The following is a 57,671-nucleotide window of genomic DNA, read 5'->3' on the forward strand; positions in this document are numbered from 1 at the left end:
TGACCCCGCCGGATTGTTGCAGGCTCTTACCCTGAGCGGGCGGTTTCCAGAACCGGCCGATCTGTTGAGCTCTCCTGAGCAATGGATCGGTGACGGGCCCGGGGTACGAGCGGCGATCGTATACAGCACGCGGATGGGGGCACATGCGGTTGGTGCGGGACTGATGTCCCATCAGCGTTCGCAGCTCGTCGAATGGCTTGAGCAGGCGTTGCCCCTGGGGTTGCGTCCTACACCAGAGTTGTCGCGCAGTGGCCGGTCTTCCGGGCTGCCGCTCAATCCTCGTCCCAAGCCCGCAGTGGGGGAGAAGCCGGCTGAGGAGATTCGGTCGGCCGAGGAACGAAGGACGGCTTGGGCGGCCTCGGTTTCGGACGACGCCACGGATACCGAGATCCCGATCGTTGAAATTCGCTTGTTGTGGCAGACCGAACGGATGCGCGATGAAGCGGTCCTGGCCTTCGAGCGGCTGCTGGCTCTGAAGGGTGGCGGCGTCGTCGAAAGTGTGGGCGAGGTGGATGTCCGGGAGTGGAGTATGCCGGACCTCACAGTGCGGTTGCGTAGCCTGCGGTTGTCCGGGGGGCTCGCCGATGATCTGGGCATTGACCCGTTGATGCGTCCGCGCCGTCGCGCACTTGCTCAAGCCATCGATGAACGGCGTGGGCGGGCGTCTTCATTTTTGCTGGCGGACGGCGCTTCTCCGAGGAGCCCATCCCTGGCCTTGGTCGAACTCGATCGACGTGCGGACTTCAGTTCGGGAGCGCACGATCCGAAGTACGCTCTGCGTCTCGGTTGTGCGGATGCGGGCGTGCTGACCCAATTCGTGTCGGTACCCAAGAAAGTCAAAGGCTACGACTCCGAGAAGACGGCAGAGCACCGCGCATTCCAGGGATGGGCCGATGGGCTACGCCAGTTGGGGCTCCGAGTCCACCCCGAGCATTCGCTCGGTGGCCAGCTGCCCGAGGGCTTGCGGTATGCCGCGGTCTGGATGGTCAAGCGGCGTGCGGACGGTCCGACCCGAGTTGCTCTGCATATGCCGGTGGCCGTGTTGGTGACACCGGACAAGGATGCGGCCGGGCGAGCCACGGTTCAGGGCTGGGACAAGGACGCGAAATGCTGGATTCCGTACCCCGAGTTGTTGCTGAGATTGGTGCAGCTCGCTGAACTTCCCTGCGATGAACCGGAAATCGATGCCGGTGAATCGCCGGATGGGCCGGAGACAACGGCCGGGTCCGCCACGCCACGGGTGACATATTGGGATCGGCAGCGGAGCCGGGACGAACAACGCAAGGAGACGGCACGTTTTCTCCAGCACATGATCCGCTCGCTTCGAGGGGAACCCACGGTATTGCTGACACATGCTCAGAACAGCCGGTCGCACTGGCCTTGGTTGCAGGATGGCCAAGTCGTCCGAGACCTGATCAAGACCGGGCACGCCCCGGCCGGACGACTTGATGCGGATCTGCGACTGGTTCGAGTACGTGCCACAGCGGGATGGGAAACACCGCAGTGGTGGGGGGTCGGTGCTCCGACGGGTATCAACGGTCTACCGGCCGGGATGTGGGCCGAGCCCGTGGACGAGAATGGATCGACCACGAGTGCCCGGGTTTTCTACAGTACGACCGAGAAGCCGTTCCAGTTCAAGGCTGCCGCCGTGAAGGCAGACAAGCTGGCTCCGCGTCTGATGGAACGTGGAGTTCGTAAGGGCGAGGCGACGATCGACACCGGTACACCGGCATGGAATTCGGGGCTGGTGGAAATTGCCGTCCTCGGTTGCCACGAGGACGCTGGGGACGATGCGGAGGCCCTGGCCCTCGCTGTACATCAACTCCGATACGCGCCGGACTTTCCCGATGCACTGGCGCTGCCCCTGCCCTTGCACTTGACGGCACTGGTGCAGGAGTACGTTCTGCCAACCGAGACGGATGCCGAGTCATTGGCCGAAGAAGAAGCCGGAGGTACGGATCCGATGGGTTCCTGTCTCGAACCGGACCAGCTCCAACTGCCTGGTCTGGAATGAATGCTGGGCGCAGGAGGTTCGACCGGCCCCGTCGGGGCCGGTCTCGGGCGCGGGTTCATTCCTCGAAGGTCCAGGCGAACATGACGTGGTCGGACTCGGTGTCGGCCGCGGCGGAGCGGTAGGTCGCGACGGCGGCCTCGTTGTCGCGCTCGGTCAGGACCCACATGCCGTAGCACCCGCGTTTGCGGGCCAGCTCGGCCAGCGCCTCGGTGAGCGCGCGGCCGATGCCGTGGCGTTGGTGGTCGTCGGCGACCGCCAGTTCGTACAGGAACATCTCGGTGCCCTTGTCCGGGTGCGTCGTCTCGACTCCGGTGACCATCCCGACCGGGGTGGCGCCCACGTAGGCGAGCAGGATGTGATGCCCGGCCTCGCCCAGGAAGCGGGCCGCCCAGTCCGGGCGTACCGGGTCGTCGAAGAGGTCCCCGGCCGCGATCACGTCCGCCACCGTCGTCACACGCCGAATCGTCGCCACATTCGTATCCACGACGACATTCAACGAGATTTGGCCCCATTCCAGAAGCCGTTGCAGGCAATGGACACCCCATGGTCGGGGTGGGCGTGCGGGCGTTTCCAGCGTAAATGCGGTCATTGGTACGGGTCGGGTATGGGTGTTGGCCAGGGTCGGCCGTGCGATTCCCGGGCAGCTGCGATCCCGGTGCGGTCGCGCCGCCGCGCGCCGCGCCGGTTGCGCCGGCAGGCCGCAGGGCTACTTGTCGGACGACCTCATGCCGAACGACAGTGCGCGGCGCACGTCGCGGCCGGCCTGGCGGGATTGGGCCCAGACGGTGCGCGAGATCGCGCGGATCGGTTCGAGCGTCGCGCGCCAGGCGTGTGCGAGTGCGCGGGAGGTCGGTGCCAGGACCGCCGTCCTCGCCCACACCAGCGGTCGCCGGATCAGCACGCGTAGCGCCCGAGCGGTCGCGCCGCCCAGGAGCACCGTACGGCGCCCGACGCGGATCGCCGGTCGGACCGTCGCGAAGTGCAGTCCCCGGCCGAGCGACCGGCCCGCCGAGATGGTCCTGCGGCCGACCCAGCGCAGCGGCAGCACGATGAGGAAGCGCAGGGCTCGACCGATCAGTCGGACCAGGATCACGGTCTTGCAGCCGGCCCAGCGCAGCGGCAGCACGATCAGGAAACGCAGGGCTCGACCGATCAGTCGGACCAGGATCACGGTCTTGCGGCCGGCCCAGCGCAGCGGCAGCACGATCAGGAAACGCAGCGCCCAGCCGAGGGCCCGACCGAGGGCACGAACGAGGCGGACGACCCGATACCAGGCCCAGATCACCGGTCGGGCGACGACCGTCTCGAACACGATTCCGATGCCGCGCCCGATCATCGCGAGGCCGCGCCCGGCGAGCCGCACTGCGCGCAGGGCGCCGCGGCCGGCCCAGCGGATCGGTACGACGAGGCCGAGGTAGAGCGCGCGTTCGGCGATTCGGGCGCCCAGGCGCAGGCCGCGTCGGATCAGGTCGGCTCCGCGGACCAGTCCGCGCCAGACCCACGCGGCCGGCCTCGACACGGCGTGCCGGAGCACGAAGCCCACGCCTCGCCCGAGCGCGACCAGGACACGTCGGCCGACTCGCGCACCGGCCACCACCCGGCGCCCCAACCACTTGAGCGGCACGATCAGTACGTGGTGGAGCCCCCGTGCAAAGCCGCGACCGATCACCCGGGCGGCCCGCCAACCCCACCGGGCGGGCACCACCAGAAGCAGGTACAGGGCGCGTGCGAGCCCGGCGCCCAGCATGCCGGCGACGCGGACCGCGAAGCGGGCGAGTGCGATCAGCCCGGCGCCGAGCGGACGCAGCAGCGCGGTCCGGACCCAGCGCAGCGGCAGCACGACGGTATACCGGCCGAACAGCCGCAGCCCGCGCCACAACACGTCGACGGCCAACCACCGCAACCCCCGGCCCACCGCGAACACGCCGGCCCGCACGGCCTTCGCGAGCGGGACGAGGACCAGCCTCCACAACCACGTGTCGAGCCGGCGCCCGACGGCCAGGATCGTCCGCACGATCGGGACCAGGAACCAGTCCCACACCACGACCTTCAGTGCGCGCCCCAGCCCCACCAGGAGTCGACCGGCGGGGAACACGATCCGGTCCCGGGTGCCCCGGGCCGTCACCTTGAGCAGTTCCCATGCCAATCGGGTCGGCAGCAGAACCATCACCGCGATGATTCGGATCGGCCAGCGGATCAGGTCGTAGAGCAGACCGGTCGGTTCCGGTGCGCGCTCGGGAGTTTGACGACTCGTCATCGGGGTGTCGGGTTTGCGGGGGTCCGCCTTCCGGAGGTCCGGCCTGGGCGGATCCGTCTTCCGGAGGTCCGTCTCGGGCGGGTCCGCTTTCCGGAGGTCCCTCGCCTCCCGGTCCGTCGGGCGATCGAGCGGCATCCGAGACGCCGTCGTCTGCCCGTCGAGGGACGGGGGTTCGTCGCCCCGCCGCGCGGCCGAAGGGTCTTTGCGCAGATCAACCGGACTACCACCGTCCGATTGATTGCCGTCGTGCACGGTCTCCCGCATGGCGTCCCCCCGAGGTGACCCGGCTCCCCGCCGGATCCTGCCTCCTTGGGACACCGCGGCCGGCGCATCCTCACGCTCCGCACGCGAGGAATTTTTCGGGCGGGACGGGTGCGGCGGTCGACGCGGAGGCGGACGCGAAGGCCGCGCGGGGGTCGAAGCGGGATCGACCCGGCCGGCCGATCCCGCGCCGCACCGACGCGTGCCTCCGCGCCCGCACCGGACCGAACGACCCCCGCGCCGCGCCCTCCCGACGCCCGACCCCCGCGCCCTGCCCTTCCGCACCACGGCGCGTGTGTACAGGCCCGGTCCGCGCGCCGCCCTGGCGATCGCGGGCCGGACTCGGACGCGGACCCTGGCCCGAGTCCGATCAGGCCTCCTGGCGGGCCGGTTCCGGCAAGGGCGTGCCCTCCGCCGGCAACGAGGCCGTGTCCGGCTCGGCGGCCGTGGGCGCGGCCGGTGCGCGGCGCACCAGCAGGCCGACCGCGCCGACCACCACCGCGATGGCGATCAGGTACCCGAAGGTGCCCTGGAACGCGGACACCACGGCGCGGCTCTCGGAGCGCTTCTGCAGGACCAGTGCGGCGATGGCGATACCGAGCGTGCCGCCGATCTGGTTGCCGAGGTAGACGGCCGCGGTCGCGCTGGGCACCGACTCCGGGGCCACCGAACCGAAGACGGAGGACATCGCGGGCGCGCCGACGAAGCCCAGGCCCGCGCCGGTCACCAGCGAATAGCCCACCAGGATCGCCGTGTTCGTACCGGCGTCGGCGGTGCTGAAACCCAGGATGCCGAGCGCGGCCAGCACGCCGCCGAACGGGATCAGCGCACGGGCGCCGATCCTGTCGAACAGTTGGCCGGCGATCGGCATACCGATCCACACGCCGACGCCCTGCGGCACCAGCAGCAGGCCGGCCGCCATCACGCCGCGGTCGCGTGCCACCTGGTAGTACAGCGGAATCAGGAACAGCAACGAGAACAGCAGGATGCCGGTCAGGAACACCGCGCCGATGCCGACCGCGAAACCGCGGATCCGGAACAACCGCACGTCGATCAGCGGGTGCTCGGTGCGCAGTGCGTGCAGCACGTAACCGATGATCAGGGCGGCGCCCGCGACCAGCGCCGCGATCACCTGCGGTGCGCCGAAGCCGCTGTCGCCGGCGGCCTGGGAGAGGCCGTAGACGACCGCCGCGAAGCCGGGGCACAGCAGCGAGATGCCGCGTGCGTCCAGCGGCGGCGGCTCGCCCTCGCGCGGCGGATCGGCCGGGATCTGCCGGTAGGCGAGCGCCAGGGCGATCACGCCGATCGGCAGGTTGATGATGAACATCCAGCGCCAGTTCGCGTGTTCGAGCAAAACGCCGCCGAGGACCGGGCCCAGGATCGGACCCAGGGTGACCACGGCGCCGACGATGCCGATCATCTTGCCCGCCCGCTTGGGCCCGGCGGCCAGGGCCAGCATGGTCAGCAGGGTCGGCTCCAGCGCGCCGACGCCGACGCCCTGGAGCACCCGGAACGCGATCAGGCTCTCCGCGTTCCAGGCGATCGCGGACAATGCCGAGCCGGCCAGGAAGACGGTCAGGCCGGTGAGCCACACCGTCTTGCCGCCGAATCGGCCGGCGGCCCAGCCGGCCAGTGGCACGGTCGCGGCCAGGGCCAACAGATAGCCGGTGGCCACCCATTCGATGGTCTCGAGTGGTGCGTCGAAGTGTTCGCCGAGGGTGTCGATGCCGACGTTGACGATCGTGGTGTCCAGGATCCCCATCACGCCGCCGAGCAGCATCACCAGCATCAGACGCAGGAGTGGCCCGTCGATCCTGGTCTCGGGGTCGGGAGGTGCGGTGGCCATGAATGCCTCCAAGTTACCGATGAGATCAGTTAACTAAACTCGCGAGTAAAAATTAACAGCACGTCTGGTAACGTCGCAACATGGTCGAGGGAACGAAGAGGTCGACGACGCGAGCGGCCGGCGACACGGCGGCACGGAGCACGCCGGCGGGCCGAGCGGCAGCGGAACCGGCGACGACCGGATCGCCGACAACCGGATCAGCGCCCGCGGGACCGTCGGCGGCAGATCCGACGACGACCCGCGCGCCCGTGCCCCCTCCCGCCCACGGCACCACGCGCGGTCGGATCGACAAGCGTCGGGCGATCCTGGCCGCCGCCGAGGCGGTGTTCACCCGCGAGGGCTACACGCTGGCCGGCATCGATGCGATCGCCGCCGAGGCCGGTGTGTCCAAGCCGACCATCTACAACCACCTCGGCGGCAAGGAGAACCTCTTCCGCACCGTCATGGTCGAGGCCGCGATCGAGTCCAGCGGCCGGATCCTGGCCGCGCTGGAGGCGTTCCCCACCGATGCCGAGGAGTTGCATCCGCGGCTGACCGCGATCGCTCACCGCGTCGTGCAGTGTCAGGCGGGCGAGAAGGGTTGGGCGCTCCAGCGGCTGGTGTACGCCGAGGCGGCGCGCTTCCCGGACCTGTACGACACCATCCGCGAGGGTGGCACCGTACAGATCATCGACGCCCTGGCCGGCCGACTGGCCCGGCTCGCGCACGGCGGACACCTGGACATCGACGACCCGGTCACCGCCGCGAACCAGTTCCTGGCGCTGATCTCCGGCGACCTGCCCACGCTCACCGCGCTGGGTACCCGGCCGGTGGACGACGTGGCCCTCGATCGCGCGGTGACCGCCGGGGTGACCACGTTCCTGCGCGCGTTCGCCCCGCGCGAGGGCGTAGGCGCGGTCACGACGCGGCCCCGCCACTGAGCACCCGCCCACCGCGCGCCTCCGGCTCCCCGGGGCCTGCCGGACTCGCCGGACCCGCCGCGTCCGCCACCTCGCCGGCCGCCGCCGCGCCCGTCTCGACCGCCACTGCGTGCGGCGCCTCCGCACCGTGCGCCGCCGCTGCCCCGGGCGCCTCCGTCACGCCGGCCGCCGCAATCGGGCGCGGTACGGCGGCCAGCAACTCCCGCGTGTAGGGCGCCTCGGGCCGGGTGAACACCCGCTCGGCGTCGCCGCTTTCCACCACCCGGCCGTCCTTCATCACCAGGATGCGATCGCTCACGTGCCGGATCACCCCCAGATCGTGCGAGATGAACAGCAGCGCCAGGCCCAACTCGGCCCGCAGGTCCGCGAGCAGGTCCAGGATCTGCGCCTGGATGGACACGTCCAGCGCGGACACCGGCTCGTCGCACACGATCAACTCGGGCGACGGTGCCAACGCCCGGGCGATGGCCACCCGTTGCCGCTGACCGCCGGACATGTCGCGGGGCCGCCGATCCAGCAGATCCGTGGACAGGCCGACCTGATCGAGGAGTTCGAGCACCCGGGCGCGATGCGCGGCCCGGGTGGAGCGCAGCCGGCCGCCCGGCAGCCCCGCCGCGGCGACCGCCTCGCCCAGGATGCGGGCGACCGGATACCGGGGGTCGAACGAGCCGAGCGGGTCCTGCTGTACGGCCTGGATCCGGCCGCGCGAGGCGCGCCGCGCGGATTCGGGCAGCTCGCTCCAGGGCGCGTCGCGAAAGCGCACCACACCCGCGTCGGGACGTTCCCAACCCAGCACGATCCGCGCGACCGTGGTCTTGCCGGACCCGGACTCGCCCACCACGCCCAGGGTTTCACCCGACCGCAGCGCGAACGACACGTCCCGGACCGCGTCGTGCCCGGTCCCGTCCGGCCCGCGGAAGCGCTTGCCGATCCCGGTCGCCTCCAGCAGCACCGCGCCCACCGGCGGCGCGGCGGGCACCGCGACCCGGGTCGAGCCGACCGGTGCGGACAGTCGGGTCCCCTTCGCATCGGCCGACGGCACCGCCGCGAGCAGTGCCCGGGTATAGGTGTGCTCCGGCTCGGTCAGGACCCGCTCGGCGGGCCCCTGTTCGACGATTCTGCCCGCATGCATCACCGCGATCCGGTCCGCCAGCCGGGCCACCGCGGCCAGGTCGTGGCTGATCAGCAACACGGCGGTGCCCCGCTCCTTGAGCCGGCCCAACAGGGTGAGCACCTGGGCCTGCACGGTGACGTCGAGCGCGGTGGTCGGCTCGTCCGCGAGCAGCAGTTCGGGGCCGCCGGCCAGCGCGGACGCGATCAGGGCGCGCTGGCGCAGGCCGCCGGAGAGCTGGTGCGGATACTGCCTCGCGCGGCGCGCCGGATCCGGGATGCCCACGTCGTCCAGGAGTTCGAGCACACGATCGCCGACCCGAGCGCGTGGTACCACCGCGTGGGTGCGCAGCGCCTCGGCGACCTCCGCGCCGACCGTGCGCAACGGGTCGAGCGAGACCAGCGCGTCCTGGAGGACCAGGCCGATCCGGCGGCCCCGGAGCGCCCGCCAGCGCGATTCGGACAGCGTGCTCAGGTCGGTGCCCGCGAAGGCGAGTCGGCGGGCGCTCACCCGGGCCCCGCCGCCGGTGAGTCCGACCAGGGTGCGCGCGGTGACGCTCTTCCCGGAACCGGACTCGCCGACCACGGCCAGACATTCGCCACGTGCGAGGGTGAACGACACGTCGCGCACCACCGGTTCTCGGCCGGGAAAGGCGACGTCGAGTCCGTCCACGACGAGCAGCGGCTCGGTCGGGGCAGTGGTGGTCATCGGGGAATCCCTCCGGCGAAACGGGTACGGGCATGCCGACCGGCCACGTTCACCGCGATCACCGCGCAGGTGACCGCGGCGCCGGGGAACACCCCGATCCACCACGCGGTCTCCAGGAAGCCGCGACCCTCGGAGAGCATCGCGCCCCATTCGGGCGAGGGCGGTTGCGCGCCCAGGCCCAGGAAGCTGAGCCCGGACGCATAGATCAGTGACGTGCCGAAGCCGACCGTGCCCAGCACCAGGAGCGGCCCGATCGCATTGGGCAGCACATGCCGCACGATCAGCACGGGTCGGCGCAGACCCAGGCCGGCCGCCGCCTCGACGTATCCCGAACGCCGCACCACGAGCGCCTCGGCGCGAACCAGGCGTGCGTAGCCGGGCATCGCCGCGACGGCCACCGCGACCATCACGTCCACGGTGCCGCGCCCGAGCAGGGTGACCACGAACAGCGCGAGCAACAACTCGGGCAGCGACAACATGATGTCGGCCAGGCGCATGCAGACCTGATCGGCGGCCCGGCCGCCGAGCGCCGAGAGCAGCCCCCAGACGGTGCCGCCGACCAGGGCGAACGCGGTCGCGCCCAGGCCCAGCAGCAGGGAGGGGCGGGCGCCGTGCAGGACTCGGGCGAACACGTCGCGGCCGAGTTGATCGGTGCCGAACCAGTGCTCGGCGTCGGGACCCCGCAGGGCGGCGAGCGGATCGGTCTCGATCGGTGAGGTGCCGGTGAACAGGCCGGGCGCGAGCCCGATCAGCGCGAACAACACCAGGACGGAGAGCGCCACCACGACGCTCGGACGCGGGGTGCCGTGTCGGCGGATCCGGACTCGCCGTTTCCCGGGTGCCAGGGTCCCGCTCATTCGCTCATCCCTTCCGCAGTCGTGGGTCGACGACGGCGTAGAGCACGTCGGTGAGTTGCGAGATGAGCACGAAGACCAGGGCGGCCAGCAGCACGACGCCCATCACCACCGGCATGTCCTTGGTGTTCACCGACTGCAGGGTCAGGGCGCCGATGCCGGGCCGGGCGAAGACCTTCTCGACCAGCACCGTGCCGCCCAGCAGGGTCCCGGTCAGCCAGCCCGACAGGGTCAGCAGCGGGATCGCCGCGTGCCGGAAGGCGTGCCGGACCCGCACCGCGCCCCGGCTCAGCCCGCGCGCCCGCGCGGTGACCACGAACGGCTCGGCCAGCGCCTTCTCCAGGCCCTCGCGCAACACCTGGGCCAGCACGCCGGCGATCGGCAGGGCGAGGGTGACCGCGGGCAGCACCAGCGTCTCGATGCCCTCGGCCCCGGCCACCGGGAACCATTGCAGGCGGAACGAGAACACGGTCAGGAGCACGATGCCCAGCCAGAACGACGGCGTGGAGACCGCGACCAACTCCCAGGCACCGAGCGCCGAGCGCAGCACCGACCGGCGCCCAGCGGTGGCAAGCGCCGAGACCACCGCGATCACCACCGCCAACACCAGGGCGGCCATCGCCAGTTCGAAGGTCGAGCCGAACTGCTCGCCGATCAGCGCGGACACCGGCTGCTGGAGCTGATAGGACTCGCCCAGGCGGCCGTGCAGCAACTCGCCCAGATAGTGCAGATATTGACTGAACAGCGGGTCGTCGAAGCCGTAGTCGGCCCGGATCTGCGCGCGCACGGCGGGGGACGCGGTGGTCTGCGGGCCCAGCAGCGTGGCCACCGGGTCGCCCGGCAGCAGCTTGAGTCCGGCGAACGCGAGTGTCGCGGCGCCCAGCAGCACCGAGGCGATCGCCACCAGCCGCCCGCCCACCGCGCGCAGGACGCGCGGCAGCCGGGCCGGCTCGACCGATGTCACGGCGACGGTCATCGCCGCGCGGTCCACACGTCGTGGAACAGCGGCCACGCATTCGGGTCCAGCCGCAGCCCGTTGATCTGCTTGCCGGTCGCGAACAGTGCGGTGGCCGAGTAGAGCGGCACCACCGCGGCGTGCTCGACCACCCACGCCTGGGTTTGGGCGTAGAGCCGATCGCGGGTGGCCCGATCCAGGGTCGCCGCCGCCGCGTTGGTCCACTCGTCGATCTGCGGGTTGCTCAGCCAGGCCGCGTTCTGTCCGCCGGTGCTGGGCAGGTTCGCCGAGTTGAAGTACAGCCGCAGCACATCCGGCTCGAACCGGGCCCAGCTCATGTCCAGCACGTCGTACTTGCCGGCGTACGCGTTCGTGGTGAACGCGCCCAGATCCAGCGCCGGCCGTTGGACCTCGACGCCGATCTTCTTCAGGTCCGCCTGGACCGCCTGGGCCAGGATGTCGCGCTGTTCGCGCACCGCCGCCGGTGCACTCGGCCACTGCACGCTCAGCCGTTTGCCCTCCCGGGTCCGGTAGCCGTCGCCGTCGCGCGCGCTCCACCCGGCCTCGTCCAGCAACCGCCCGGCGAGCGCCGGGTCGTAGGGCCAACTGTTCTCCAGCGACCTGTCGTAGGCGGGTGTGGCCGATCCCAGCGGGCCCCAGGCACGGCGATACTGGTCGAAGTAGATCGACTGGATGTTCGGCCCGATGTTGATCCCGCGCTGCACCGCCCTGCGCACCCGCTCGTCGTCGAACGGCGCCCGGGTGGTGTTCAGGAACAGGCTGTACACGGCGCCGGCGAAGTCGTGGCGCAGGATGCGTACGTCCGCGCGCCCCTCCAGGCTCTTGACGTTCACCGGCGGGATCGACCCGGCGATGTCCACCTGACCGCCGGCGAACGCACCCACCCGGACCGAGTCCTCGGTCAGGAAGCGGAAGGTGAGCTTGTCCAGGTAGGCGGCGCCCTGGTGCTTGGATCCGGCGGGCGCCCAGTTGTACGCCGGGTTGTTCTCCAGGGTCAGGCTCTGGCCCTTGGTGTGCGCCGCGAACTTGAACGGCCCGGTGCCCACCAGTTGCGCGCCGCCGGCGCACAGCTTGTCGCCGCTCGCGGCCAGGGCCTGCGGCGAGTAGAAGCCGAGATAGGCGGTGCTCGCGGCCTGGAGGAACGGCGCGAACGGCTTGGCGAAGGTGACCTTGACGGTCGCCGGGTCGAGCACCTCGGCGCCGGTGTAGGGGCCGAGCAGACTGGCCGCGTACTGCGACTTGGTGGTCTTGGCCGCGATCCGGTCGAAGTTGACCTTGACCGCGTTCGCGTCGAAGGCGGTGCCGTCGGTGAACTTCACGTCGGTGCGCAGCTTGAACGTGTAGCTCGTCAGGTCCGGCGCGGTCTCCCACGAAGTGGCGAGCCAGGGATGGAAATTGCCCTGGTCGTCCTGGGAGACCAGCGAGTCGAAGACGTTGCGCTGAATGGACGCGGTGATGTCCTGCGGACTGACGTGGATGTCGAAGCAGGTCGGCTCGGTGTTGATTGCCACGGTGGCGGAGCCGCCCTTGACCGGCGGACCCGCGTCCGCCTCCGAGGCGGCCTTGCCGGTCTCGGTGGTGGCGGAACAGGCGGACAGGACCAACGCGGCGGCCAGAGCCGCACCGACGATTCCGGGTAGACGTGGTCGGATTACGCGCATGGTCGAGTCCTGTCGAGAGTGGGAGGTGATGCGAAGAGGCGCAGGGCGAAGCGATGACCGCCGCCGGCACATCCAGGAAGGTAGTGGCGCCGCGCCGACCCCCAGCACCCCTAACGAACCCCTACCGACCCTTGTCGGTACGCGCGGGATCGGGATGTTGGCCGGAGTTGTCCGCCCGGGCGGCATTCGTACGCCCGGCCCGCGACAGAATGGGGCGAACGGTGCGTGCGGGTGTCGGCTTTCTTTCGCGACACCTTCGTGTTGACGCGACGCGGGCGGATTTCTAGACTGCCGTGCAGCTATGAAGCGAAAGTCCGGATCACCGACTCAGAGCTTTTCTACTTCTTCTTCGGAGATGGCCGTGCAGGGGACCCGTGGTGCGAGCGCCTCGCGACTCGCCCTGGTGTCCCGCCTCGACGTGGACCTCGCGCGCATGTCCAGCGGACTGTGTCGCTGAATCCGTCGTCGTAGGGATCGTTCGTCGGGTCGAGTGCTCATGTATTGCCCGGTGACGGGTGTGCCCGTCAGCGGGTGCGCATGGCCGTCGCGCCCGTACATCCGACCAGGACCGGATCGATCCCTCTCCGTTTCCGAGGTCTCCTCGGGCTCGCCGGCATGCCCGGCGGCTCCGGCGCCCCGGGCCCCGAAATCGTGCGTCCCGGTCGTATCGAGGCGTGGATATCCTGCCTCGCCGCGGACCGGGGGTGGTACGCGCGTGGGGAAATATTAATCAGAGTTAATAGCGAATTCAACACGCGGAAACGCATGGATTTCCGCCGGGGGAGTGGCACGTGTTTTTCGTGGGGCGAACCGAGGAACTCAGCCGATTGGATACCGCCCGGGCCCGCTGCGCGACGGGCGTCGGCGGCGTGACCACCGTCTGCGGACCCGTGGCGGTCGGCAAGACCGCCCTCCTGCACGCCTTCGGCGATCGGCCCGCGAACGACGACGCCCTCTTCCTGCGTGCCGTGGGCACCCCGATGGAACAGGACTTCCCGCTCGGCGTGGTCCGCCAACTGGTCCAGTCCGCGCCCCTGGCGGACGCGGACGCGCAGCGGATCGGCAGGCTCCTGGACGACGGCGCGTACACCGCCGCCTTCGGCGGAACCGACGCGTTGGATGCGACCACGGTGCGTGCGGTGCACGAACTGTGCGCGGTGATCCTGGCGTTGGCCGTCGCGAACCCGGTCGTGGTGGTGGTGGACGACATCCAGCACGCCGACCCGGTGTCCCTGCAATTCCTGGCCCACCTGATCCGTCGGATCCGCAGCGCGGCGGTTCTGGTGTTGCTCGGCGAGCGCGAGCACGCCGCCGCGCCCTCGGCCGCCTTCGCCGCGTTCTCCGCGGACGTCGAACGCCAGCCGCACCACCAGCGGATCCGCCTGGGACTGCTCGGCAAGGGCCCGATCACCGAACTGCTCGGTCACCACCTCGGCCCGGTCGCCGCCGCCCGGCTGTCCGCCGACGTGCTCGAACTCAGCGGCGGCAACCCGCTGTTGGTCCGCGCCTTACTGGAGGACATGGGCCCCGGGGCGCGCTCCGACCCGGCGCGGCGCCCGTTGCGGCCCACCGTCGCGGACGCGTACTGCCGGGCCGTGGTCGGCTGCCTCTACCGGCTCGACCCGGCCACCGTGCAGGTCGCACGCGGACTGGCCGTGCTCGGCGAATCCGAGACCACCGAGGGCCTGGCCGAACTGCTCGAACTCGAACCCGCCACGGCCACCCGCGCCGCGCGCACCCTCAACGACGCCGGCCTGGTGGCCTGCGGCAGATTCCGCGACGACCGGGCCCGGTCGGCGGTGCTGGACACGATGACCCGCCCGGATCGCGAGCGCGCGCACGGCCGGGCGGCGACCCTGCTGCACATCGACGGCGCCCCCTCCGAGTCGGTCGCCAAACACCTCGCGGGCGCCGGGGACTTCCGCGCCCCGTGGGCGGTGCGCACGCTGCGCGAAGCGGCCGAGACGGTGGTCGCCGAGGGCGATCTGCGGCTCGCCGTGGACTACCTCAAGCTGGCCGAACGCATCGCGCCGGACGAATGCACCCGGGTGTCGATCAAGGCATTCCTGATCGGCCTGGAATGGCTGGTCAACCCGGCCGCCGCGGCCCGACACGTGCCGTGGCTGGCCACCGCCGTACGGGACGGCCGGCTCGGCGGGCGCGACGCGCTGGTGTGCGTGCGCTACCTGGCCTGGTACGGCCGACTCGACGAGGCCAAGGCCGTGATCGACGCCGGTTGGCGGTCCTGCGCGCCCGGCGAGGCGGACGCATGGGTCACCGCCGCCGAGGCCCGCGCCGCCCGGACCTGGCTCAAGTACTGGTATCCGGCCGGGGACGCGGGCCCACCCGGGCCCGAACCGGAGGTGTCCCCGCTGCCCGCGACCATCGGCCGGATCGAGGGGCTGGATCTGCTGACCGCCGTACTGGCCGGCCGGCTCGGCGGCGACCAGGTGTACGACCGCGCCGAACGCATCCTGCGCGGCTCGCGCCTGGAGGACGCCACGGTGGAGTCGCTCACCTCCACGCTGACCGCGCTCGTCTACGCCGATCGGGCCGCGCAGGCGCAGGAGTGGTGCGTCGCGCTGATCGACCGGGCCGCCGCCCGGCGCAGCCCGATCGCCCATGCCCTGCTCGCCGCGGTGCTCGGCGAGATCGCGGTCCGTCAGGGCGACCTGCTCGGCGCCGAGGACAGCGCCAAGACCGCGCTGACCCGGATCGTGCCGGAGGGCTGGGGGGTTGCGGTGGGCGTCCCGCTGGCCGCGCGGATCTCCTCGGCGGTGGCCCGGGGCGACCACGAGCAGGCCGCGCGCTACCTGGAACTGCCGGTCCCGGGGGCCATGTTCCGCACCCCGGCCGGACTGCACTACCTGCACGCGTGCGGCCGGTACAACCTGGCCACCGGCCGCCCCGACGCGGCCCTGCACGACTTCATGTCCTGCGGCGAGCTGATGACGGCGTGGCGGATGGACCTGCCCGGGATCGTGCCGTGGCGGGTCGAGGCGGCCCGCGCCCACGTGCGCTTGGGCGACCCGGACGCGGCCCGGGAACTGCTCGCGGACCAGTTCGAGCGATTGCCCGACGAGCCGTCCCGCACCCGGGGACTCGCGCTGGGCGTCCAGGCCTCGGTCGTCGAACTGCGGCGCCGACCCGCGCTGTTGTGGGAGGCGATCCGCGAACTCCAGGCCTGTGGCGATCGCTTCGAGCTGTCCTTGGTCTTCGCCGACCTGGGCGACGCGTACCGCGAGCTGGGCGAGTTCGGCCGGGCAAGGCGCGCGGCGCAGCGGGCCCGGCAGTTGTCCGAGATGTGCCAGGCCGCACCGCCGCGGACCCTGGTGCGGACCGAGCGGCTGGCCGCGGTACCCGACCGGGACGGCGCGATACCCGAGGCGCCGGAGCCGGCGCCGCTGCACGAACCGGCCCGGATCGGCGAGTCCGGCCGGGTCGCCGAGCCCGGTCGGGTGCGCGCGCCGGAGCCGCCCGCGATGGTCGCGGAGCCCTCCGGCGTCGAGGAACAGTCGGGCGCGGGGTTGAGCGACGCCGAGCGCCGGGTCGCGGCACTGGCCGCACAGGGTCAGACCAACCGGGAGATCTCGCGTCGGTTGTTCATCACGGTCAGCACCGTCGAACAACACCTGACCAGGGTCTATCGCAAACTCGGCGTGGCCCGCCGACTGGACCTGCCGCCCTGGCTGGAGGAGGAGATCGCGGGCTGAACGGCCCCCGACCGGGAGTGGGACCGGCTCTGCCGCGCCGACGCGCGGCGGATTCGGAACACCCCGGTCGGGGGCCCTTTCGTGGGTCCTCGCCTGTGGGGTCGGTAGGGGATCGACAGGGGTTATCGGGGTGGGGTGCGCCGGACGAATCTGGAGACCGTTCGGCGCAGTCGTCGCCGTTCGGGATCGGACCGTTCGGATGAGGGGCGAGCACTCCGCGATGATGAGCCGCGAGAACACCACCGGCAAGAGCGACCGGCACGGCACCGCGATCGCCGTCATCGGGACGGCGTGCCGGCTGCCGGGCGCCGCCGACCCCGCCGCGTTCTGGGAGCTGCTGCGCGAGGGCGCCGCCGCGGTGGGCGAGCCCACCGCGGCGCGTCGACGCGGCGCCGAACTGCGGCCCGGGGGCTACCTGGACCGGGTCGACGCCTTCGACGCGGCGTTCTTCGGGATCTCGCCGCGCGAGGCGGACGCGATGGACCCGCACCAGCGGCTGTTCCTCGAACTCGGGTGGGAGGCCGCCGAGGATGCCGGCCTCCCACCCGGATCCCTGGCCGGCACCCGGGCCGGGGTCTTCGTCGGCGCGATCGCCAACGACTGGTCCACGGTCGTCCACCGGCACGGCACCGATGCGATCACCCGACACACCTTCACCGGCGTCGCCCGCGGCCTGATCGCCAACCGGCTGTCCTGGGCCCTGGATCTGGGCGGCCCGAGCCTGACCGTCGACACCGCGCAGTCCTCCTCGCTGGTCGCGGTCCACCTGGCCTGCGAGAGCCTGCGCAGCGGCGAGTCGACCGTCGCGTTCGCCGGCGGCGTGCACCTCAACCTGGCGCCGGAGAGCACCGTGGCCGCGGAACGCTTCGGCGGCCTCTCGGCCGACCACCGCTCGTTCACCTTCGACGAACGGGCCAACGGCTTCGTGCGCGGCGAGGGCGGCGCGGTGGTGCTGCTCAAGCCGCTGGAGGCGGCACTGGCCGACGGCGACCCGATCCACGCGGTCATCCACGGCAGCGCGATCACCAGCGACGGCGACACCGACGGATTCACCGTGCCGGACGCCGGCGCGCAGACGGACGTGCTGCGCCGGGCGGCCCACGCGGCGGGCATCACCCCCGAACGGATCCAGTACGTCGAACTGCACGGCACCGGCACCCGGGTCGGCGACCCGATCGAGGCCGCCGCCCTGGGCGAGGCGTACGGCGCGGGGCGAACGGGCGCCGATCGGGTCGCGGTCGGCTCGGCCAAGACCAACGTCGGCCACCTGGAGGGCGCGTCCGGCATCGTCGGCCTGCTCAAGACCGTGCTGGGCATCCGGCATCGCACCCTGCCCGCGAGCCTGAACCACACCACCCCCAACCCGGCGATCGACCTGGACGCGGCCGGCCTGCGGGTGCAGACCGAACCCGGCCCCTGGCCCCACCCGGACCGCCCCCTGCTCGCCGGGGTCAGCTCGTTCGGGATGGGCGGGACGAACTGCCACGTCGTACTGGGCGAACCGCCCGCCACCCGCTCCGCAGACCTGCCCGGGGCACGCGCGTTCACCGAGGCCGCCGCCGTGCTCCCGTGGCCGCTGTCCGCCCGCGACCCGCAGGCGCTGCGCGGCCAGGCCGAGCGGCTGCACGCGACACCGACCGCGCACACCGCGCCGCAGGACGTCGCGCTGACCCTGGCCGCCGGCCGGACCGCGTTCGAGCACCGGGCCGTCGTACTCGGCGCAGACCCCGCCGAACTCGTCGAAGCCACCGCCGCGTTGGCCGCCGGACTGCCGACCGCCCGGGCGGTGACCGGCCGCGCCCGCCCGCACACCTCGACCGTGTTCGTCTTCCCCGGCCAGGGCTCGCAATGGATCGGCATGGCCGGCGAACTGCTGAACGCCTCGCCGGTGTTCGCCGCGCACCTGGACGCCTGCGCCGACGCGCTCGCGGCACACGTGGACTGGTCGCCGCACGACGTCCTGCGCGACGCACCCGGCGCGGCCTCCCTGGAGCGGGTGGACGTGGTACAGCCCGTGCTGTTCGCCGTGATGGTCTCGCTGGCCCGACTGTGGGAGGCGTTCGGGGTCCGCCCGGACGCGGTGATCGGGCATTCGCAGGGCGAGATCGCCGCCGCGCACATCGCCGGCGCGCTGACCCTGGCCGACGCGGCCCGCCTGGTGGCCCGACGCAGCCGACTGCTGGCCGGCCTCGCGCCCGGCGGCGGCATGGCCTCGATCCCGCGCCCCGCCGACGAGGTGCGCACCAAGCTCGGCGACCGGGCCGACCGGGTGGGCATCGCGGCGGTCAACGGCCCCGCGTCCACGGTGGTCTCCGGCGACCGGGACGCGCTGGACGCACTGCTCGCCGAGTACACCGCCGCCGGTGTGGATGTGCGGGTCATCCCGGTCGACTACGCCTCGCACTCGCCGCACGTGGAACCGCTGCGCGCCGACCTGACCCGCGAACTCGCCGGGATCGAACCGGCGCCGAGCCCGATCGTGTTCTACTCCACCGTCACCGGCGGCCCGCTGGAGACCACCGAACTGGACGCCGACTACTGGTACCGCAACCTGCGCGGCACGGTGCGCTTCGACGACGCGGTCCGCGCCGCGCTCGCCGACGGCCGGCGCACCTTCGTCGAGGCGAGCCCGCACCCCGTGCTGACCATGGGACTTCGGCAGATCCTGGACGCGGACGAGACCGCCGGCGCGCACGCGCTGACCGTGGGCACACTGCGCCGCGGCGACGGCGGCCCGCGCCGATTCTCGACCTCGCTGGCCCAGGTGTACGTACACGGCACCCCGGTGGACTGGACCGCCGCGCTGCCGGCGAGCGCCCGACGCACCGCGCTGCCCACGTACGCCTTCCTGCGCACCCCGCACTGGATCGCCGAACCCGCCGAACCCACCACCGCTTTGCCGGCCGCCGCTCCCGACATCGCCGCGCGGTCGGCCGCACCCGAGGACCCGGCCACCGAGCCGGCGTCGGCCGCCGCGACCGGGCCCGATCCGCTGACCCTGGTCCGCGCCACCGCCGCCGTCGTGCTGGGCTACGCCGGCCCGGGTGCGGTCGACCCGGACCGCACGTTCAAGGACCTCGGCTTCGACTCGGTCGGCGCGCTGGAGTTCCGCGACCGGCTGGCCGCCGCGAGCGGGACCCGGCTGTCCGCCTCGCTGACGTTCGACCACCCGACCCCCCGGGCGGTGGCCCGCCGACTCGCGGACCACACGGCCGGCACCGTGCCCGCCGGCGCGGGACCGTCCGGGGCCGCACCGGCGCCGGTCGCGCACGAGGACGACCCGATCGTCGTCGTCGCGGCCGGCGGCCGGTGGCCCGGCGGCGCGGACACCCCCGAGGCGCTGTGGGACCTGCTCGCCGAGGGGACGGACACGATCGGACCCTTCCCGAACAACCGCGGCTGGGACCTGGACGCGCTCTACGATCCCGAACTGGCCAGGCCCGGCACGTCCTCCGTGCGCGCGGGCGGCTTCCTCTACGACGCCGACGCGTTCGACCCCGGCTTCTTCGGGATCAGCCCGCGCGAGGCGGCCGCGATGGACCCGCAGCAGCGCCTGCTCCTGGAGACCGCCTGGGAGGTGGTCGAGCGGGCCGGCATCGCGCCGAGCACGCTGCGCGGCACCCGGGCGGGTGTGTTCGTCGGCGCCATGCCGCAGGACTACGGACCGCGCCTGCACGAGGCACCCGAGGGCTACGGCGGCCACCTGCTCACCGGCAGCCTGAGCAGCGTCGCCTCCGGCCGGTTGGCCTACACGCTGGGCCTGGAGGGTCCGGCCCTGACCATCGATACCGCGTGCTCCTCGTCCCTGGTCGCCCTGCACCTCGCGGTGCGGGCGCTGCGGGCGGGCGAATGCACCCTGGCGCTGGCCGGCGGCGTCACGGTGATGTCCACGCCGGGCATGTTCACCGAGTTCAGCCGCCAGCACGGGCTCGCCCCGGACGGGCGGTGCAAGCCGTTCTCGGCGGCCGCCGACGGCACCGCGTGGGCCGAGGGCGTCGCGCTGGTCCTGGTGGAGCGGCTGTCCGACGCCCGTCGCCTGGGCCACCCGGTACTCGCGGTGGTGCGCGGCAGCGCGGTCAACCAGGACGGCGCGTCCAACGGGCTGACCGCCCCCAACGGCCCGGCCCAGCAGCGGGTGATCCGCCAGGCGCTGGCCGACGCCCGGCTGACCCCGGCCGAGGTCGACGCGGTCGAGGCGCACGGCACCGGGACCACACTCGGCGACCCGATCGAGGCGGAAGCGCTGCTCGCCACCTACGGTGCGGACCGTCCCGACGATCGCCCGCTCCTGCTCGGCTCGGTCAAATCCAACCTCGGACACACCCAGGCCGCCGCCGGGGTGACCGGCGTGATCGCCCTGATCGAGGCGATGCGGCACGGCGAGCTCCCACGCACCCTGCACCTGGACGCACCGTCCCCGCACGTGGACTGGTCCCGCGGCGGCGTCGAGCCGCTCGCCGCACGGACCGCCTGGCCACGGCACGATCGGCCGCGCCGCGCGGCGGTGTCCTCGTTCGGGATCAGCGGCACCAACGCACACGTCATCCTGGAGCAGGCCCCGCCGACCCCGCCCTCGACCGGTACCGACCAGGGCGGCCCGTGGTTGTTGTCCGCCGCGAGCGAGGAAGCGCTGGGCGCCCAGGCGGCCCGGCTGCGCACCCACCTCGCCGACCACCCGGACGCCTCCCTCGGCGACGTGGGCTTGACGCTCGCCGACGGTCGGGACACCTTCGCCCACCGTGCGGTGGTCACCGGAACCGGCCGAGTGGACCTGCTGCGCGGTCTCGACGCACTGGTCGACGGAGTCGACGCGGCGAACCTGATCCGCGGCGAGGCCCGACCGGCCGGGTCGCTCGCCGTGCTGTTCGCCGGCCAGGGCAGCCAGCGTGTCGGCATGGGCCGCGAACTGTACGCGGCGGAGCCGGTGTTCGCCCGCGCCCTGGACGAGGTACTGGTGCACCTGGACGCCGCCCTCGGCCGCCCCCTGCGCGACCTGCTGTTCGCCGCGCCGGACAGCCCCGAGGCCGCGCTGCTGCACGAAACCGAATACACCCAGCCCGCGCTGTTCGCGGTGGAGACCGCGCTGTACCGCCTCGCCGAGTCGTACGGGATCCGCGCCGACCATCTGATCGGCCACTCGATCGGCGAACTGACCGCCGCGCACGTCGCCGGCGTGCTCACCCCGGCCGACGCCGCGACCCTGGTGGTGGCCCGCGGCCGGTTGATGGGCGGTCTGCCGGCCACCGGCGCGATGATCGCACTCCAGGGCACCGAGGAGGAGATCGCCGAACTGGTCGCCGGACACGAGGCGCACGCGGGCATCGCGGCGATCAACAGCCCCGATTCCGTGGTCGTATCCGGTACCGCCGAGATCGTCGAAGAGCTGGCGGCGCGATGGGGCGCGACCGGTCGCAAGAGCAAACGACTCCGGGTCAGTCACGCGTTCCACTCGCCGCACATGGACGCCGTCCTGGCCGAGTTCCGCACCGTCGCGGCGGGCCTGCGCTTCGCCGCACCGCGCATCCCGATCGTGTCCAACCTGACCGGAGCGGTGGCCGACGCCGCCGAACTGGCCGACCCGGACTACTGGGTTCGGCACATCCGCGAGGCGGTCCGGTTCCGCGACGGCATCCGTACCCTCGCCGAACTCGGCACCACCACCTACCTCGAACTCGGCCCCGACGCCGTGCTCACCGCACTGACCCTGGCAAGCCTGGACGACCCCGCGCCGGTGGTGCTCTCCGCACTGCGCGCCGACCGCCCCGAAGCACGCACCTTCACCGACGCCCTGGCCCGCCTGCACGTCACCGGCACGCCGCTCGACTGGACCCCGGCCTGGGCCGGCCGCGCGGTGCGCCGGGTCGACCTGCCCACGTACGCGTTCCAGCGCCGCCGGCACTGGCTGGACGCACCGCAGCCCGCCGCCGACCCGACCTCGGCCGGATTCGACCCGAGCGAACACCCGCTGCTCGGCGCGGGCTTCGAACACGCGGACGGCTCCGGCCGGGTGTGGACCGGCGTGTTGTCCGCCCGGACCCCGTGGCTGGCCGAGCACGCCGTGCACGACACGATCCTGCTGCCCGGCACCGCCTTCGTCGATCTGGCGCTGTACGCCGCCGCGCAGGTCGGTGCCGGCGGCATCGACGAACTCGTGCTGGCCGCACCGCTGGTGCTGCCCGCGGACGGCACCGTGCGGATCGAACTCGCGGTGGGCGCCGCGGACGCGGACGGCACCCGACCGGTGACCGTGCACTCGCGTACCGCCGATGCCGGCGACTGGACCCGGCACGCCGCCGGCCGGCTGACCCCGGCCGAAACCGCCGAAACCGGCCGGGCACAGGGCGTGTGGCCGCCGTCGGACGCCGTGCCGGTCGACGTCGAGGACCTGTACGGGCGGCTCGCCGACCTGGGCTACCACTACGGCCCGACCTTCCGCGGCCTGCTCGCCGCCTGGCGGCACGGTGACGACCTGCTCGTGGAGGTCGCGCTGCCGGAGTCGACCGAGGAGGCCGGCCACCGGGTCCACCCCGCACTGCTGGACGCCGCGCTGCACGGCGTGATCGGACTGCTGCCCGGCGCCGAACCGGGCGCGGCCACCCGGTTGCCGTTCGCGTGGGCCGGGGTCGCCGCACACGCGGCGGGCGCCCGCGAACTGCGGGTGCGGATCGCCCCGATCGGCCCCGACGCGGTCGCGCTGACCGCGGCCGACGCCGAGGGTACGCCCGTGCTGTCGATCGACCGGCTGACCCTGCGGGCGATCCCGGCCGAGCGGCTCGGCGCGCGGCCGGCGGCTGCGGGGGACTCCTGGTTTCAGGTGCACTGGGTGCCGGTGCCGGGGGTGGTGCCGAGCCCGAGCCCGGCGTCGGGCGCCGATGCCGATGCCGAGGCCGAGGCCGAGGCCGAGCAGGGTCGCTGGGTCGTGCTCGGGAGCGGGGGGTCGGGCCCACTCGGAGACGCCGTGCGATCCGCGGCGTTCGGTCGGCCGGTGGAGGTGCACGCCGACCTTGCCGCGCTGCGCACCGCGCTCGTCGGCGGGGCGACTCCGCCCGCCTACGTGCTGGTGCCCTTCGATCGGCCGATCCCGGCCCTGGGCACCGTCGTCGCCACCCACGCGGTGACCGAGCGGGCCGTCATGCTGCTGCGCGAATGGTCGGCCGAACCACGCCTGGCCGACATCGAACTCGTCCTGGTCACCCACGAGGCGGTCGCCACCCACGCCGGCGAGGACGTCCGCGATCTGACCGCCGCCGGCCTGTGGGGCCTGGTCCGCGCGGCGGCGGGCGAACACCTCGGCCGACTGCGCCTGCTCGACCTGGACCGACACCCCGACTCGGCCGCCGCTGTGCCGGCGGCGCTGGCCGGCGGCGAACCGCACCTCGCCCTGCGCGGCGGCGCGATCCTGGCACCGCGACTGGCACCGATACGTCCCGAGGACGCGCTCGAACCGCCCGCCCCGCCCGCTCCCTGGCGCCTGGACGTGACCGAGCCCGGCAGCATCGACAACATCGCGCTGCTGCCCGCCCCCGAGGCCGCCGCACCCCTGGCGCCCGGCCAGGTGCGGATCGCGGTGCGCGCGGCCGGGTTGAACTTCCGCGACGTGCTGATCGCGCTCGGCGGATACCCCGGCGCCGCCCGGATCGGCGCGGAGGGCGCCGGCCGGGTCCTGGAGGTCGGCCCGGACGTGACCGAACTCGCGGTCGGCGACCGGGTGATGGGTCTGCTGCCCGGCATCCTGGGCTCGCACGCCGTGGTCGACCACCGCATGCTCACCCCGATCCCGGCGGGCTGGACCTACGCCCAGGCCGCGACCGTGCCGGTGGCGTTCCTGACCGCCTACCACGGCCTGATCGAGCTGGCCGGCCTACGACCGGGCGAATCGGTACTGGTCCACGCCGCCACCGGCGGAGTCGGCACGGCCGCGGTGCAACTGGGCCGACACCTGGGCGCCGACGTCTACGGCACGGCAAGCCCGGCCAAGTGGCCCACACTGCGCGCCCAAGGGCTGGCCGACGACCGGATCGCCTCCTCGCGCACCCTCGACTTCGAGGCCGGCTTCCGTGCCGCGACCGCGGGACGCGGCATCGATGTCGTACTCAACTCGCTGGCCCGCGAATTCACCGACGCCTCACTGCGGTTGCTCGCGCCCGCCGGCCGGTTCGTCGAGATGGGCAAGACCGACCCGCGCGAGCCGGCCGCGGTCGCCGCCGCGCACCCGGGCGTCGACTACCGCGCCTTCGACCTGCTGACCCTGGAACCGGCCCGGATCGGCCGGATGCTTCGGGTATTGGCGCCGCTGTTCGCGGCCGGCACGCTCACCCCACTGCCGGTGACCGCGTGGGACATCCGACACGGCGTGCGGGCGCTGCGCCGGCTGAGCTCGGCCCGACACACCGGCAAGCTGGTACTGACCGTCCCGCCCGTACCCGGGGGCCTCGACCCGACCGGCACCGTGCTGATCACCGGCGGCACCGGCGCGCTCGGCGCACTCGCCGCCCGCCGGCTGGTCACCCGGCACGGCGCCCGCCGGCTGCTGCTGGTCGGCCGGACCGGACCCGCAGCCCCCGGAGCCGACGAACTGCGCGCCGAACTGGCCGCATCGGGCGCCGACGTGCGGATCGCCGCGTGCGACGTGGCCGACCCGACCGCCCTCGCCGAGCTGCTTGCCGCCATCCCGGCCGCCCACCCGCTCACCGCCGTCGTGCACACCGCCGGCGTGGTCGCGGACGGCGCGCTCACCACCACCGACCCCGAGCGGCTGCACGCCGTGCTGCGGCCCAAGGTGGACGCCGCGTGGAACCTGCACACCCTCACCGCCGACCTGGACCTGTCCGCGTTCGTGCTGTACTCGTCGGCCGTCGGCGTACTCGGCAACCCCGGCCAGTCGGCCTACGCCGCCGCCAACACGTTCCTGGACGCGCTCGCCCACCACCGACACAGCCACGGCCTGCCCGCGACCTCGATCGCATGGGGCCACTGGGCCGAGGCCGGCGGCCTGGCGGCGCACCTGACCGACGTGGACCGCCGCCGGATGGCGGGCAGCGGACTGGCCCCGATGAGCACCGAAACCGGCCTCGACCTGTTCGACCGCGCACTGGACACACCACTGCCCGCCCCGCTCGCGGCCCGGCTCGACACCGGCGCGCTGCGTCCGGACGCGGCCACCGAACTCCTGGCCGACGTGGCTCGCGCGGCCACCCCCGGGCGGGTACCCGCACAACGCGGCGCCCCGACACGCGCGGGCGCGGTCCGCAGGCCCGCGGCCGGGATCCGGGAGCGGCTCGCGGGCCGCCCGGTGGACGAACAGCGGCGCGAGTTGCTGCTGTTCGTCCGGGTCACCGCGGCAACCATCCTCGGGCACGACGGCCCGGCCGCGATCAAGCCCGAACGCGGCTTCCTGGAGACCGAGTTCGATTCGCTGGGCGCGATCGAGCTGCGCAACCGGATCAACGCCGGCACCGGTCTGGAGCTGCCCTCCACGCTGATCTTCGACCACCCCACGCCGATTGCGCTGGCCGAGCACCTGCGCGAGCGCCTGTTCGCCGTGACACCGCCCCCGGCTGCCGGCTCGCTGCTCGCCGAACTCGATCGGTGGCAGGTCTCGTTGACCGACCTGCTGGCCGACGGCGCGGTCCCGGACGAGGACTTCCGCACCGGCGCGGTCAGTCGGCTGTACGACCTGCTGGGTCGGCTCGGGGCCGCCGCTCCAGGGGATCCGACCACGGCGCTGATCGAACAGCTCGGCGCGGGCGGCGACGACGAGCTCTTCGACTTCATCGACAACGAACTCGGCATCTCCTGAACCCGGCCGACCCACCGCCCCGCGGGGCGCCCAGTACTCGCACCACGACCACGGCGAAGCCGCCGCACGGAAAAGGCAGATACCCCATGGCGAACGAAGAGAAGCTGCGTGACTACCTCACCCGGGTGACCGCCGACCTGCACCAGGCCCGGCGCAGGCTGCGGGAGAACGAGGAAGCCCGGAACGAGCCGATCGCCGTGGTCGGGATCGGCTGCCGACTGCCCGGCGGCGTGCACTCGGCGGCGGACCTGTGGCAGCTGGTGGCCGAGGGCCGCGACGCGATCGGCGGCTTTCCCACCGACCGCGGCTGGGACCTGGACGGCCTGTACGACGCGGACCCGGACGCGGTCGGCAAGACGTACACGCGTCAGGGCGGATTCCTCTACGACGCGCCGGAGTTCGACGCCTCCTTCTTCGGCCTCTCGCCCCGCGAGGCACTCGGGGCGGACCCCCAGCAGCGGCTGCTCCTGGAGACCGCGTGGGAGGCACTGGAGGACGCCGGGATCGACCCGGCGGCCGTTCGCGGTTCGGCGACCGGGGTGTTCGCCGGCGTGATCGCGCAGGAGTACACCCCGCGCCTGTACAAGACCACGCCCGACCGGGTGGACGGCTACGTGTTGACCGGCAGCACCACGAGCGTGGCGTCCGGCCGGATCTCCTACACCTTCGGCTTCGAGGGCCCGGCCGTCACGGTGGACACCGCATGCTCGTCCTCGCTCGTCGCGCTGCACCTGGCCGCCCAGTCGCTGCGCTCGGGCGAGTGCAGTCTCGCGCTCGCGGGCGGCGCGACGGTGATGGCCTCGCCCGGGATGTTCGTCGAGTTCGCCCGCCAGCGGGGTCTGTCGGCGGACGGCCGCTGCAAGGCGTTCGCGGGCGCCGCGGACGGCACCGGCTGGGCCGAGGGCGTGGGACTGCTCGTCCTGGAACGGCTCTCCGACGCGCGCCGGGCCGGACGCCGGGTGCTCGCGGTGATCCGCGGGAGCGCGGTCAACCAGGACGGCACCAGCAGTCAACTGACCGCCCCCAACGGCCCGGCGCAGCAGCGGGTGATCCGCAGCGCGTTGGCGAACGCGGGCCTGACTCCGGCCGACGTGGACGTGGTCGAGGCACACGGCACCGGCACCCGGCTCGGCGACCCGATCGAGGCGCAGGCCCTGCTGGCCACCTACGGCCGCGACCGTGCTCCGGAACGGCCGCTGTGGCTGGGCTCGTTGAAGTCCAACATCGGGCATGCGCAGGCCGCCGCCGGGGTGGCGGGCGTGATCAAGATGGTCCAGGCGCTTCGGCACGGCGTACTGCCCGAAACGCTGCACGTGGACGAGCCCACGTCGCACGTGGACTGGTCCTCGGGCGGCGTACGACTCCTGACCCGGGCTCAGCCGTGGCCGGAGACCGGGGCACCGCGTCGGGCCGCCGTCTCCGCCTTCGGGGTCAGCGGCACCAACGCGCACGTGATCCTGGAACTGCCGGACGAGGACGGCGAGTCGGCGCCGGTTCGGGCGCAGGCGTCCGCGCCGTCGACTCCCTGGGTGCTCTCCGGCAAGTCGGCGCAGGCACTGCGGGCCCAGGCCGCGCGGCTGGCCGACCACCTCGACGCGCAGCCCGGCGCGGGAGCACAGGAGATCGGCTTCTCGCTCGCGACCTCGCGCTCGGTCTTCGCGGAACGCGCGGTCGTGGTCGGCGCGGCTCCGGCCGCACTGACCACCGGGCTCGATGCGCTGGCGCGCGGCGAAGCGGCACCGGGCCTGGTCACGGGCTCGGCCGACGCGGCCGGCCGGACCGTGTTCGTCTTTCCCGGACAGGGCTCGCAGTGGACCGGGATGGCCGCCGACCTGTACGCCCAGTCCCCGACCTTCGCGGCCCGCTTCGACGAGTGCGCCAAAGCGATCGAACCGCACGTCGATTGGTCGCCGGTCGAGGTGTTGACGGGTGTGTCGGGCGCGCCGTCGTTGGATCGGGTGGATGTGGTCCAGCCGGTGTTGTGGGCGGTGTTGGTGTCGTTGGCCGAGGTGTGGCGGTCCTTCGGAGTGGCCCCGGATGCGCTGGTGGGTCATTCGCAGGGGGAGATCGCGGCGGCGGTGGTGGCGGGTGGGTTGTCCCTGGAGGACGGCGCCACGGTCGTCGTGCTGCGCAGCCGGGCCATCGTCGCGCTGTCGGGTCGGGGCGGGATGGCGTCGGTGGCGTCGGCCGAGTCGGAGGTGCGGGCACGGATCGCCGGGTGGGGCGGACGGATCTCGGTCGCGGCGGTGAACGGACCGGGTCAGGTGGTCGTGTCGGGAGAGCCGGAGGCGCTCGCGGAGCTGGTCGCGGCGGTGACGGCGGAGGGTGGTCGGGCTCGCCTGATCCCAGTGGATTACGCGTCGCATTCGGCCCAGGTGGAGGAGATCCGGGAGCGGATCGTGGCCGATCTGGCCGGGATCACGCCGGTGTCCGGATCGATTCCCGTGTGGTCGACGGTGACCGACGACTGGATCGATACGGCCAGGCTGGACGGCGCGTACTGGGCGACCAACCTGCGCGAGACCGTGCGGTTCGCGGCGGCGGTGCGCGGCCTCGCGGAGGCGGACCACGGTGTGTTCGTCGAGGTGAGCCCGCACCCCGTACTCACCGCCGCGATCCAGGAAACCCTGGAGGAGGTCGGCGCGGCCGACACCGTGGTCGTCGGCACGCTGCGCCGGGACCAGGGCGACCTGGTCCGGCTGCACACCTCGCTGGCCGAGGCGTTCGTGCGCGGCGTGCCGGTCGTCTGGGACGCGGCGTTCGAGGCGGAGGCGGTCGAGCGGGTCGCCCTGCCGACCTACGCCTTCCAGCGCGAACGCTTCTGGTTGGACACGGGCGAGTACGCGCCGCCCACCGCGGCGGCCGTCGACTCGGCGTTCTGGGATCTCGTCGAGGAGGGCGACCGCGCGGGCCTGTCCGCCGCGCTGGGCGACGTCGACGGCGATCTGGCCGAGCCGCTCGGTGCGGTACTGCCCGCCCTGTCGTCATGGTGGGAGCGCCGTCGCTCCGATGCGGTCGGCGACGCGTGGCGGCACCGGATCGTCTGGCGCCCGGTGGCCGCCGCGCACGAGGGCCGACTTGCCGGGACCTGGTTGCTGCTGGTCCCGGAGGGGTTGCGGGACACGCCGTGGGCCGAGTGGTTCGGCGCCGCGCCGGCCGCCTCCGGAGCCCGGGCACTGCCCGTGGTCGTCGGGCGGGATCAGGTGGATCGCAGCGCGCTGGGTGCGCTGCTGACGGCGGCCGTGGCGGCGGCCGACGAGCCGGTCGCCGGGATCGTGTCGCTGCTCGCGCTCGCCGAGGGTCCGGTCGCCGGTTTCCCGGCGGTGCCGTGGGGCGCGGCCGCGACGGTGGCGCTGGTCCAGGGACTGGGCGACGCGGGTGTGTCGATCCCGGTGTGGGCGGTCACGAGCGGTGCGGTCTCGGTCGGCGACGAGGACCCGGTGCGGGCGCCCGAACAGGCCCAGGTATGGGGCTTCGGCGGCATCGCAGCGGCCGAACTGCCCGACCTGTGGGGCGGCCTGATCGACGTGCCGGCGGAGATTCCGGCCGACGCCGATCCCGCACGATTGGCCTCGGTGTGGTCCGGTGCGGCCGGTGAGAGCGAGGTCGCGGTCCGCGGTTCGGCGGTGTGGGCACGCCGGTTGGTCCGGGCGCCGCACGGCGCCGGTACCACCGGGTCGTGGCAACCGTCCGGGACGGTGCTGATCACCGGTGGCACCGGCGCGCTGGGCGGGCATGTGGCCCGCTGGGTCGCCGGGCGCGGGGCCGCGCACGTGCTGCTGGTGAGCAGGTCGGGAGCCGAGGCCGCCGGTGCGCCGGAACTCGCCGCGGAACTGGCCGGACTCGGCGTCCAGGTCTCCTTCGCGGCCTGCGATGTCGGCGACCGGGCCGCGCTGGCGGACGTACTCGCGGGCATCCCGGCCGAGTTCCCGCTGACCGCCGTCTTCCACGCGGCGGCCGTGCTCGACGACGGGCTGATCGCCGATCTGAGCATCGATCAACTCGACCGCGTGTTGCGGGTCAAGGTGGACGGAGCCCGCCACCTGGACGAGCTCACGCGCGACCTGGACCTGTCCGCGTTCGTGCTCTTCTCCTCGCTCGCGGGCATCTGCGGCGTGCCCGGTCAGGGCAACTACGCACCCGGCAACGCCCATCTCGACGCGTTGGCCGCCCGGCGCCGGGCCGCCGGGTTGCCCGCGACCGCGATCTCGTGGGGCCACTGGGCCGGCGGCGGGATCGCCGCGCCCGAGGTCGAGCAACGACTGGCCCGCCAGGGGCTGCGGATGCTCGACCCGGAACCGGCCGTCCGGGTACTGGGACAGGTGCTCGACGCCGACGAATCCCACCTGACGGTGTGCGACATCGACTGGGACGTGCTGTTCCGGGATCGACGCGCGCCGCTGGTGCGCGAGTTGCGGCAAACAAGCCGCCCGGATGCCGCCGCGCCCGCCACGACCCGCGCCGAACCTGGCGCCGGCGGGGACGACTTCGCGGCTCGGCTGACCGGACTCGGTGCCGCCGATCGACTGCGCTTCCTGGTCGAGGTGGTGCGCACCCAGGCGGCGGTCGTCCAGGGGCATCGCAGCGCGACCGCGGTGGATCCCGGAAAGCCGTTCCGGGAACAGGGGTTCGACTCGTTGACGGCGGTCGAGCTGCGCAATCGGCTGACCGCCGAGACCGGCCTGCGGCTGCCCGCGACGCTGGTCTTCGACTACCCGACCCCGAACGCGCTCGCCGAGTTCCTGCGCGGCGAACTTCTCGGGGAGGTCGAGACGACCCACGACGTCACCACCGCGCAGAGCGAGGCACACGCCGACGATCCGGTCGTGATCGTCGGGATGGCCTGCCGGCTGCCCGGCGGGGTGACCTCGCCGGCCGACCTGTGGCGGCTGGTGGCGGCCGGCACCGACGCCGTCGGCGAGTTCCCCACCGACCGGGGCTGGGACGTCGAGGGGCTGTACGACCCCGATCCGGACCGGGTGGGCACGTCCTACACCCGCCGCGGCGCGTTCCTGCCGGACGCGACCGAGTTCGACGCGGCCTTCTTCGGCATCTCGCCGCGCGAGGCGCTTGCCATGGATCCGCAGCAGCGGTTGCTCCTGGAGACCGCGTGGGAGGCGTTCGAGCGGGCCGGGATCAACCCCGACACGCTGGTCGGCAGCCGGACCGGCGTGTTCGCCGGAATGGCCGGCCACGACTACGGGCGCGGATCGACCGAGACGCCCCCGGGCCTGGAGGGCTACCTCGGCACCGGGAGCGCGGGCAGCGTCGCCTCCGGTCGGATCTCCTACTCGTTCGGCTTCGAGGGCCCGGCGGTGACGGTGGACACCGCGTGCTCGTCGTCGCTGGTGGCGCTGCACCTGGCCGCCCAGTCGCTGCGCTCCGGGGAGAGCGACCTCGCCCTGGCCGGGGGCGTGGCGGTGATGGCCACACCGGGCATGTTCGTCGAGTTCTCCCGGCAGCGCGGGTTGTCCGTGGACGGTCGTTGCAAGGCGTTCGCCGGTGCCGCCGACGGCACGGGCTGGGCCGAGGGCGTCGGCCTCCTGCTGCTCGAACGCCTGTCGAACGCCCGGCGCAACGGGCACCGGGTGCTGGCGGTGGTGCGCGGCAGCGCGGTGAACCAGGACGGCGCGTCGAACGGCCTGACCGCGCCGAACGGCCCTTCCCAGCAGCGGGTGATCCGCCAGGCGCTCGCGAACGCGGGGGTCTCGGCGGCCGATGTGGACGCCGTGGAGGCGCACGGAACGGGGACGACGCTGGGTGATCCGATCGAGGCGCAGGCGTTGTTGGCCACCTACGGTCAGGGACGACCGGCCGATCGGCCGCTGTGGTTGGGTTCGTTGAAGTCGAACATCGGTCATGCGCAGGCCGCCGCGGGTGTGGCGGGTGTGATCAAGATGGTCGAGGCGTTGCGGCACGGGGTGTTGCCGAAGACGTTGCACGTGGACGAGCCGAGTCCGCATGTGGACTGGTCGGCGGGCGCGGTGCGGTTGTTGACCCAGGCCCGGCCGTGGCCGGAGTCGGATCGGCCGCGTCGGGCGGCGGTGTCGGCGTTCGGGGTGAGCGGGACGAACGCCCACGTGATCCTCGAACTGCCGGAGGACGACGGTCGGCAGGTCGAGGAGCCCACGACGCGGCCCACGGGCGGCGTGTTGCCCTGGGTGTTGTCGGGTCGGACCCCGGAGGCGCTGCGGGCGCAGGCCGGCCGGATCCGAGGTGCACTGGGCGAGGACCCCGTGGACGTGGGCTTCGCACTGGTCACGTCACGCGCGCTGCTCGCCGAACGGGCCGTGCTGGTCGGCGATTCGGCCACGCGCGCGGCGGGCCTGGATGCGGTGACGCGCGGCGAGGGCGCTGCCGGCGTGGTGACCGGGTCGGCCGGGCCGCTCGGGAAGACCGTGTTCGTCTTTCCCGGACAGGGCTCGCAGTGGGCCGGCATGGCTGCCGAACTTCACTCCCAATCACCCGTGTTCGCGGCGCGATTCGAGGAATGTGCGGCGGCCCTCGCGAAATTCGTCGATTGGTCGCCGGTCGAGGTGTTGACGGGTGTGTCGGGTGCGCCGTCGTTGGATCGGGTGGATGTGGTCCAGCCGGTGTTGTGGGCGGTGTTGGTGTCGTTGGCCGAGGTGTGGCGGTCCTTCGGGGTGGCCCCGGATGCGCTGGTGGGTCATTCGCAGGGGGAGATCGCGGCGGCGGTGGTGGCGGGTGGGTTGTCCCTGGAGGACGGTGCGCGCGTGGTGGCGTTGCGCAGCCGGGCCATCGTCGCGCTGTCCGGCCGTGGTGGGATGGCGTCGGTGGCCGAGCCGGTGGCTGCGGTCCGTGAGCGGCTTGCCGGGTGGGGCGGGCGGATTTCCGTTGCGGCGGTGAACGGACCGGGTCAGGTGGTCGTCTCCGGAGAGCCGGAGGCGCTCGCGGAGCTGGTCGCGGCGGTGACGGCGGAGGGTGGTCGGGCCCGCTTGATTCCGGTGGACTATGCGTCGCATTCGGCGCAAGTCGAGGCAATCCGCGAGCGGATCGTGGCGGACCTGGCCGGGATCGCGCCCGTCTCGGGGACCGTCCCGGTGTGGTCGACGGTGACCGGTGACTGGATCGATACGGCGCAGCTGGACGGCGCGTACTGGGCTACCAATCTGCGGGAGACGGTGCGGTTCGAGGAGGCCGTGCGGGGGCTTTCGGCCGCCGGGCACGGGGTGTTCGTGGAGGTGAGTCCGCATCCGGTGTTGACGTCGGCGATCGAGGCGACGTTGGAGGAGGCGGGCGTGCCGGATCCGGTCGTGGTGGGGACGTTGCGCCGCGACCAGGGCGGCCTGCAACGCCTGTACACCTCGCTGGCCGAAGCCTTCGTCCGCGGCGTGCCGGTGGACTGGACCGCCGCGTTCGCCGGCGCTCGACCGCGCCCGGTCGATCTGCCCACGTATCCCTTCGAGCGCAGGCGCTACTGGCTCGACGCCGGGGACCAGGCCGGGTCGACCGGGTCGAAGGGCGGCGGTGCGGGATCGGTGGACACGATCGACGCGGCGTTCTGGGCGCTCGTGCAGAGCGGCGACCGGGACGGGCTGGCCGAGGCGTTGGGCTCGGACACCTCGGCGGAGTCGCTGGAGGCGGTGTTGCCCGCACTGTCCTCGTGGTGGGACCGCAGGCGCTCCGACGCCACGCTGGACGCGTGGCGGCACCGGATCGTCTGGCGCCCGGTCGGTGGTACCGAACCCGGCAGCCTGCGCGGCACCTGGTTGCTCGTGGTGCCCGAGGAGGCGGCGGCCACCGCGTGGGCGGATTTCCTGACCGCCCTGCTGGCCGACGCCGGGGCCCGGGTCGAACGGGTGCCGGTGGCGCGCGACCAGGGTGAGCGGGGGGCGCTGCGGGTCCTGTTGACGGGACGGCACGAGCCGGTCGCGGGTGTGGTGTCGCTGTTGGCCCTGGCCGAGGGCACGGTGGACGGGTTCGACGCGGTGCCGTGGGGTGCGGCGGCGACGGTGGCGCTGGTTCAGGCGCTGGACGACGCCGGTGTGCCCGCGCCGCTGTGGGCGGTCACCGGCGGTGCGGTGTCGGTGGGCGCGGCGGACCGGGTCCGGGTGCCCGAACAGGCACAGGTGTGGGGCTTCGGCGGGGTCGTCGCGGCCGAGAGCCCGCAGTCCTGGGGCGGTCTGATCGACCTGCCGGGCGAGTACCCGGGCCCCGACGCCGAAACACCCGCCTGGGCCCGCCTGGTGGCGGTGCTGGCCGGTGCGGTGGACGAGAAGGACGTCGCCGTGCGGTCGAGCGGGGTGTGGGGGCGCCGGTTGGTGCGGGCGCCGCTCGGTGCCGCGCGACCGGCCGGGACATGGCATCCGTCGGGCACCGTCCTGGTCACCGGTGGCACCGGTGCGCTGGGCGGGCGCGTTGCTCGCTGGGCGGCGGAGCGCGGGGCCGAACACGTGCTGCTGGTCAGCCGTACCGGCGCGGACGCGCCCGGTGCGGGCCGGCTGGCCGAGGAGGTGCGCGCACTGGGGGCCAGGGTGTCCTTCGCGTCGTGCGACGTGGGCGACCGGGACGCGCTGGCGGCCGTACTGGCCGCCGTTCCGGCGGAGTTCCCGCTGACCGCGGTGTTGCACGCGGCGGCGATCCTGGACGACGCGGTGATCGGCGAGTTGACCGTGGAACAGCAGCAGCGGGTGTTGCGGGTCAAGGTGGACGGCGCCCGGCACCTCGACGAACTCACCCGGGACGCGGACCTGTCGGCGTTCGTGCTGTTCTCCTCGATGGCCGGCCTGTGCGGCGTCGCCGGCCAGGGCAACTACGCGCCGGGCAACGCGTATCTGGATGCGCTCGCGGCCCGGCGTCGGGCCGACGGGTTGCCGGCGACCTCGGTGTCCTGGGGGCACTGGGCCGGTGGCGGGATCGCCGCGCCGGAGATCGAGGAGCGGCTCGGTCGACAGGGGCTGACCATGCTCGATCCGGCGCTCGCGGTCGAGGCGCTGGGGCGGATCCTGGACGCGGACGAGAGTCACCTGGCGGTGTGCGACATCGACTGGGACGTGCTGTTCCGGGGCCGTCCGCACCCGCTGGTCGCGGAACTCCTGCGCACCCCGGCGACATCGGCCGGAGCAACCGGCTCGGCCCCGGCCGCGGTCGAGACGGCGTCGGGCAGGTTGACCGCGGCGCTCGCGGAACTGGCCGAGGAGGAGCGCCGGCCGCATCTGGTCCGGCTGGTACGCGCCCAGGCGGCGATCGTGCACGGCCACCCGTCCGCCGACGCGGTGGCGCCCGGAAAGCCGTTCCGAGACCAGGGGTTCGACTCGTTGACGGCGGTCGAGCTGCGCAATCGGCTGACCGCCGAGACCGGCCTGCGGCTGCCCGCGACGCTGGTCTTCGACTACCCGACCCCGAACGCGCTCGCCGAGTTCCTGCACGGCGAACTCGTGCCGCACACGGTCCCGAGCGCCGACGTCGTGCGGGCCGAGATCGACCGGTTGGAGGAGTTGCTGGCGCATGCCGCCGCCGTCGATCCGGCCCAGCACGCGGCAACCGCGCTACGCCTGGCCGAGATCGCCGCGCGCTGGGCCGCCGGCGCGCCCGCCGACGCCCCCGACCGAGCCGAAGTCGCGAGCATCGCCGAGGAGATCGACTCGGCCGGCGACGAGGAGCTCATCGAATTCATCGGCAAGCAGTTCGGCATCTCCTGACTTGTCGGTCCCTGCGAAAGGCACAACCATCATGAGCGACCAGCAGATCCGCCACCTGCTCAAGCGGCTCACCGTCGAGCTGCACGACACCCGGGAACGGCTCAAGGAAGCACAGAACCAGACCCCCGAGCCGATCGCGATCGTCTCCGCCGCGTGCAGGCTGCCCGGTGGCGCCGAGTCGCCCGAGCAGTTGTGGCGCATCCTGGCCGAAGGCGTCGACGTGGTCGGCGACTTCCCGCAGGATCGCGGCTGGGACGTCGAGGAGTTGTACGATCCGGATCCCGATCGCCCCGGCACGTCGTACACCCGGCAGGGCGCGTTCCTGTCCGACATCGCCGGGTTCGATGCCGAGTTCTTCGGCATCTCGCCACGCGAGGCGCTCGCCACCGACCCGCAACACCGGCTCCTGCTGGAGACCGCCTGGGAGTTGTTCGAGCGGGTCGGCATCGACCCCACCACGCTGGCGGGCAGCCGGACCGGGGTCTTCGCGGGTCTGAACGGCCAGGACTACGCGGCCCGACTGACCGCGGTGCCCGACGAGGTCGGCGGTTACATCGGCAACGGCAATGCGGCGAGCGTGGCGTCCGGGCGGATCGCCTACTCGTTCGGGTTCGAGGGCCCGGCGGTGACCGTGGACACCGCGTGCTCGTCCTCACTGGTGGCATTGCACCTGGCGGCGCACTCGCTGCGCAGCGGCGAATGCGACCTGGCGCTCGCGGGCGGCGTGACGCTGATGGCGTCACCGCTGGGGTTCATCGAGTTCTCCCGGCAGCGCGGCCTGGCCCCGGACGGACGCTGCAAGGCGTTCGCCGGCGCGGCCGACGGCACCGGCTGGTCCGAGGGAACCGGCCTGGTTCTGGTCGAACGGCTCGCCGACGCACGTCGGTTGGGTCATCGGGTACTCGCGGTGCTGCGCGGCAGTGCGGTCAACCAGGACGGGGCGTCCAACGGGCTGACCGCGCCGAACGGCCCGGCCCAGCAGCGGGTGATCCGGCAGGCGCTGCGCAATGCCCGGCTGACCGCGGCCGACATCGACGCGGTCGAGGCGCACGGCACCGGGACGACGCTGGGCGACCCGATCGAGGCGCAGGCGCTGATCGCGACCTACGGCCGGGACCGGCCCGAGGACCGGCCGTTGTGGATCGGCTCGGCCAAGTCCAACATCGGGCACACCCAGGCCGCCGCCGGGATCGTCGGCGTGATCAAGATGATCGAGGCGATGCGGCACGGCGTGCTGCCCAAGACGTTGCACGTGGACGAGCCGACCCCGCATGTGGACTGGTCGGCGGGCGCGGTCCGCCTGCTCACCGAGGCGCGCGCGTGGCCGGAGACCGGGCGCCCGCGTCGGGTCGGCATCTCCGCCTTCGGCGCGAGTGGTACGAACGCGCACCTGATCCTGGAGCAGCCCGAACCCGTCGAGGCCGATGCGGCGGTCCGATCCGTCGAGGCGGACCGGGACGACGAGGCCGTCGGATCGGGCGAAGAACGCGCGGGCGGGATGCCCGCCGTGCCGTGGCTGCTCTCCGCGCGGACACCCGCCGCGCTGCGCGCCCAGGCGGCAAAGCTCGCGGCACACGTCAGGGGCGCCGCGGTCAGGGCGCGCGACGTCGTGGACATCGGCCATTCGCTGGCCACTTCCCGGGCCAGGTTCGACGAGCGCGCCGTGCTGGTCGCCGCGGACCCGGCCGGGTTCCTGGCCGGCCTCGACGCGCTCGCGGCCGACACGGCGGCCACGGGCCAGGCGCGCGGTTCGGCCGCCGGATCCGGTTCGCTGGCCTACCTGTTCACCGGCCAGGGCAGCCAGCGGGTCGGCATGGGCCGCGAACTGTACGACGCCTACCCCGTGTTCGCGGCCGCGTTCGACGAGATCGCCGCCGCGCTGGACCGCGAACTCGCCGGGCACGTCCGACATCCGCTGCGCGACGTGGTGTTCGGGGTCGCCGAGGACGCGGCCGAGCAGTTGGATCGCACCGTGTACGCGCAGCCGGCCCTGTTCGCGGTCGAGGTCGCGCTGTACCGGCTGTATGCGTCGTGGGGCCTGCGGCCGGACTTCGTCACGGGACACTCGCTCGGCGAACTCACCGCCGCACACGTCGCGGACGTGCTCTCGCTCGCGGACGCGGCGACGCTGGTGGCGGCCCGGGCCCGACTGATGCAGGCGATGCCGACCACCGGCGCGATGATCGCCGTCCAGGCCACCGAGGAGGAGGTCGTCGCCGCGCTGGCCGGGCGCGAGGACCTGGTCGGCATCGCGGCGATCAACGGGCCGCACGCGATCGTGCTCTCCGGCGACACCGACGCGGCCCTCGCGGTCGCCGCCGGGTTCGCCGAACAGGGCCGCAAGACGAAGCGACTGCGGGTCAGCCACGCGTTCCACTCGCCGCTGATGGCCGGCATGCTCGCCGAGTTCGAGCGGATCGCGGCCACGCTCACCTACCGGGCGCCACGCGTTCCGGTGGTCTCCAACCTCACCGGTCGGCCCGCCGGCATCGAGGAACTGGGCGACCCCGGACACTGGGTGGCGCACGTGCGCCACGCGGTCCGCTTCCGGGACGTGATCGAACACCTCGCGACGGCCGGCGTGACCACGTATCTGGAGCTCGGCCCGGATGGCGTGTTGACCGCGATGGCCCAGGACACCTTGGCCGAGCGGCCCGCCGGCGGCGAGCCCGCGGCCGACAAACCCGCGGCCGACGAGCTCGCGTTCGCCGCCGCGCTGCGTCGGGACCGGCCGGAGCCGGACACCGCGCTGCACGCGTTGGGCACCGCGTACGCGCACGGCCACGAGGTGGACTGGTCCGCGCTGTACGCCGGTTCCGGCGCACGTCGGGTCGACCTGCCGACCTACGCTTTCCAGCACCGGCGCTTCTGGATCGAGCAACCGGCGGCCGGTGCCGCGAACGCGTCCGGGCTCGGGCTCGCGGCGGCGGACCACCCGCTCCTGGCCGCCTCGCTGCGGGTGGCCACCGGCGAGGTCACGGCGGCGGACGGCGGAGCCGATGCGGTGCTGCTGACCGGCCGACTGTCGGTGCGCACGCATCCGTGGTTGGCCGACCACGTCGTGTTCGGTTCGGCCCTGGTGCCCGGAACCGCTTTCGTGGAGGCGGCGATCCGGGCCGGCGACGAGGTCGGCCTGGACACCGTCGACGAGTTGGTGATCGAGGCGCCGCTGATCCTGCGCGAACGGGACGCGGTGCATCTCCAGGTGGTGGTCGGCGACTCGGCGGGCGAGCGGGCCGACCGGCGGTCGATCGCGGTGTATGCGCGGCCGGAGCACGCCGAGCCGGACGCGCCGTGGGTGCGGCACGCGGCCGGCTTCCTGAGCGCGTCCGAGGATGCGCCGAGCGCCGCCGCCGAGCCCGAGCAGTGGCCGCCGGTCGGTGCGACGGTGCTCGACGCGAGCGGGGCCTACGCCGCGCTCGCCGAGGCCGGGATCGCATACGGGCCCGCCTTCCGGGGCCTGCGTGCCGCCTGGCGGCTCGGCGACGAACTGCTCGCCGAGGCCGCGCTGCCCGCCGAACAGCACCCGGAAGCAGCCCGGTTCGGCCTCCACCCGGCGCTGCTCGACGCGGCGCTGCACATCGCCTCGGTACGCAGCCTGGACGAGTCCCAGCCGGGCGAGGGCCGTCGCCTGCCGTTCGCCTGGAACGGTGTGCGGCTGCACGCCGCCGGCGCGACCGCGCTGCGCATCCGGATCGCGATGACCGGTCCGGGGGAGCTGACCTTCAGGGCCACCGACGAGAGCGGCGCACCGGTCGTGTCGATCGAGGCGCTGGCGACCCGGCCGGTGACGGCGGATCAACTGGACGGGACACACTCGGCCGGTCAGGACGCGCTGTTCGAGCTCGACTGGATCGAACAACCCGCGGTCGGTGCCCCCGGTACGAACGCGGTGATCGAACTCGACGCGGACTCCGGGCGGCTCGACGACGGCACCCTCGTGCTGGTGGTCGAGGCCGCCGCCGAGGACCCCGTCGGCGCCGCGCACCGCGAGAGTGCCCGCGCCCTGGCGGCACTTCAGGGCGACGCCGAGCGCATCCTGGTGCTCACCCGCGGCGCGTTCGCCGTGGCCGACGGGGAGGTACCCGACCCGGCCGGCGCGGCGGTGGCCGGCCTGGTCCGCTCGGCCCAGTCCGAACAGCCGGGCCGGATCGTGCTGATCGACCTCGACGGGGACACCGCCGTGCCGACCGCGGCGTACGCGACCGCGCTCGCGACCGACGAGCCGCAACTCGCGGTGCGCGCGGGGGCGCTGTACGTGCCGCGGCTGCGCCGGGCCGTGCCGCTGGATCCGCGCGAAGTGCGCGGCTGGGATCCCGAAGGCACCGTCCTGATCACCGGCGGCGTCGGGGCGCTCGGCGCCCTGTTCGCCCGCCATCTGGTGGTCGAACACGGCATGCGGCGGCTGCTGCTGACCGGCCGTCGGGGGCCGGACACCCCCGGAGCGGCCGACCTGGTCGCCGAGCTGACCGGGCTCGGCGCGCACGTGCGTGTCGCGGCGACGGACGTGTCCGACCGGGAGGCCCTGGCCGCGCTGATCGCGAGCGTGCCGGCGGCCTACCCGCTGACCGCCGTCGTGCATGCGGCCGGGGTGATCGACGACGGCGTGCTCGACGCCCTCACCCCCGAGCGGGTATCCGCGGTACTGCGGCCCAAGGCCGACGCCGGCTGGCACCTGCACGAGCTGACCAGGCATCAGGACCTGGCGGGCTTCGTGCTGTTCTCCTCGGTGGCGGCGGTACTCGGCGGCCCCGGCCAGGGCAACTACGCGGCGGCCAACAGCTTCCTGGACGCCCTCGCCGCCCGGCGCCGCGCGCTCGCCCTGCCGGCGGTGTCGTTGGCGTGGGGCATGTGGGCCGAGGCGGGCGGGATGACCGCGCACCTGGCCGAGGCGGACCGGCAGCGGGCGGCCCGAGCCGGGATCCGCGCGCTGGCCTCGGCGGACGGGCTGCGGCTGTTCGACCGGGTGGTGCGGCCGGACGGTGGTTCGACCACGTCGGACCGGGCCGTGCTGATTCCCGCGCCGCTGGATCCGGCGGGTCTGCGGGCCCGAGCACATGCCGTACCCGCGCTGCTGCGCGGCCTGGTCCGGCCGCAGCGGCGGCAGGCGGTCAAGGCGGCCGGCGCGGCCTCGCTCGCACAGCGGTTGGCCGGACTGGGCCGGGCCGAGCGCGAACAGGTGCTGGTCGACCTGGTCCGCGCCGAGGTCGCCGGCGTACTGGGTGCCGATCCCGAGGCGGTCGGCGCCCGGCGGGCATTCGGCGACCTGGGTATGGACTCGCTCACCGCCGTCGAACTGCGCAACCGGCTCAACGCCGGCACCGGCCTGCGGTTGCCCGCGACGCTGGTGTTCGACTACCCGACGCCGAGCGCGCTCGCCGAATACCTGCGCGGCGAACTGCTGGGCGACGTTCCGGACGCGGCCGCGCCACCGGCCGCAGCGAGCGGGCCCGTCGGCATGGCGGACGACCCGATCGTGATCGTCGGCACGGCCTGCCGACTCCCCGGCGGCGTCGCCTCCTCGGGTGATCTGTGGCGCCTGGTCGAATCCGGCACCGACGCGGTGGGGGAGTTCCCGACCGATCGCGGCTGGGACGTCGAGGACCTGTTCGACCCGGACCCGGAGGCGGCCGGCAAGTCGTACACCAGGCACGGCGGATTCCTCTACGACGCCGCCGACTTCGACGCGGGCTTCTTCGAGATCTCGCCGCGCGAGGCGCTTGCCACCGATCCGCAGCAGCGGCTGCTCCTGGAGACCACGTGGGAGGTGATCGAGCGGGCCGGCATCGACCCGACCACGCTGCGCGGCAGCCGGACCGGCGTGTTCGCCGGCGTAATGTACCACGACTACGCGCCGCATCCGGGCAACGTGCCCAGCACGTTGGAGGGTTACGTCGGCAACGGCAACGCGGGCAGCGTCGCCTCCGGTCGGATCTCCTACTCGTTCGGCTTCGAGGGCCCGGCGGTCACCGTCGACACCGCGTGCTCGTCCTCGCTGGTCACCCTGCACCTGGCGGCACAGTCGCTGCGGCTGGGCGAAAGCGATCTGGCCGTCGCCGGCGGCGTGGCGGTGATGGCCTCGCCGGGCGCGTTCACCGAGTTCTCCCGGCAGCGCGGGTTGTCCGTGGACGGTCGTTGCAAGGCGTTCGCGGGGGCTGCGGACGGCGTCGGCTGGGCCGAGGGCATCGGCATGTTGCTGCTGGAGCGGCTCTCGGACGCGCGGCGCAACGGGCACCACGTGCTGGCGGTGGTGCGCGGCAGCGCGGTGAACCAGGACGGCGCGTCGAACGGGCTGACCGCGCCGAACGGCCCCTCCCAGCAGCGGGTGATCCGCCAGGCCCTGGCCAACGCCGGGCTCGCCGCCGCGGAGGTGGACGCGGTCGAGGCGCACGGGACGGGCACCACGTTGGGTGACCCGATCGAGGCGCAGGCGTTGTTGGCCACCTACGGTCAGGGACGACCGGCCGATCGGCCGCTGTGGTTGGGTTCGTTGAAGTCGAACATCGGTCATGCGCAGGCCGCCGCGGGTGTGGCGGGTGTGATCAAGATGGTCGAGGCGTTGCGGCACGGGGTGTTGCCGAAGACGTTGCACGTGGACGAGCCGAGTCCGCATGTGGACTGGTCGGCGGGCGCGGTGCGGTTGTTGACCCAGGCCCGGCCGTGGCCGGAGACCGGCCGACCGCGTCGAGCCGGGGTGTCCTCGTTCGGGGTCAGCGGCACCAACGCGCACGTGATCCTGGAACAGCCGCCGCTGGAGGCCGAACCCGCGCCGAACGACCCGCGGCCCGATGTGGTGCTGCCGTGGATCGTCTCCGCCAAACGGGCGCCGGCCCTGCGCGGACAGGCGCAGCGACTGGCCCAACTGGCCGCCGCCGACCCCGACCCGGTGGACGTCGGCTCGGCCCTGATCGGCACCCGGGCCGCACTCGAGGAGCGCGCCGTGGTGATCGGTGAGCGCGGCTCACTGGGCGCGGGGCTGGCCGCGCTGGCCCGCGGCGACTCGGCCGCCGGCGTGGTGACCGGCTCGGCGGCCGGCACGCTCGGCCGCACGGTGTTCGTCTTCCCCGGCCAGGGCTCGCAGTGGCCCGGCATGGCCACCGAACTCCTCGCCCAGTCGCCCGTGTTCGCATCCCGCTTCGGCGAGTGCGCCAAGGCGCTGGAGCCGTTCGTGGACTGGTCGGCCGTCGACGTGCTGACCGGTGTCGAGGGCGCGCCCACGCTGGACCGGGTGGACGTGGTCCAGCCGGTGTTGTGGGCGGTGCTGGTCTCGCTCGCCCAGGTGTGGCGCTCGTACGGGGTGACCCCGGACGCGGTCGTCGGCCACTCGCAGGGCGAGATCGCCGCCGCCGTGGTCGCCGGCGGCCTCTCGCTCGCGGACGGCGCGCGGGTCGTGGCGTTGCGCAGCAGGGCGATCGTCGCGCTGGCCGGGCGCGGCGCGATGGCATCGCTGGCGCTCACCGAGTCGCAGGTACGAGCGCGGCTCACCGAGTGGGACGGGCGGATCTCGATCGCGGCGGTGAACGGCCCCGGGCAGGTGGTGGTGTCGGGCGAGCCCGACGCCCTGGCCGAACTGGTCGATTCGGTCACGGCCGAGGGCGGCCGGGCCCGACTGATCCCGGTGGACTACGCGTCGCACTCGGCCCAGGTGGACGAGATCCGGGACCGCATCCTGGCCGACCTGGCCACGATCGAGCCGGTATCCGGCTCGATACCGCTCCGCTCGACCGTCACCGGCGAGTGGCTGGACACCGCGACGATGGACGCCGCCTACTGGGCGGACAACCTCCGGGAGACCGTGCGCTTCGAGGAGGCCACCCGCGCGCTCGCGGCCTCCGGGCACGGCGTGTTCGTCGAGGTCGGCCCGCATCCCGTGCTGGTGGCCGCGATCCAGGAGACCCTGGAGGCCGCCGAGGCGACCCGCTCGCTGGTGGTCGGCACGCTGCGCCGCGACCAGGGCGGAGCGCAGCGCCTGTACACCTCGCTCGCCGAACTGTGGGTGCGCGGCGTCGAGGTCGACTGGAGCACCGCCTACGCCGGATACCGGCCGCGGCGGGTGGAGTTGCCCACCTACGCGTTCCAGCGCGAGCGGTACTGGCTGGACGGGAGCCGGACCGCCCAGGGCGCTGCGACCGGGTCCGGGCCGCTGCCGGGCGAGCCGGAGCAGCGGCCCGCCGAGGAGGCGGCACCCACACTGCCGGGTCGGCTCGCCGGACTGACCGGCATCGAACGCGACGCCGCGGTCCTGGTGTTCGTGCGCACCGAGACGGCCGCCGTGCTCGGGCACGGCGACCCGGTCGCCATCGAACCCGAACGCGCCTTCCGCGAACTCGGGTTCGACTCGCTGACCGCGGTGGAGTTGCGCAACCGGCTGAACGCGGGTTCGGGACTGCAACTGCCCGCCACGCTGATCTTCGACCACCCGACCCCGGCGGGTGTCGCCGAGTTCCTCGCGCGACAACCGGCGATCGCCGCTCCGGGTCTGCCGCTGCCGGCCGCTCTGGGCGAACTCGACCGACTGGATGCCGCGCTGACCGCGGACCTCGGCGACACGGACCGGAGGTCGGCGATCATCGACCGACTGCGGAGGCTGGCCGACAAGTGGAGTGAGCCGGCCGTCACCGCGGGGCCCGCGATCTCCGACGAGATCGACCTGGACAGCGCCAGTGACGAGGAACTCTTCGGCCTGCTCGACGGCAACCTCGAATCCTTCTGATCCCCCCGGACTCACCCACCCCACCAGGAAAGGCAGTTCCATGTCGGACGAAGACAAGCTCCGGGGATATCTCAAGCGTGCGCTGGCCGATGTCCGCCAGGCCCGCAACCGGGTCCGCGAGGTGGAGGCGAGCCGGCACGAGCCGATCGCGATCGTCGGGATGGCCTGCCGGCTGCCCGGCGGCGTCGAGTCGCCCGAAGACCTTTGGCGGCTGGTCGAATCGGGCACCGACGCGGTCGGCGAGGCGCCCACCGATCGCGGCTGGGACCTGCGCGACATCTACGACCCGGACCCGGATCGACCCGGCACCACCTACACGACCGCGGGCTCCTTCCTGCCGGACGCCGGGGACTTCGACGCGGCCTTCTTCGGCATCTCGCCGCGCGAGGCGCCGGCCATCGACCCGCAGCAGCGCCTGCTCCTGGAGACCGCGTGGGAGGCGTTCGAGCGGGCCGGCATCGACGTCACCGGGCTGCGCCGGACCCGGACCTCGGTGTTCACCGGGATCGCCGGCATCGACTACGCGCCGGCCCTGGATCAGGTCCCGGAGGAGTTGGAGGGCTATCTCGGGACCGGAACGCTCGGCAGTGTGGCCTCCGGCCGGATCTCGTACACCTTCGGCTTCGAGGGTCCGGCGGTGACCGTGGACACCGCGTGCTCGTCGTCGCTGGTGGCGCTGCACCTGGCCACGCAGTCGCTGCGCGCGGGCGAGAGCGATCTCGCGGTCGCGGGCGGGGCCACGGTGATGGCGTCGCCGATGGGCTACGTCGAGTTCTCCCGGCAGCGCGGGTTGTCCGTGGACGGCAGGTGCAAGGCGTTCGCCGCGTCGGCGGACGGCACGGGGTGGGCCGAGGGCGTCGGCGTGCTGATCCTGGAACGGCTCTCCGATGCCCGACGGCTCGGCCACCGGGTGCTGGCGGTGGTGCGCGGTAGCGCGGTGAACCAGGACGGCGCCTCGAACGGCCTGACCGCGCCCAACGGACCCGCACAGCAGCGGGTGATCCGGGAGGCGCTGGCGAACGCCGAGCTGGCCACGAGCGATGTGGACGTGGTGGAGGCGCACGGGACGGGGACGACGCTGGGTGATCCGATCGAGGCGCAGGCGTTGTTGGCGACGTACGGGCAGGGTCGGGATGCGGATCGGCCGCTGTGGTTGGGTTCGTTGAAGTCGAACATCGGTCATGCGCAGGCCGCTGCGGGTGTGGCGGGTGTGATCAAGATGGTCGAGGCGTTGCGGCACGGCGTGTTGCCCAGGACGCTGCATGCCGAGGAGCCGACGCCGCATGTGGACTGGTCGGCGGGCGCGGTGCGGTTGTTGACGCAGGCGCGGCCGTGGCCGGAGTCGGATCGGCCGCGTCGGGCGGCGGTGTCGGCGTTCGGGGTGAGCGGGACGAACGCCCACGTCATCCTCGAACTACCGGAAGCCGAGGTCGAGATCCCGGCGGAGCGGGACGAGCTGCCGGAGCCGGCGGTGTTGCCGTGGGTGTTGTCGGCGAAGACGCCGGAGGCTTTGCAGGCGCAGGCGGGTCGACTCGTGGAACGGCTCGGCGCGGACCGGTCACCGCGGACCGCCGATGTGGGCTTCTCGCTGGTGTCCACCCGGGCCACCTTCGGCGAGCGGGCCGTGGTGGTCGGCGACCGGAACGCGCTGACCGACGCGCTGGACGCGGTACGCCGCGGCGATTCCGCGACCGGCGTGATCACCGGGTCGGCCGGGCCGCTCGGGAAGACCGTGTTCGTCTTTCCCGGACAGGGTTCCCAGTGGTCCGGGATGGCTGCGGAACTCTTCGCCCAGTCGGCGGTGTTCGCGGACGGCTACGAGCAGTGCGCCAAGGCACTGGAGCCGTTCGTCGATTGGTCGCCGGTCGAGGTGTTGACGGGTGTGTCGGGTGCGCCGTCGTTGGATCGGGTGGATGTGGTCCAGCCGGTGTTGTGGGCGGTGTTGGTGTCGTTGGCCGAGGTGTGGCGGTCCTTCGGAGTGGCCCCGGATGCGCTGGTGGGTCATTCGCAGGGGGAGATCGCGGCGGCGGTGGTGGCGGGTGGGTTGTCCCTGGAGGACGGTGCGCGCGTGGTGGCGTTGCGCAGTCGGGCGATCGTGGCGTTGTCCGGGCGTGGCGGGATGGCGTCGGTGGCCGAGCCGGTGGCGGCGGTCAGTGAGCGGCTTGCCGGGTGGGGTGGGCGGATTTCCGTTGCGGCGGTGAACGGACCGGGTCAGGTGGTCGTCTCCGGAGAGCCGGAGGCGCTCGCGGAGTTGGTTGCGGCGGTGACGGCGGAGGGTGGTCGGGCTCGCCTGATCCCAGTGGATTACGCATCGCATTCGGCCCAGGTGGAGGAGATCCGGGACCGGATCGTGGCGGACCTGGCCGGGATCGCGCCCGTCTCCGGGACCGTCCCGGTGTGGTCGACGGTGACCGGTGACTGGATCGATACGGCGCAGCTGGACGGCGCGTACTGGGCTACCAATCTGCGGGAGACGGTGCGGTTCGAGGAGGCCGTGCGGGGGCTTTCGGCCGCCGGGCACGGGGTGTTCGTGGAGGTGAGTCCGCATCCGGTGTTGACGTCGGCGATCGAGGCGACGTTGGAGGAGGCGGGCGTGCCGGATCCGGTCGTGGTGGGGACGTTGCGCCGCGACCAGGGCGGCCTGCAACGCCTGTACACCTCGCTGGCCGAAGCCTTCGTCCGCGGCGTGCCGGTGGACTGGGCGGGTGCCTACACCGAACACCAGCCGGATCGCGTCGAGTTGCCCACCTACGCCTTCCAGCGCAGGCGCTACTGGCGGGAGACCCTCGCCCGACCCGCGGCCGACGCCGCCGCGCTGGGTCTTCGTTCGGTCGACCACCCCCTGCTCGGCGCGTTCGTGCGCACCGGCGACGGCGACGACGTGTTGCTGACCGGACGGATTTCGGTGCGTTCGCATCCGTGGCTGGCCGATCACGCGGTCCAGGGCACCGTGCTGTTGCCGGCCTCCGCGTTCCTGGAGTTGGCGGTGCGGGCCGGGGACGAGGTGGGATCGGCCGCACTGGACGAGTTGGTGATCGAGGCGCCACTGATCCTGGCCGATCCGGACGCGGCCGTGCACCTGCGGGTCGCGGTGGCCGCGACGGGCGAGGACGGACGTCGCCGGGTCGCGGTGTCCTCACGGGAGGAGTCGGCCTCGGACGACGCGGAGTGGGTGCGGCACGCCGGCGGGTTCCTCGGGCCCGAACCGGTCGGGGCCGAGGACGTGCCCGAGCCCGGCCTCGGCGACTGGCCGCCCGCCGACGCGGTCGAGGTGCCGGTGGCGGACGCCTACGAGCTGTTGGCCGCCGCCGGGATCGACTACGGGCCGGTGTTCCAGGGGCTCCGGGCGGCCTGGCGTGCCGACGGGGCGCTGTTCGCGGACATCGAGCCGGCCGAGGAGCAGGCCGACGACGCGGCCCGGTTCGGAGTGCATCCGGCACTGCTCGACGCGGCGCTGCACGTCGCGGTGGTGGATGCGCTGCGGCGCGCCGAGGAGGCCGACGAACCGGCCGCGATCAGCCTCGCCTACGCCTGGAACGGTGTGCGGCTGCATGCGAGCGGAGCCGCCCGACTGCGGGTTCGACTCACCCCGGTCGGACCGGACGCGGTGTCGATCGAGGCCTTCGACGAGACCGGGGCGGCTGTGCTCTCGGTCGGGTCGCTGGTCTCGCGCCCCGTGCCCGGTGGCCGGCTCGCCGGCGCCGGCAGCCGACCGCGGGTGGTCGGGGCCGACGCGCCGAACCCGGGGGCCGCACGGCGGACCCGGCGGACCGCGCGCTCGGCGCCGGCGATCGCCCGATCGACGCTCGCACAACGGCTCGCGGCGGCCTCCGAGGACGAGCGGGAGCAGATTCTTGCGGACCTGGTGCGCACCGAGCTCGGCGTCGTGCTCGGGCACGCGGCCGACGAGTCGGTGGAGGCCGACCAGGCGTTCCTGGAGGTCGGCCTCGACTCGCTGACCGCCGTGGAACTGCGCAACCGGCTGGCCGGCGCGACCGGTCTCCGGCTGCCCGCCACGGTCACGATCGCGCACCCCACCCCGCGCGCCCTCGCCCTGCACCTGCGCGTCGAGCTGGCCGAACAGAGCAACTCGCCGGTATCGCAAACGGGTTCGGAGGAGGCACCCGTCGAGCGCACCAGGGGCGCGCTGGCCGCCTTCTACGTCCAGCTGTGCGCGGCCGGGAAGTACAACACCGCGGCCGAGGTGATCATGGCCTCCGCGGGCCTGCGGCCGTCCTTCCCGGAGGCCGAACGGGACCGACACGTCAAACCCGTGCTGCGCATCGCCGGCGGCGATGCCGGCCCCGCGATCGTCTGCTTCCCGTCGCTGAGCGCGATCTCCGGGCCGCACGAGTACGCCCGGTTCGGGCAGGTGTTCCAGGGCGAGCGGGACGTGTTCGTGATCCAGACCCCGGGCTTCGCGGCCGACGAGTCGTTGCCCGATCACGCCGACACGCTGCTGCGCATGCACGTGGAATCGGTGCGGGCGGCCGTGGGCGATCGACCGTTCATCGTGGTGGGGCGCTCGATGGGCGGCTGCATCGCGCACGAGGTGACCCGTCGACTGGAGGCCGAGGGGGTCCGGCCACTTGCACTCGGGCTGATCGACACGTTCCCGATCGACACCGCGCTGGTGCCGGGCATGGACTGGTGGCTGCCCGCGATGATCGAGGGTCTGCTCGGCCGGGTCGCGCAGTACGACATGACGCTGGACGACACCAACCTGACCACGATGGGCCTGTACCAGAGGCTGTTCGCGGACTGGAAGCCGCAGCCGATCGGGACGCCCACCCTGGTCGCGCAGGCACAGACGCCGGTGGCGGGCACCGTGATCGACCCGGAGGGTCGCTGGGACTGGCGGGCGTACTGGCCGCTGCCGCACGACCTGATCGGCATCACCGGCGACCACTTCACCGTGCTGGAGGACCACGCCGACCTGACGGCGACGACGATCGTGGACTGGGCGGCCGGGCTGTCCGGGTGACCCGCGCCACCACCGCAGTGACCCGCAACACCACTACGAGGCTGGGAAATTCATGACGAAGGTACTGTCCCCGGCGGATCTCGCCGAGATCCACCGCACGCTCGCGCTGTTCGCGCACGTCTTCGACAACGGCGACGTGGCCGGGCTCGACCTGGTATTCACCGAGGACGTCGTGGTCGAGATCGGCGTCGGCCCGGCGCGGGCCTTCCGGGGCATCGCCGAGTTTGCCGAGTACACCCGGGGCAAGAGCGCGGCGACGCCTGACCACCACACGCTCAACACCACCGTCGAGGTGGACGAGCACGGTCAAGTCCAGGCGCGCAGCCGCTACATCGGGATCAACCCGGCCGGTCGGCTCACCGGCGGCGAATTCCTCGACATTCTGCGTCGCACGCCGGCCGGCTGGCGGATCGCCTATCGACTGAGTCTGCCGCGGGCCCCGCGGCAGGCGGGCGCGGGCGTGGTCAAGGCCGAATTCCCGCTGCCGGTCCGGCTTTCCGAGGTGGTCGCGCCGTGACCGCCGGACCGACCCTGCGCGCCGAGGACGTCGCGGAGATCCACGACACGCTCGCGCTGTTCGCGCACGTCTTCGACAACGACGACATCGCGGAACTCGGGCGGGTGTTCACCGAGGACGCGGTGATCGAGAACACCATCGGAAGCGGTTACACGATCGACGGCCTGGCCTCGGCCCGGCAGTTCACCGGTCGGCGCAGCCCGGACACCCCCGACCACCAGACCCTGGACACGGTGCTCCTGGTGGACGCGAGCGGCACGGTCCGGGCCCGCAGCCGCTACATCGCGACGCTGATCGACGGCGAGGTGCACGGCGGGGACTACTACGACATCCTGGAGCACACCGCACGCGGTTGGCGGATCAGGTACCGGGTCTCGGTGCCGCGACACCCGATCCTGGACCGGATCGACCTGCCGGCGCAGTTCGCCGACGCGTGGCGGCCCACCGCGGAGAACGTGGTCCGGTTCGAACGGGACTGACCGACGGACCCGGGCGGGACCGACACGTTCGGGACGGACCGGCTGTCCGCCCGGAACGGGCCGTCGGTCACGCCCGGCCCGGAACGGCCGACGCACCCGGGCGGAACGCGGCCGTCACGTCCGAGGTGGGCCGCCGTCCGGCCCGGAGCGGACCGGCCGACGCGCCCCGGAAGGAGCGGTCGACGCGTTCGCGGCGCCCGCCCCACGGACCCGGGCCGGGGCCCGAGGACACGCCTCGGGCCCCGGTCGACCGACTCAACTCCGGCGGGCCACCGCGATCGTGGTCAGGGCGATGCCCGCATCGACCTGCCAGCGTCCGGCGAACCCGTCCAGCGGGCGGTCCTCGATCAACAATCGGGCGGCGAAGGTGCCGGCCACCGGGTCGAACTCGATCTCCGCCTCGGCGAAGTCCAACCAGCGCTCGGTGAGCGGGAACCACGCCTTGTAGACGGACTCCTTGGCGCTGAACAACAGCCGGTCCCAAGCGATGTCGGGCCGGCCGGCGGCCAGGTCGGCCAGGTGTTTGCGCTCGGTCTCCGACGAGACGGTCGTCAACACTCCGTCGGGCAGCGGCAACGCCGGTTCGGCGTCGATGCCCAACGTGAGCAGCGCGGCCCGGTCCGCGACGGCGGCGGCGCGATATCCGGCGCAGTGCGTCATGCTGCCGACCACGCCCGCCGGCCAGCCGGGTGCACCGCGCAACCCCGGCAGCAGCGGCGCGGCCGGCACCCCCATCCGGGCCAACGCCCGTCGCGCGCACCTGCGTACGGTGGTGAACTCGCGGCGGCGCTTGTCCACCGCCTTGGTCAGCAGCGCCTCCTCGGCCGGGAACAGTGGCGGCCCGTCCGGGTCGTCGAAGGATTCCTCGGCGAAGACCTCCGGCGGCAGTATCCGGGCGATCATCGAACCTCCGGCGTCGGCTCGGGAGATGGTCATCGGGCGCCCGCCTGCCGGCCCGAGCCGGTGGTCGCGGCGCTGTCGGTGCTCTCGGCGGGCACGATCCGGCGCGGGATCGGCCGCCGCAACCCGTTCTTGCGCTCGCGCGGATAGCCGAGCGAGACCTCCTCGAAGCGCACCCCGTCGTACCACGTGGTGCGCGGGATGTGCAGGTGGCCGTACACCACGGCGGCGGTCGGGAAGCGGCGATGCCAGTCGGCGGTCAGGTCGGTGCCGCACCACTGGACGAACTCCGGGTGCCACATCACGTCCGTGGGCTGCCGGACCAGCGGGAAATGATTGACCATCAGCAGCGGCGCGGCCGGATCGGCCGCCGCCGCGAGTCGGCCCTCGCTGTACGCCACCCGGGCCCGGCACCACTCGCCGCGGCTCGGGTAGGGGTCGGGGTGCAGCATGAACTCGTCGCTGCACACCACGCCCGCCTCGTACGCGGCGTCCAACGCCTCCTGCTGCGTGGTCGCGCCCGGCGGGCGCCAGGTGTAGTCGTAGAGCACGAACAGCGGTGCCACGGTGACCGGGCCGCCCGGCCCGTCCCAGACCGCGAACGGATCCTCGGGGGTGAGTACGCCCGACTCACGGCACATCGCGACCAGATGCCGGTAGCGCCGCTCGCCGCGCAGTTGCACGGGGTCGTCCGGGGTGGACCACAGCTCGTGGTTGCCGGGCACCCAGATCACCCGCGCGAAACGGTCGGCGAGTAACCGAAGGGTCGCCATGGTGTCGTCGACGTGTTCGGCCACGTCACCCCCGACGATGAGCCAGTCGTCGTTGGTGCGGGGCCGGATGCCGTCGACGATCGCGCGATTGGACGGGATTGCGGAATGCAGGTCGCTGACGGCGTACAACGCGCGCTCGGGCGAACGGGCAGTGCTCATCGATCGACCATAGGCGGATTCGAGGGGTTCAGGGAAGGCCGACGCGGCCGAGTGCGGTTACCGCGCAATTCCCGTGCAAGCCCGCGTAGGGGTTGGTCAGGGGTACGCGACACGCCCGCCATATGTCACCGTCGTCTGTGAGCAGATCCGGACTGCCGGTGAGCAAGGCCGGACTACCGGTGAGCATGACCCCGACCGCCAGAGAGAGGGAAGAGCCGTTGCGGTACGAGATTCTCGGCCCCGTGCGGATCGTCGACGGTGCCGAGCCGCGTACGATCGCCGCGTCCAAGCCGGAGACCCTCCTGGCCGCCCTGCTCGCGCGCCGGGGCCAGTTGTTGACGGTCGACCAGATCGTCGCCGAGATCTGGCCCGGCGCCCGACCGCAGCGAGCCAAGTCCACGGTGCACGTGTACGTGTCCCGACTGCGGGCGATGCTCGGCACCTCGGGGCCCGCGCGCAGCGGCCCGTTGGCCACGTGTGCCGGCGGCTACGTCCTGCACACGGGACCGGACCGATTGGACGCGGACGCCTTCCACGGCCTGGTCGACCGGGGGCGGGCCGGTCTGCGGGCCGGGCGCCGGCACGAGGCGGCCGAGACGTTCACGAGTGCGTTGGACCTGTGGCGTGGGCCGGCCTACGCGGGTGTCGCCCACGGCCCGATCGTGCGGGCGCACTCCGCACGCCTGGAGGCGTCCCGGCTGGAGTGCCTCGAACTGCTGGTCGAGGCCGACCTGGCGCTGGGCCGCTATCGGGAGAGCGTCGCCCGGCTGTACGCGCTGACCGCCGAGTATCCGCTGCACGAGAACTTCGCCCGGCACCTGATGGTCGCGCTGTATCACTGCGGCCGCCGCGGCGAGGCGCTCACGGTGTACCAGGACGCCCGCGCCGCGCTGCGCGAACTGCTCGGCCTGGAGCCGTCCCGGGCGCTGCGCGAAGTCCAGCACGCGGTGCTCACCGGCGTGGAACCCCTGGGCGCGCGCACCGACTCGCTGGCAGGCTGACCACGGTCGCTTCGGCGACGGCGACGGCGACTGCGACAGCGACCGCGGCGGTCGTCGCGCCGGCAGCCCTGCCACGGCAGCCACGAGCAGACCCGCCACGACCGCCCGGCGGTCACGACCACAGCAGAGACGAACAAGAAGGGCTCGTCATGACAACCGCCTCCGCCCTGTCGGACGCCTGGATCCGCCGGTTCCACCCGACGCCGCATCCGCTCCCGCGCCTGGTCGCCCTGCCGCACGCGGGAGGCTCGGCGAGCTTCTGGTTCCCGCTGTCGGCGGCGCTGAAGAACCGGGCCGAGGTGCTGGGCGTGCAGTATCCCGGCCGCCAGGATCGACGCGCCGAACCGCTGATCGACGACGTCGCCACGCTGGCGGACCGGATCACCGCAGCGCTGGATCCGTGGCTGGACGACGAGCGCCCGCTGATCCTGTTCGGCCACAGCATGGGCGCGGTCCTCGGCTTCGAGGTGGCCCGTCGGCTGCGGGTGCGGCCGGCCGCGCTGATCGCCTCCGGCCGGCGGGCCCCGGACCGGCAGCGCGACGAGAAGCTGCACCTGCTCGACGATGCGGGGCTGGCCGCCGAGCTTCGCTCGATGAGCGGGACGGACGCGAGCCTGCTGGCGAACGACGAGGTGTTGCAGATGGTGCTGCCCGCGCTGCGCGCCGACTACCGCGCGATCGAGACGTACAGGTGCACGCCCGGCGAACCGCTGGAGTGCCCGATCACCGTCCTGACCGGCGATGCCGACCCGAAGGTCACCATGGACGAGGCGATGTCCTGGCGCGACCACACCAGCGGCACGTTCGCCCTGCACACCTTCTCCGGCGGCCACTTCTATCTGACCGAACACCAGGCCGCGGTGACCGCACACATCGCCGACGCGATCGCGGCGGCGACGGGCCGCCCGCGGACCGGCTGAGCGGGCGAACCTCGCGGGCGCGGCGCCGGCTCCCCGGTGCTCGCTCGAATGGCTCCCGGTCCCCGGCGGGGCAGCGGTCCGGGAGAAGCGGGTCGGTGGGCCTCGAATCGAACGGGTGTGCTAAGTGCGCTCCGGGCTCCGCCGGCGGCCCCGGTGCGCCCCGCCGATGATCGAGGCATGGCCGGTCAGGATCAAGTTCATGCCGTGTTGCCCGAGATCGAGCCGATGCTGGCCACCTCGGCGCCGTTGCCGGGCGAGGGATACGACCTCGACTGGGGATTCGAGATCCAGTGGGACGGCGCCCGTACGGTGGTGTACTGCGCGGGCGACCGAACCGTGCGGCTGGTGTCCGGCGACGGTGCGGACGTCACTCGCACCTACCCCGAACTGGCCGGGATCGGTGAGCAGCACGGGCAGCGGCAGGCGGTCCTCGACGGCGAGATCGTGGTCCTGGACGACCGCGGGCGACCCGACGTCGAACAGCTCCGCCGGCGGATGGGCGTGGTCAATCCGCGCAAGGTGGCCCGGCTGACCATGGACGCGCCGGTGCACCTGATGCTCTTCGACGTGATGTACCTGGACGGCCGGTCGCTGCTGTCGACCCCCTACCGAGAGCGCCGGATGTCGCTGGCCGGCCTCGACCTGACCGGCCCCCGGTGGTCGACGCCCGAGTGGACCGAGGGCAACGTGCAACACGCCTGGGCGACGAGCCTGCGGAACGGGTACGAGGGCATCGTCGCCAAGCGCCTGGCCTCGGACTACCAGCCCGGACGGCATTCACCCGACTGGATCAAGGCCAAGCACATCGAGACGCACAGCGTGGTCATCGGCGGCTGGATCGAGGGCCGAGGCGAGTTGCGCGGTCTCCCGGGCAGCCTGCTCGTGGGCGTCGACGCGCCGGACGGCCTGCGCTTCGCGGGCATCGTGGAGCACGGCCTGTCCGCCGCCGAACTCGGTGAACTCGGCGAATACCTGGGTGCGCTCTCCCGCCCCGACACACCCTTCGCGGACTTCGTCGACGCCCCCGGCGCCCAATGGGTCGAACCGCGCCTGGTCGCCGAGGTCACCGTCTCCGGCTGGACCACCACCGGCCGACTGCGCAACGCCACCTGGCAACGCCTGCGCCCGGACCTGACGCGGCGCTGAAGCGGCGCGCACCGGCCCGGTCGCCTCACGGGTTCGACGGGCCGTGGAAGTAGTGACCCTCGTCGAGGTCGCCGACGAGGCCGGGGCCGGTCGGTTGCCAGTTCAGCAGTTCGCGGGTGAGCGCACTCGACGTGGGGATGTCGGTCGCGAAGAAGGCGCTCAGCCAGCCGAAGTGCCCGCGGGCCTCCTCGGGCGTGACGGCCGCCGTCGGGACGTCGAGGTGCCGACCGATCAGCTCGGCGAGGGTACGGACCGGGACACCCTCCTCGGCCACACCGTGCAGGATCGAGCCCGCCGGGGCCTGTTCCAGTGCCAGGCGGAACAGGCGCGCCGCGTCGGAGCGGTGTACCGCGGGCCAGCGGTTGGACCCGTCGCCGACATAGGCGGATACGCCCTTGTCCCGGGCGATGCCGATCAGCATCGGTACGAAGCCGCGATCACCCTCGCCGTGCACCGTCGGAGGCAACCGCAGGACGGACGAGCGCACGCCCCGGTCGGCGAACGCGAGCGCCGCCAGGCTCCCGGCGGCTCGCGGCGTCGCGTCGGCGTCCGGCATGTCCCGTTCGGTGGCCACGGGCGCCGCGACGAGTCCGAGGGTCCCACCGGTGATGACGAGGGGCCGATCGGAGCCTTCGAGCGCGGCGCCGAGCGCCTCGATCGCGCGGCGGTCGGTCGCCGCCGCCTCCGCGTGCCGGGTGAAGTCGTGGACGAACGCGAGGTGGATCACCCCGTCGGCGCCGGCCGCGCCGGCCCGCAGGCTGTCCGGGTCGTCGAGGGCACCGCGATGCACCTCGGCTCCGGAGGCGGCCAGGGCGTGGGCCGAGGCGTCCGAGCGGGCGAGCCCGACCACCCGATGGCCTGCGGCGATCAGCTCGGGAACGACGGCGGAGCCGATGAAGCCGGTTGCGCCGGTGACGAAGACACGCATGGGGAGAACTTCCGATCGGTGGTCTGTGGTCGGTGACGGACGGCCCACGGCGCGAGGTCCGCGCCGGGCACATCCGGGCCGGTGACTGGGATGTCGGTGACCGGGGGGTCGGTGGCTGGTATGCCGATGACCGGGATGTCAGTGACTGACATCATCGACCGTAGCTGATGTCAGTCACTGACATCAAGTAGGATCGCCTGCATGAGTCGATGGGAGCCGAACGCACGGGGGCGGCTCGAACAAGCGGCCCTGGAGCTCTACGGTGAGCGCGGGTTCGAACAGACCACCGTGGCGGACATCGCCCAGCGGGCGGGGCTCACCGAGCGCACGTTCTTCCGGCACTACGCCGACAAGCGCGAAGTGTTGTTCGGGGGCGCGGCCTCGCTCCAGGAGGCGCTCGTGAGCACGCTCGCCGCCGCCCCCGCGGCCGCGGCTCCGATCGACGCGGTGGCCGCGGCCCTCGGCACCGCCGCCGACCTCTTCGGCGAGCGGCACGCATTCGCCCGCCGCCGCCACCGCGTCATCGTGGCCAACGCCGACCTGCGCGAACGCGAGCTGATCAAGCTCGCCGACCTGTCCGCGGCACTCGCCGACGGGTTGCGCGCACGCGGTGTCGCGGACCCGGCCGCGAGTCTGGCCGCCGAGGCGGGAGTCGCCGTCTTCAAGGTCGCGTTCGAGCGTTGGATCGAGGAGTCCGGCGAGCGCGACGTGGCGGAAGTCATCCGGGAGTCGCTCGCCGAACTCAAGGTCGTGATGGCGGGCGGATGACCGCCCGTCCCGGGGCAGTGGCCGCAGACGGTCGATCGTCCGTCCCGGGGCCGTGACCGCACGCGGGTAATTGCCCGTCTCGGGGCCGAAATCCGCCTATGCAGGGTGATTCGGGCGCGGGACGATGAGTCTCCACATCGAGTGCCAAGGGCGACGGCTGCGGAAGGGTCGGACGTCGAACGGGCGTTCCGACTCGGGCGGTTCGACGGGTCAACGGATTCGGTCACCGATTCGGGTCACGGATTCGGGTCAACGGATTCAGGTACGACAGCGCAACGCCCGACGACGCCTCCGACGACGTCCCCACGTCCGCCGAGGAGACCATCCGTGCTCTCGCTGCCTCGCACCCTGTCCGCGACGGCCGTCGCCGTCACCGTCGTCGCCGGCACCGCAATCGTCGCGCCGACCGCCCATGCCGCGACCGCCTCGAACTACGCGGCGCTGGGCGACTCGTACAGCGCCGGTGTCGGCGCCGGCAACTACCTCCCCGACAGCGGCGCCTGCAAGCGCAGCGCCAACGCCTATCCGGTCCTGTGGAACCGGAGCCACCCGGGCACCTTCGCCTTCGCGGCCTGCTCCGGAGCCAAGACCGCCGACGTGC

Annotated in this window: 24 protein-coding genes (2 of these 24 only partly in view); 14 read left to right on the top strand and 10 right to left on the bottom strand. The window is 73.1% G+C overall.

Annotation, left to right across the window (positions count from 1 at the left end):
* Positions 1-2,014 carry the 3' portion of a pPIWI_RE module domain-containing protein gene (locus ACIBM5_RS11625; RefSeq protein ID WP_396006652.1) on the top strand. Its footprint begins 917 nt before the window's first position, so only the last 2,014 of its 2,931 coding nucleotides appear in the window; its start codon lies off the left edge, out of view; its stop codon occupies positions 2,012-2,014.
* Between the two features lie 55 nt (positions 2,015-2,069).
* On the opposite strand, the gene ACIBM5_RS11630 is transcribed toward ACIBM5_RS11625, so the two are convergent.
* The 3 genes from ACIBM5_RS11630 to ACIBM5_RS11640 all read right to left on the bottom strand — a co-directional run bounded on the left by ACIBM5_RS11630 (position 2,070) and on the right by ACIBM5_RS11640 (position 6,378).
* Complete coding sequence (locus tag ACIBM5_RS11630) at positions 2,070-2,468, bottom strand: GNAT family N-acetyltransferase (protein ID WP_396006653.1); 399 nt, start codon at positions 2,466-2,468, stop codon at positions 2,070-2,072.
* 252 nt (positions 2,469-2,720) lie between these two features.
* Positions 2,721-4,271 (bottom strand): hypothetical protein, encoded by a 1,551-nt coding sequence (locus ACIBM5_RS11635; protein ID WP_396006654.1) that lies wholly within the window; start codon positions 4,269-4,271, stop codon positions 2,721-2,723.
* A gap of 631 nt (positions 4,272-4,902) precedes the next feature.
* Positions 4,903-6,378, bottom strand: a complete 1,476-nt coding sequence (locus tag ACIBM5_RS11640) for a DHA2 family efflux MFS transporter permease subunit (protein ID WP_396006655.1) — start codon at positions 6,376-6,378, stop codon at positions 4,903-4,905.
* Between the two features lie 248 nt (positions 6,379-6,626).
* Here ACIBM5_RS11640 and ACIBM5_RS11645 point away from each other — a divergent pair, with 248 nt between their 5' ends.
* Positions 6,627-7,298, top strand: a complete 672-nt coding sequence (locus ACIBM5_RS11645) for a TetR/AcrR family transcriptional regulator (RefSeq protein WP_396006656.1) — start codon at positions 6,627-6,629, stop codon at positions 7,296-7,298.
* Here the strand turns inward: ACIBM5_RS11645 and ACIBM5_RS11650 are convergent.
* The 4 genes from ACIBM5_RS11650 to ACIBM5_RS11665 are packed head-to-tail and all read right to left on the bottom strand — an operon-like array spanning position 7,276 to position 12,608.
* The gene (locus tag ACIBM5_RS11650) at positions 7,276-9,117 is read right to left on the bottom strand and encodes a dipeptide ABC transporter ATP-binding protein (RefSeq protein WP_396006657.1); all 1,842 of its coding nucleotides are present in this window, start codon (positions 9,115-9,117) and stop codon (positions 7,276-7,278) included. The genes ACIBM5_RS11645 and ACIBM5_RS11650 overlap by 23 nt on opposite strands.
* Positions 9,114-9,974, bottom strand: a complete 861-nt coding sequence (locus tag ACIBM5_RS11655; protein ID WP_396006658.1) for an ABC transporter permease — start codon at positions 9,972-9,974, stop codon at positions 9,114-9,116. The genes ACIBM5_RS11650 and ACIBM5_RS11655 overlap by 4 nt, the downstream gene beginning before the upstream one ends.
* A 4-nt stretch (positions 9,975-9,978) precedes the next feature.
* Positions 9,979-10,947, bottom strand: a complete 969-nt coding sequence (locus tag ACIBM5_RS11660; protein ID WP_396006659.1) for an ABC transporter permease — start codon at positions 10,945-10,947, stop codon at positions 9,979-9,981.
* Entirely contained in the window at positions 10,944-12,608 is a 1,665-nt protein-coding gene (locus ACIBM5_RS11665; protein WP_396006660.1) for an ABC transporter substrate-binding protein, read from the bottom strand. The genes ACIBM5_RS11660 and ACIBM5_RS11665 overlap by 4 nt, the downstream gene beginning before the upstream one ends.
* 791 nt (positions 12,609-13,399) lie before the next feature.
* On the opposite strand from ACIBM5_RS11665, the gene ACIBM5_RS11670 reads away from it, so the two are divergent.
* From ACIBM5_RS11670 to ACIBM5_RS11700, 7 genes are all read left to right on the top strand, one after another.
* Positions 13,400-16,321, top strand: coding sequence for an AAA family ATPase (locus ACIBM5_RS11670; RefSeq protein ID WP_396006661.1), 2,922 nt, complete (start codon positions 13,400-13,402; stop codon positions 16,319-16,321).
* Between the two features lie 199 nt (positions 16,322-16,520).
* The gene (locus tag ACIBM5_RS11675; protein WP_396006662.1) at positions 16,521-26,120 is read left to right on the top strand and encodes an SDR family NAD(P)-dependent oxidoreductase; all 9,600 of its coding nucleotides are present in this window, start codon (positions 16,521-16,523) and stop codon (positions 26,118-26,120) included.
* A gap of 86 nt (positions 26,121-26,206) precedes the next feature.
* On the top strand, positions 26,207-35,782 hold the full coding sequence (locus tag ACIBM5_RS11680) for a type I polyketide synthase (protein ID WP_396006663.1): 9,576 nt from the start codon (positions 26,207-26,209) through the stop codon (positions 35,780-35,782).
* A gap of 28 nt (positions 35,783-35,810) precedes the next feature.
* Positions 35,811-44,495, top strand: coding sequence for a type I polyketide synthase (locus tag ACIBM5_RS11685; protein ID WP_396006773.1), 8,685 nt, complete (start codon positions 35,811-35,813; stop codon positions 44,493-44,495).
* Positions 44,496-44,535: 40 nt separating this feature from the next.
* On the top strand, positions 44,536-49,479 hold the full coding sequence (locus ACIBM5_RS11690; RefSeq protein WP_396006664.1) for an acyltransferase domain-containing protein: 4,944 nt from the start codon (positions 44,536-44,538) through the stop codon (positions 49,477-49,479).
* A 52-nt stretch (positions 49,480-49,531) separates the two neighbouring features.
* On the top strand, positions 49,532-49,996 hold the full coding sequence (locus ACIBM5_RS11695) for a nuclear transport factor 2 family protein (RefSeq protein WP_396006665.1): 465 nt from the start codon (positions 49,532-49,534) through the stop codon (positions 49,994-49,996).
* A complete protein-coding gene (locus ACIBM5_RS11700; protein ID WP_396006667.1) occupies positions 49,993-50,475 on the top strand; it encodes a nuclear transport factor 2 family protein in 483 nt (160 codons plus the stop codon). Before ACIBM5_RS11695 ends, ACIBM5_RS11700 begins: the two co-directional genes overlap by 4 nt.
* A gap of 255 nt (positions 50,476-50,730) precedes the next feature.
* On the opposite strand, the gene ACIBM5_RS11705 is transcribed toward ACIBM5_RS11700, so the two are convergent.
* Positions 50,731-51,411, bottom strand: a complete 681-nt coding sequence (locus tag ACIBM5_RS11705) for a 4'-phosphopantetheinyl transferase (protein WP_396006668.1) — start codon at positions 51,409-51,411, stop codon at positions 50,731-50,733.
* Complete coding sequence (locus ACIBM5_RS11710) at positions 51,408-52,307, bottom strand: metallophosphoesterase (protein WP_396006669.1); 900 nt, start codon at positions 52,305-52,307, stop codon at positions 51,408-51,410. The genes ACIBM5_RS11705 and ACIBM5_RS11710 overlap by 4 nt, the downstream gene beginning before the upstream one ends.
* 218 nt (positions 52,308-52,525) lie before the next feature.
* On the opposite strand from ACIBM5_RS11710, the gene ACIBM5_RS11715 reads away from it, so the two are divergent.
* The 3 genes from ACIBM5_RS11715 (at position 52,526) to ligD (ending at position 55,374) form a co-directional block, all read left to right on the top strand.
* A complete protein-coding gene (locus ACIBM5_RS11715) occupies positions 52,526-53,308 on the top strand; it encodes a BTAD domain-containing putative transcriptional regulator (RefSeq protein WP_396006670.1) in 783 nt (260 codons plus the stop codon).
* A 149-nt stretch (positions 53,309-53,457) separates the two neighbouring features.
* A complete protein-coding gene (locus tag ACIBM5_RS11720) occupies positions 53,458-54,228 on the top strand; it encodes a thioesterase II family protein (RefSeq protein WP_396006671.1) in 771 nt (256 codons plus the stop codon).
* A gap of 177 nt (positions 54,229-54,405) precedes the next feature.
* A complete protein-coding gene (gene ligD, locus ACIBM5_RS11725) occupies positions 54,406-55,374 on the top strand; it encodes a non-homologous end-joining DNA ligase (RefSeq protein WP_396006672.1) in 969 nt (322 codons plus the stop codon).
* Between the two features lie 25 nt (positions 55,375-55,399).
* On the opposite strand, the gene ACIBM5_RS11730 is transcribed toward ligD, so the two are convergent.
* Positions 55,400-56,302 carry an SDR family oxidoreductase gene (locus tag ACIBM5_RS11730; protein WP_396006673.1) on the bottom strand — a complete coding sequence of 301 codons (903 nt, stop codon included), beginning with the start codon at positions 56,300-56,302 and terminating at the stop codon, positions 55,400-55,402.
* Between the two features lie 201 nt (positions 56,303-56,503).
* Between ACIBM5_RS11730 and ACIBM5_RS11735 the strand changes: the two genes are divergently transcribed.
* Both ACIBM5_RS11735 and ACIBM5_RS11740 read left to right on the top strand, forming a co-directional pair.
* Entirely contained in the window at positions 56,504-57,070 is a 567-nt protein-coding gene (locus tag ACIBM5_RS11735) for a TetR family transcriptional regulator (RefSeq protein ID WP_396006674.1), read from the top strand.
* A 327-nt stretch (positions 57,071-57,397) separates the two neighbouring features.
* A protein-coding gene (locus ACIBM5_RS11740; protein WP_396006675.1) for an SGNH/GDSL hydrolase family protein crosses the window boundary here: on the top strand, positions 57,398-57,671 show its 5' portion. It continues 536 nt past the right edge of the window; 274 of the gene's 810 nt are visible here — the first part of the coding sequence; it begins with the start codon at positions 57,398-57,400; its stop codon lies beyond the right edge, outside the window.

The sequence above is a fragment of the Embleya sp. NPDC050493 genome, assembly GCF_044458105.1.
GTDB lineage: Bacteria > Actinomycetota > Actinomycetes > Streptomycetales > Streptomycetaceae > Embleya.

What these genes read in the sequence shown, in the direction of transcription:
- ACIBM5_RS11635 (WP_396006654.1), bottom strand. Translation starts at nt 4,271, where the DNA reads ATGACGAGTCGTCAAACTCCCGAGCGCGCACCGGAACCGACCGGTCTG.
- ACIBM5_RS11640 (WP_396006655.1), bottom strand. Translation starts at nt 6,378, where the DNA reads ATGGCCACCGCACCTCCCGACCCCGAGACCAGGATCGACGGGCCACTC.
- ACIBM5_RS11650 (WP_396006657.1), bottom strand. Translation starts at nt 9,117, where the DNA reads ATGACCACCACTGCCCCGACCGAGCCGCTGCTCGTCGTGGACGGACTC.
- ACIBM5_RS11655 (WP_396006658.1), bottom strand. Translation starts at nt 9,974, where the DNA reads ATGAGCGGGACCCTGGCACCCGGGAAACGGCGAGTCCGGATCCGCCGA.
- ACIBM5_RS11660 (WP_396006659.1), bottom strand. Translation starts at nt 10,947, where the DNA reads ATGACCGTCGCCGTGACATCGGTCGAGCCGGCCCGGCTGCCGCGCGTC.
- ACIBM5_RS11665 (WP_396006660.1), bottom strand. Translation starts at nt 12,608, where the DNA reads ATGCGCGTAATCCGACCACGTCTACCCGGAATCGTCGGTGCGGCTCTG.
- ACIBM5_RS11675 (WP_396006662.1), top strand. Translation starts at nt 16,521, where the DNA reads ATGAGGGGCGAGCACTCCGCGATGATGAGCCGCGAGAACACCACCGGC.
- ACIBM5_RS11680 (WP_396006663.1), top strand. Translation starts at nt 26,207, where the DNA reads ATGGCGAACGAAGAGAAGCTGCGTGACTACCTCACCCGGGTGACCGCC.
- ACIBM5_RS11690 (WP_396006664.1), top strand. Translation starts at nt 44,536, where the DNA reads ATGTCGGACGAAGACAAGCTCCGGGGATATCTCAAGCGTGCGCTGGCC.
- ACIBM5_RS11695 (WP_396006665.1), top strand. Translation starts at nt 49,532, where the DNA reads ATGACGAAGGTACTGTCCCCGGCGGATCTCGCCGAGATCCACCGCACG.
- ACIBM5_RS11705 (WP_396006668.1), bottom strand. Translation starts at nt 51,411, where the DNA reads ATGACCATCTCCCGAGCCGACGCCGGAGGTTCGATGATCGCCCGGATA.
- ACIBM5_RS11710 (WP_396006669.1), bottom strand. Translation starts at nt 52,307, where the DNA reads ATGAGCACTGCCCGTTCGCCCGAGCGCGCGTTGTACGCCGTCAGCGAC.
- ACIBM5_RS11720 (WP_396006671.1), top strand. Translation starts at nt 53,458, where the DNA reads ATGACAACCGCCTCCGCCCTGTCGGACGCCTGGATCCGCCGGTTCCAC.
- ligD (WP_396006672.1), top strand. Translation starts at nt 54,406, where the DNA reads ATGGCCGGTCAGGATCAAGTTCATGCCGTGTTGCCCGAGATCGAGCCG.
- ACIBM5_RS11730 (WP_396006673.1), bottom strand. Translation starts at nt 56,302, where the DNA reads ATGCGTGTCTTCGTCACCGGCGCAACCGGCTTCATCGGCTCCGCCGTC.
- ACIBM5_RS11735 (WP_396006674.1), top strand. Translation starts at nt 56,504, where the DNA reads ATGAGTCGATGGGAGCCGAACGCACGGGGGCGGCTCGAACAAGCGGCC.